Genomic DNA, 57671 nt, shown 5'->3' with positions numbered 1-57671 from the left:
AATTGCACCATTTACTCCATTTATAGCTGAAGAACTTTATCAACATTTAACTGATGGTAAATCTGTTCACTTAGAAGATTATCCAGTAGTTAATAAAGACCTAATCGATACAGAATTAGAAACAAAAATTGATTTGGTTAGAACAATTGTTTCGCTTGGAAGAGCTGGTCGTGAAAAAGAAAACATTAAAGTTAGACAGCCAATAGCATCAATGATTGTTGATAATAAATATAAAGACAAGGTGCATGACCTAGAATCATTGATTAAAGAAGAATTAAATGTTAAAGAAATAATTTATTCTTCAAATGTATCTGATTATATGAACTATGAAGTAAAACCTAACTTTAAACTTGCTGGACCAGTATTCGGTAAATCAGTTGGTAAATTTGCACAATACTTGCAAAAATCTGACAAAGCTAAGTTAATTGAAGAAATTGAAAACAAGGATTTAGATATTGATTTAGATGGCCAAACATATACAATAAATAAGGACTACTTGGATATTCGTGTAAGTGCAAAAGATGGCTATGACGTTCAAGTTGAAAACGGTGTATATGTGCTATTGGATACAGTTTTAACTGATGATTTAATAAACGAAGGTTATGCTAGAGAGTTTATATCAAAAATTCAACAAGAAAGAAAACGCTTGGACTTAAATATAAGTGATAGAATTGAAATCAAATACGAAGCAAACGACAACTTCTCAAATGCTCTAGACAAGTATACAGAAGAGATTATGTCTGAAACTCTTGCTGTAGAGTTAAATAGGGATGCACTCGATGTAGAAGCTGTTGATATGAACGATAACATGGTTAAATTCAAAATTGAAGTAAGTAAATAGGAGGTAACAATGACAGATATTAAAGTGATAGCCAAGGTAGGAAATAAGGAATTTACAAATGAGGATTTTCAAAGGTTTCTATCAAGCCTTGATCCTAATATTGTAAGGCATTTTATGAATGAAGAAAATGGATTTGAAACAATTCTAAAGGAAATGCTTAATCAAGAATTGATGCTCCATTATGCTGAAGATGAAAATCTAGAAGATGATGAAGAATTCCAAAGAGTTTTTAAAACTACAAAGGAAAATCTTCTAAAGAACTATGCCTATCAAAAAATAATTACTAGCGCTCCAGAGCCAACGGAAGAAGAAATAAAAGAATATTTTGAAGCCCATAAAAAAGATCTGGAAAAAACTTTTGTAAACGCTAGCCATATCTTGGTTGAAGATGAAGAGCTAGCCAAAGATATCAAAGCAAAGATTGATAAAGGTGAAAATTTTGAAGAACTAGCTAAGGAATATTCAACTTGTCCGTCAAAAGACAAGGGAGGCAATCTAGGAGATTTTTGCCAAGGTCAAATGGTTCCAGAGTTTGATGAAGTAGTATTTAAAATGAAAGAAGGAGAAGTTGCAGGCCCTGTTCAAACTCAATTTGGTTTTCATGTAATCAAATTAAATAAGATTAATGCAACTCAAAATCCTGACCTTGATACAGCAAGAGAAAATATAATTGTTGAATTAAAACGCGTAAAGCAATTAAATGCTTATCAAAATAAGGTTGAAGAATTAAAAGAGGAGTATCCAGTAGAGATTTTATTATAATGCAACTAGAATTATTTAGATTTATTGATGAATCTATTGATTTATTAAACTCAAATTTAGATGAATTACTATCTGTGGAAAAACTTATAGATGAATTTTTCACAAATACTTTCTCTACAAAGGATCATTTTATGGATGTTAAATCTAGAGTTAAAGAGGAGTCGAGCCTAAAGGAAAAAATAATTAGGAATAACCTCTTTATGCAATATGATTCTCCAGAAGATCTTTTGAATAATCTATCGGATTTAATTGGTGTAAGAATTGAGTGCAGGTTCATTGGAGATGAAAAAAGAATATACAGAGAGATAACCAATCTTTTTAGAATTAAAAATGATAATGGACTCTATTCTTCATACCTAAATGAAAATATTTTCTTAAATCTAGATGAAGAGCAGCCCACACTTCAAAAGAACGGCTTCCAAATATATAAAATAGATGGTAAGTATTTGTACGAAGGAAAATCATATAATTTTGAGCTACAGATAAAAAGTTTAGTTAACTTATTCTGGGGTGAAATAGATCATAAGATTTTATATAAAAATTTCAATTACTCAGGAACAGAAATGTTCTTATCAGAGATCATGAGCTCAATCAAAGAAAACTTAGAGATGATTGATAGAGAACTTATGATGCTTTATAATCATTTAAATGAACCTACAAACAATGTTTCTGAAAATGTTATGAAGGAGATAAGAACAAGTCTATCTAAAGGTTTAAATGATATATACTACCAAAAAGTTAGGAATGAATTTGGTTTTCCTGTTGATTTTAAACTAACAAGCAACACCATTATTAACTATCTATTTATGAAGATTCCTGAAAAGGATGAGGCATATATAAATGAGTTTATAAGAATACTAAATCGTTTAAAGTTTTTAGATTCAAAATATATTGACCTAAAAAAACAAATTGAATTTCCGGTAGATTTAAAATTTCAAGATCCTTTTATCAGTTCGATAGGCAATAAACTTTCTGAAATAATTAACATAGATTTTTCATGGAATTTATTTTTTAGAATACTTTTTGATCTTGAAGAGGGAAGTTCAGAGCAAATTATAACGAATTTATTAGTTTTCTTAAAAAACAGGTATAGTGAAGTTATAAATGTTGCGTTTTCAAACTTTGAACTTACAGATAAAAATAAATTTGAAATAAATAAATATACTATGGGTTTAATTGCTGATAGGTTTAATGCTACAAGCTCTATTAAGCTAATATCAGATAAATCTCTAGCTCAAACTCATAATATAGTTAAAAATTCAATTATAGAAGCTGTTGATATATGGGATGTTGATGAGATAAAATCACTTATCAAACAAAAATTTGATAATTTATAAAAGTAGAGTAGATTTTTACAGACTTTACTGTTATAATAAAAATAGTATTAGAAATAGGAGGAGACTATGGATAAAAAACATGAACATGGATGTGGCTGTGAAGACGGTTGCTGCTGCGAAGATGAGATGCAAGAATACGAAACAGTTACTTTAACTTATGATAATGGAGATAGTGAAGACTTTGCTGTTATAGATCAGTTTGAGATTGATGGCAATGAATATGTTGCTTTATTGGCAGTAGAGGAAGATAGTCCTCTTGGAGAAGATATTGTTATTTTCAAATATATTGAAGGTGAAGACAACAACTTTACCCTTGAAATTATTGAAGATGATGATGAATTTGAAAAGGCTTGCGACTACTTTGAATCTTTAACTGATTAATACAAGTTACATTTGGGTAGCTATTTAATAAGAATAGGAGGTTACTATGGTAAAGTTTATTTTAGGAGCAAAAGGATCAGGCAAAACAAAATGGCTGATTGACAATGCAAACGAAGACAACAAGTCAGGCAACGGAAATATTGCATTTATTGATGTGGATGATGAACACATATTTAGTCTTGATTACAATGTAAGACTAATCAACGCAGGAGACTATGGTGTAAAGGATTTAGCTGGATTCTATGGTTTCTTAAGCGGAATGCTTGCAATGGACTACGATTTGGAAAAAATTTATGTAGATAGTATATATAAATTAATTCCTTTAAAGTCTGAAGAACTTGTTGATTTTTATAACGAATTAAATAGAATTGCTGAAAAATCTGAATGCAAGATCTATTTAAACCTTGGTTTTGAATTAAACGAAATTCCAGATGAACTAAAGGATAATTCAGAAGAGGTTAAGTAATTAGAAAGGAACACAATTGCTATATAGAAATAAAAAGGGTCTATTTGAAAGCTTTTTTGAAAACAGATCCTTTTTGATTGCACAATTAGAAAGCGGCGACTTAACTAAATCTCAATTTTTGGATGCAAATTTAGAGTACTTAAACCGAATAGGCGCCAAACCATTTGTAAAGTTGGACTCAATGGAGAAGGGCATATTTAATTATCAGTACTACAATATAATGGCCAAATATTATACAGCCAATGCATACGAGATAGAGTTAAGAGGCAAGCACCAAAAACTTGCTATGAGTTTTAGAAATAAAGCTAATGATCAATATCATAAAAAAAATATTACTATTTCTAAGATGTTAAAGCTTGTTAATTATGAAAATGTGGATTCATATTATGTAAAATCCAAAAGCAAAAAACTTAATAATGTCTTATATGAAATAGTTTTTTATGATTATAAGGAAGCGATTTTTCATTCAACGGCAGATTGGCTTTTAACAATTTTAAAAGAGAATGATTGCTTTATAGAGGGTAAATATAAATCGCTTATTGACGATTATATTAACACAAGATATTAACGCCATTTATATGGCGTTTTTTATTTATAAATCTAGCAATTTAAATGTCTTTATGTTATAATATTATGAGAGAAATAGGAGGAAAGATGGAAAGAATTTTTAAAACCGACCTAGCGGGTCGAGAATTATCTGTATCGATTGGAAAGTATGCAGAGCAAGCAAACGGCGCATGTTTTGTAAGATATGGAGATACAGTATTACTTGTAACTGCTACAAGCTCAAAAACACCAAGAGAGGGTATTGACTTTTTCCCTCTAAGCGTTGAATACGAAGAAAAATATTATGCTGCAGGTAAAATCCCTGGAGGATTTATTAAGCGTGAAGGTAGACCAAGTGAGCATGCTATTTTGACTGCAAGATTAATTGATAGGCCTTTGAGACCACTTTTCCCAGAGGGATATAGAAACGATGTTCAAATCATTGCAAGTCTATTATCGAATGATCCAACTTGTTCAAGCCAAGTTGCTGCTATGATTGGATCTAGCATTGCGCTTAGCATTTCTGATATTCCTTTTAATGGGCCCATTGCTGCAGTTCAAATGGGATACATCAATAATGAATATGTTGTAAATCCATCAGCTGATGAGTTAGAGAAATCCGATTTAAATCTAACTGTTGCTGGAACACATGAAGCTATTATGATGGTTGAATCTGGTTCTAATGAATTAAGTGAAGATGTAGTTCTTGAAGCTATTTTAAAAGCCCATGATGAGATTAAAAAAATTACTGAATTTATTTCTGAGATTGCTAGAGAAGTTGGCAAAGAAAAACAAGAATATACTGTATTCGAAGTTAAAAAAGAAGTAGAAGAAAAGATAAATTCAAATTATAGAGAAGCTATGATTCAAGCTATGAATCATCCAGACAAAATGGAAAGACTCAAACAATCATCAGAATTAATTGATAGAATAAAAGATGAAATGGGAGAAGAATTTCCTGATGATAGGGCAAGTATAAGTGCCGCCATAGATCAATTACAATATAATGAAGTACGTTGTCAAATTTTAGTAGATGGAATACGCCCTGATTTAAGAGCATTTGATGAAATTAGACCGCTGAGTGCTGAAGTAGGAATCCTTCCTAGAACACACGGTTCAGGTTTATTTAAACGTGGACAAACACAGGTACTAAGCGTTGCAACACTTGGAGTAAGTGACGACGCTCAAGTGATTGATGGGATGCTTGATGAATATGAGAAAAAATATATTCACCACTATAACTTCCCACCATATAGCGTTGGGGATACCAGACCATTAAGATCTCCTGGCAGAAGAGAAATTGGCCATGGTGCCTTAGCAGAAAGGGCTTTAATCCCTGTGCTTCCTTCAGAAGAAGAATTCCCATACACAATTAGAGTTGTATCTGAAGTATTGAGTTCAAATGGATCCAGCTCACAAGCTAGTGTTTGCGGTTCAACACTCGCTCTTATGGATGCAGGTGTACCGATTAAAAAACCAGTTGCTGGTATTGCTATGGGCCTTATTTCAGGAGATGACGGTAAAAAAGTTATTTTAACTGATATTCAAGGACTAGAAGACCATCTTGGAGATATGGACTTCAAAGTTGCAGGTACTCGTGACGGTATTACTGCTCTTCAAATGGATATTAAAATATCAGGTATCGATAGATCTGTATTAGAAAAGGCTCTTGCACAAGCTAAAGTGGCAAGGATGCAAATTCTTGATGTAATTCATGGTGCAATTGCAGAGCCTCGTAAGGAAATTTCAAAATACGCTCCAAGGCTTATTCAAATGTCAATTCATCCTGATAAAATCAGAGAAGTTATTGGGCCTGGCGGAAAAGTTATTAATCAAATTATCGCCGAAACTGGTGTAAAGATTGACATTGAAGATGATGGATCAGTAATCATTGCAAGTGTTGATTCCGAAATGGGAGAAAAAGCAAAATCAATTATTGAAAATATTATCAAAGATGTCGAAGTTGGCGAAGTATACGAAGGTACCGTAACAAAAATTATGAAATTTGGCGCATTTGTTGACGTTTTAAATGGCAAGGAAGGCCTACTGCACATTTCCCAAATTGATAATAAGAGAATTAATGAAGTTGAAGATATACTAAAGACCGGTGATAAAGTTACAGTTAAGGTAATTGGCATTGATAATGACGGTAAAATAGATCTTTCTAGGAAAGTTTTACTAAAGGATTCAGATAGTGATGAAAATCAAGAGAAATCTGAAGGTCAACAACACAGAAGACAAAGATACACCAGAGACAGGAGCAAAAATGACTAAGGTCAAAATTGTAAACAAGAGTAATAATGATATTCCTCAGTATGCAACAAGCGGTTCAGCTGGTATGGATATAAGAGCTTTCTTAGACGAGACTGTCATTATTAAAGCTGGTGAATTTAAGCTTATACCTACAGGTATTTATGTTGAAATACCTGTAGGCTATGAGATACAAATAAGAGCAAGATCTGGGCTTGCAATCAAGTCCGGTATTTGCCTTATAAATGGAATAGGAACTATCGACGCTGACTACAGAGGAGAAATTGGTGTGGGTTTGGTTAATTTATCCAAAGAAGATTTTGTCGTCAATAATGGCGATAGAATAGCACAGATGGTTCTAAACAAATATGAAACCATTGATTTTGAATTGGTTGATGATTTATCCAAGACAGAACGTGGTGATGGAGGATTTGGTTCAACAGGAATATGTTAGAATTTCTAAAGATGATATTAATGGGAATAATCCAAGGTGTGGCAGAATTTTTGCCAATTTCAAGCTCTGGTCACTTGGTTGTGTTTGAAAAACTTTTAAATATACAAGAACCAGGTTTATTTGTTGCGCAGATGCTTCACTTTGGAACTTTTATTTCCGTTTTCATTGTTTTTTTCAATGATATAAAAAATATAATAATTGAATTTTTTAAAATGATTTATATGCTAATAAAGAGGGAAAAGTTTAAAATTAATTCTTACCAAAAATTAGCTTTGTTAATACTTGTAGCATCTGTACCAACTGCTATCATTGCACTATGCTTTGAAGATGTTTTTAAGGTATATTACACAAATTTAAAATCAATTTCCCTTATGTTCTTAATAACAGCTATCCTATTATTTGTAACTGACAAATATAAAGGAAAAGGGAAGTCTGCACATAGCTTAAATTATTTATCTGCTATTGGTATTGGTATGGTACAAGGCCTTGCAATAATGCCTGGAATAAGTAGGAGTGGATCAACAATTTTTGCTGGTACTATCTTAGACTTAGATAAAAATGAAGCTGCTAAATTTTCGTTTTTAATTAGTTTACCTGCTACCTTTGGTGCATTTTTATTTGGCCTTAAAGATGCTTTAAAGTCAGGTGCTGAAGTTAGTTTTAGTTTAAATATTATTGTTGGTATGATAACTTCAATGATTGTTGGCGTTATAGCAATTAAATTTTTACTAAGTTTATTAGACAAAAACAAAATGTCTTATTTTTCAATTTATTTATTATTTATTTCAATAATTACGTTTATAATAGGGTGATTTAATGGCAACAAGGAGTAAAAACACTAGATCGAGATCTAAAAAACTTAATAACCAACAAAAAATTATTTATCTTGGGATATCTATTTTTTTACTTAGTTTATTTTTAATATTATTCATGCTTATACCGAAAACAGGAATTATTGGTAGGTATGTAAACAATTTTCTAAAAGGAGTATTTGGCTTTATGGGCAGGGTACTTCCTTTTATGCTATTATATTTTTCATTTTGCTTTTTATTTCCAAGCATGAGAAAAAATAGAAGGAAGTATATAGTCCCAACTTTATTTATTTTTTTTGCTTTAATAATTTTATTTGACGTTATTCAAATTAAATACAATGATTTTGGAGATCACTTTAATCAGGCCCTAAAGCTATCAAATGACTTTAAAGGGGGAGGCTGGATTGGTGTCATACTTTCTCACCCGGTAAGGCAAATCGCTGGAGATTTTGGAGCCTATTTGCTATCGACAATACTTGTATTTGTTGCAATATTTTTATCGTTCTCTGTACAAAAGAAAGATGTTATTGATGGTACAGATGTCATAGCTGAAAAAATTGAAAACAAAATTAAGAAATCAGTTAATAATGTTAAAGACAGGGCTAGGATTGTTAAAGATCCAGGAAAAGCTTTAGAACTTGAAAATAACTTTAATGATGATATTGTCTTTAATGAAGAAGAGCCAAGTGTTTCTAAGAATATTGATAAAATTTTAAATATTGATGGAGAAAATACAGCAGTCCAAGACCTTAATTTAGATGTTAATGATGGATCAGAAGAGAAGAAGATTCCAATATATACTAAGACTATTAAAACAAAGGGTCAAGATCCAATTGACCAGTTTTCTGTCTTACCTGAGGATGAGACCAAAGAAGAAAATGCTTATGTATTTCCTCCACTGGAACTTCTATCTTTGCCACAAGGTAAAGCTGCTATAAACAAAGATATTATTGCTAGAAAATCTAAAATTATAGAAGATACATTGGCTAGTTTTGGAATTGAAGTTAGTGTAGAAAGCATTAACAGAGGGCCAACTATTACTTGCTATGAGCTTAAGCCAGCAACAGGTGTTAAAATAAGCAGGATTGTAAACCTTCAAGATGACCTAGCTATGGCATTAGAAAGCAAAGATATCAGAATTGTTGCTCCAATTCCAGGTAAAAACAGAGTTGGAATAGAAACGCCTAATGATGTAAAGGAAACTCTTTTCTTACGTGAAATTTTGGAAACCGATGAATTTATAAACTCTAAAGATGAACTTCCTCTAGTATTAGGTAAGGATATCACTGGTAAAACAATTGTTTCTTCAATATCAGATATGCCACACTTGTTAATTGCAGGTGCAACTGGATCTGGTAAGTCGGTTTGTATAAACTCAATTATTTTAAGCATAATTTATCATTCAACTCCTGAAGAAGTTAAGTTTATTCTAATTGACCCAAAAGTTGTTGAATTAAGCGTATATAATAACATTCCTCATCTATTGATACCTGTTGTTACTGACTCTAGAAAGGCAAGTGTTGCTTTAGATTGGGCAGTAACAGAAATGGAAAGAAGATATGGACTCTTTGCAAAAATGGGAGCTAGAGATTTTAAAGGTTATAATGCAAAGGCCAAGGAAAGTGAAGATGCAGAAGTCCTTAAAAAAATTGTTATAATTATAGATGAATTAGCAGACTTAATGATGGTAAGCGGTAAGGAAGTAGAGGAATCTATAGCTAGACTTGCACAAATGGCTAGAGCTGCTGGCATGCACTTAATTGTTGCCACTCAAAGACCTTCTGTTGATGTTATCACTGGTACTATTAAAGCGAATATTCCATCAAGAATTTCCTTTGCAGTATCATCTCAAATCGACTCGAGAACGATTTTGGATATGGCAGGAGCTGAAAAACTTTTAGGTAGGGGAGACATGCTCTTCCTACCAGGTTCCGCATCAAGTCCGATGAGAATTCAAGGCACATTTGTATCAGATAAGGAAATCGAAAATATCATTGATTTTATTAAAGTTAATAATGACAGTCAAAAATATGATAAAGATGTAGTAGATGAGGTACACAATGCCCCAGATCCAAGCGAATCAGATTTCTTTGACGAATTATTTGAAGATGCTGTAATTTTAGTCGTAAAAGATAATCAGGGTTCAATTTCTTATTTACAAAGAAAATTAAGAATAGGATACTCAAGAGCAGCTAGAATTATAGATCGAATGGAAGAGTTAGGTATAGTTGGTCCTAGTGAAGGCAGCAAGCCAAGAAAAGTTTTGATATCTTTAGATCAAATAGATGAAGTCCTTAATGGAAAGGAAAGTAAAGACGATGATAAATAAAGTTTATTTTCTTACATTGGGATGCTCTAAAAATGATATTGATACAGAATGCATGATTTCTCTTTTGGATAAAAATAAATACGAGCATACCGAAAATTTTGATGAAGCTAATATTGTTATAATTAATACCTGCAGTTTTATATTAGATGCAAAAGAGCAGTCTATTAACTCAATTATTGAGCTTGGAGAATTAAAAAATCAGACCTTTAAATATTTATTAGTTGCTGGCTGTTTGGGACAAAGATATCCGGATCAATTGCTCGATGAGATGGAAGAAATTGATGGGATTATAGGAACTGGTCAGATATCAAATATAAATGAAATTTTAGATTCTACTGTAAATGGTGAACGCAAAGCTTATGTAGGGTCGATAAATGCTCCTTACACCGAAAATGCATCAAGAAATGATTTTAAAGTGACTCAATACATTAAAATTTCAGAAGGCTGTAACAATCATTGTGCTTATTGCGTAATACCATCTCTACGTGGCCGAATGAGGTCTAGATCAATTGAAAACATTTTAAATGAAGCTAGATTTTTAGCTCAAAATGGCGTAAAAGAACTTATATTAATCGCACAAAATACTAGTGAATATGGAACAGATATTTACGGTAAGCCAATGCTCCATGAATTATTATATGAGTTAAATCAAGTAGAAGCTCTTCATTGGATTAGAATTTTATATATGTATCCAGAAGGCTTTTATGATGAATTAATAGATTCAATAGCTAAATGTGACAAGGTCGTTAAATATGTTGATATGCCTTTGCAGCATATATCTGACGATGTTTTAAAAGCAATGAATCGCCATACTGATAAGAAAAGTATCTGTGATTTGATTATTAAGTTAAGAGAGCGGATACCGAATATTGTTATCAGATCTACATTTATTGTTGGCTTTTATAACGAGACCAGAGAAGAGTTTGAAGAATTAAAAGAGTTTATTGAAGAGTATAAGCTTGATAGAATAGGTGCATTTTGTTATTCCTTAGAAGAGGGAACAAGGGCTTACAAATATGGTGACAAGATCAGTGAAGATGATAAGCTATTAAGACAAAAAGAGCTTATGCTTCTACAGGCTGAAATTTCTGAAAGAAAACTTTCTGAGAAAGTTGGTTTAACTTTTAATTGTTTGATTGAAGATGAAACAAAGGATGCTTATATAGGCAGAACTTATATGGATGCACCCGGTATTGATGGTTTAATATATATAAATAAAGATAAAGCTCTGAATATTGGCGAGTTTTATGATATAATTATTACTGGTAACGATAGTTACGATTTATATGGAAAGTTGGTGTTGAAAAAATGAATTTACCAAATAAGATCACAATAGCTAGGATGTTCTTAGTACCTGTTCTAATCGTCTTATATTATATGTATCCAAATACTTATGCCCCTGCAATAATTTTTATCATTGCATCGCTTACTGATATGCTTGATGGATACCTTGCTCGTAAAAACGATCAGATAACAGCTTTTGGTAAATTTATTGATCCACTTGCTGATAAAATACTGGCAATTACTGCTCTTATTCTTTTTTTGGAAAGTGAGATTTTACCTGCTGTGCCAGTTATAATTGTAATTTATAGAGAGTTTGCTGTTAGCGGATTTAGATTAGTGGCTGCCAACAGGGGAGTTACAATCGCTGCAGGAAAAACTGGAAAGATAAAAACAGCCTTACAGTTTATTGGAATTGCAATGATTTTAATTGCTATAGGCGGGGACTTTAATCAACTTCTGAGTATTGGTGTAATTACAATTTATTTAAGTGTTGTAATGACGGTTGTATCTTTTATAGTTTATATTAAAGATAACATTGAGGTTTTAAAATAAATACAATGTATGATTTAGATTTATTATGTAAGGAGATTGTTGATATAGCAATCAAAAAAGAATTGACAATTTCAACTGCAGAGAGTTTTACAGCAGGTCTTATTGCTTCGTCTATAGCCAGAATTCCTGGTGCATCAAATGTTTTATATGGTGGGGCAGTCACATATATGGTGGAAGCCAAGACAATGTTTTTAGGCATACCAAGAGATTATATAGAAACTCATGGAGTTGTAAGTAAAAATGTTGCTAATCAAATGGCTATACAAATCAGAAATAAAACTGCTTCTGACTTTGGCATTGGTACAACTGGATATGCAGGTCCAGATGAAGAAGCGGGTCATGTATTTGTGTCTATAGCAGATGATAAAAAAGTTTATAATTTAGAGATGAATCTTTCTCTTTCAAGAAATATGGTTAGGTTAACTGCAAGTAAGACAGTTTTAGAGAAATTATTAAGTATTATTAGAGAGGTGTAGAGTAATGAACGAAGAAAAACAAAAAGCACTCGACAAGGCATTAGCGGACATAACTAAACAGTTTGGTAAAGGCTCTGTAATGAGACTTGGAGAAAAAAACTCTATGAAAGTCGCCGCTATACCAACTGGTAGCATTGATTTAGATATTGCCTTAGGTATCGGTGGTATTCCTAGAGGTAGAATTATTGAAGTTTATGGCCCTGAATCATCAGGTAAAACAACAGTTAGTTTGCATATGATTGCAGAAGTTCAAAAACTAGGTGGAGTAGCTGCTTTTATTGACGCTGAGCATGCTCTAGACCCTGAATACGCACAAAAATTAGGTGTTGATATCGATAACCTTATAGTATCCCAACCTGACTATGGTGAACAAGCCCTTGAAATAATGGAGTCTCTAGTTAGAAGTGGAGCTGTTGATTTAATCGTAGTCGACTCAGTTGCTGCACTTGTTCCTAAGGTAGAAATAGATGGAGAAATGAGTGACTTACAAATAGGCGCTCATGCTAGACTTATGAGTAAGGCTATGAGAAAATTAGCTGGCGCTATTAACATTTCAAAAACAACTTGTGTATTTATTAACCAAGTTCGTGAAAAAGTTGGCGTTATGTTTGGTAACCCAGAAACAACTACTGGTGGAAGAGCTTTAAAATTCTATTCTTCTGTTAGAATTGAAGTTAGAAGAAAAGAAACTATTAAAGATAAAGATGAATTTATTGGTTCAAGGACAGTTGCTAAAGTTGTTAAGAACAAGGTTGCACCTCCATTTAAAACTGCTGAATTTGATATTATGTACGGCGAAGGAATATCAAAAGCTGGCGATATTTTAACAGTTGCAGTAAAAAATGATCTCATTAAAAAGAGTGGAAGCTGGTTCTCCTATGAAGGGGATAATATTGGTCAAGGAGCTGAAAACGCAAAAGCTTGGCTAAAAGAAAATCCAGAGATAATGAAGCAACTTGATGCACAAATTAGAGCAGCCTATGGCCTTGCTCAAATGGATACTAACCTAAATGAACCAAAAGAAGCTGATCAATAAAATCAAACATGATTAAGCTATTGTATTTTACAGATACACATATTAGATCAAATAATCCGTCTAGCCGTATCGACAATTATCAGGAAACTTTACTAAATAAATTTAGCGAAATTTCTGAGATTGGACACAAAGAAGATGTCGATTTTTATGTCCATGGAGGAGATATTGTCGATAGGCCGGACATACCAATTTTAACTATGAGGGCTTTTAATAAAGTTTTGCTAAGCTTTGAAAAGCCCATTTTTTTGGTTCCCGGAAACCATGATATCTATGCATACAATTTAAATAGCATTAATAGGACTGTATTAGCATTATTAGAAGATTTACATGTAATTAATATTATGATGGGCAAATACCCTGTATTTCTTTCAAAAGATGGTACCTCTTTGGAAATGAACTTTGTTCCATATACTTTTGATCTAGATACTGAAAGTGGGAAAAAATCATATATCATGGACACAAAAAAAGCAGATTTTTCTATTACTTTTGCCCATGGCATGCTTATAGATAAACCTTTTAAAATGATTGACCATACGCTAGTAGAGCAAATCAAAGATACAAAAGCGGATATAACCTTATCTGGCCATTATCATACAGGATTTCCTTTACAAAAAATTGATGGAAAATATTTTTATAATCCAGGCAGCGTTGCTCGTATGTCTGCGTCTAAAGTTGAAATTTCACGCAAACCTAAGGTAGTCATAATTGAACTAGAAAAGGGAAGTGAACCGATAATTAGAGATATATATTTAAAATCTGCTCCAGCAGGTGAAGATGTTCTTGATAGGACTATGCTAGAAAAAGAGAAGTCTGAAAAGATAGAATATCAATCTTTAAAGTCCCTTATTGAAAGTAACGCAAATAGTGAATATGTAAGTGTTAGAAAGATAATTGAAAATGTTGCAAAAGATGAAAACATAGATATCAATGTTAGGAATCATGCTCTAAAGCTAATTGAAGAGGTCGAGTTAAATGTATAGAAAAATTGCACAAATTAAAATTAATAATTTTCAATCGCACGAGAATTCAATTATAAAGCTCGATCCTGGTGTTAATGTAATAGTTGGACGAACAGACTCTGGAAAATCTGCTGTTATTAGAGCACTTAGGTGGGTGTTTTTTAACGAACCTAGGGGCACAGACTTCATTAGAAATGGCACAGATGCAGTATCAGTTGAGTTAACATATGATGATGGTACAATAGTAAGAAGAATAAGAAATAAAAAAGATAATGGTTATGAAATTGAAGTTGATGGCCAAATAGAATATTATTATGGAATCGGATCAGATGTACCAGAAGAAGTTATGAAAATAACAGGAGTTAGAAAGGTAAAATTTTCAGAGAATAATGACCCTATAATGATTAATTTTCAAAATCAACATGATGGTGCATTTATGCTAAATGATAGTCCTGCCCAAAAGGCAAAGTCCATTGGCTATATATCAAATGTTAACATACTTGATGACGCTATTAGGCGGGCAAATCAGAACGAACAACAAGCAAATCAGGCAAAAAAAAGATTTGAAGAAGAGTTGATAACTAACAATAATAAATTAAAAGAATTTGAAAACCTTGATACAGAGATAGCTAATTTTAATTTGTTAAAATCTAAGTTAGAAAATATAAAAGAACTGAGTCAAAAACTTGATAAGTACAATTATTTAAATAACTATATAAATGATGTTGAGAAATCTATTAGTATTGGTGTGGACTATATTAATAAATTTGATAATCTAGATAAGTCTTTAGAAGTTGCAACATTTATTATCGAAAATAACAACAAATTAAAATCTAAAAATGAATTTTTGTTAAAATATAGAAATATTTTGGCCGAAGAAAAAGATTTAGATAATATTATATCTTCCTTAGCCTATATAGATAAATATAAATCGATTTATGAAAAGCTAGTATTTACAATCAATAAACACTCCGGCAAAACGATTTTATTAACTAAACTGTTAGAAAATATTAAACAAATAGGATTATCGAATGATATTATTACAAAAACATCAGGAATAGAAACCATAAAAAGTAATATTTTAAATATTACAGAGTTAAAAAATAAATATTACTTATATAAAGATCAAGATAAAAAAATGAATCTATATAATAATGAAGAAAAAACGATTTTGAGAGAAATTGAGTCTTCAGATATAGATTATATTAAGAGTCTTTATGGGAATGCTGATAAACTTAAGGATAATTCTAATATGCTAAAAAATTTATATGAACAATTACTAGACAATAATAAAGAATATTCAATTCTTGAAGAAGACCTAAATGCTACAAATTTAGGTATAGAAGAGAAGGTCAATAAGTATATTGAACTTATATCCTTGTACAAAAAATGTCCTTTATGCGGATCAGATATTGATAATAAACATTTAGAAAATATAAAAAAGGAGTTTTATTATGAAATATGATGAGGAATTATTAGAAATTAAAAACCAACTAGAGAGAGCTCAGTCAAAAAGGGATACTGCTTTGGGTAGAATGGAGTCATTAAAAATTCAGAAAGAAAAACTTACGCAAGAAATTATTGATGCTGGATCAACTCCTGAAAGCCTAGAGGATGACATTAAAAGCCTTGAGAGTGAGATTAATAAGCTGATCTTAGAATGCAAAGAACTAATGCCAAAGGATATATAAAGTGATAGATAATGGATGTTTCTACTATTATTAGCTATGTAGATAGCAAATCAGATGAAATAAGCATAAAAAAAGCACAGAGGGATAATTTAATAGAGCAAAATGATTTTCTAAACACTAAAATCTCTGAGCTTGAGGAAGAAATTACATTAAATCAAGCTGCTAGTATCCTAATAAAAACTGCATCAAGAAAGGCCAGAGCACATGCTATTAATACGTGTGAAAACATTGTAACGGCCTGTCTTAGAGATGTATTTATGAATGATATGAAGTTTATAATCAAAGAATTTGAAGACAGGAAAACTCCACAGATTGAGTTTTACTTAACTGATGAAAAAGGAGATGAGTCAAATCTTACTCTTCCAACTGAATCCAGGGGCGGGGGAGTTGTTGATATAGTTGCTCTTGGACTGAGAATTGCTATTAATCAACTTTTATATGGGGAAAATAGTTTTGGCCCACTTGTTTTTGATGAACCAGCCAAATATGTAAGTTTAGATTACATTGGTAATGTAGGCTTGTTTTTAAAACAGTTTTCAAAAGACTTTGACCGGCAAATAATAATGGTCACTCACGATGCTTATTTATCAAATATCGGTGATAGTATATTTACAGTTGATAAAAACAATATGACTTCTGAAATAATAAAGGATTTTAATTCAGATAAAAACGCTTTAATCATTGACAATTGATTAAAAAAGCTATACAATATATATAGAACTTGAAAAATTTAATAGAAAGGAGAGTTTTATGCCGATACCATATTTTATCATATTACTCATCCTTTTTTCGGTAGTTTCTTGTTTCGCAGGTTATTACTTTCGCAAAAGAAATAGCGAAAAATTAATTGGTTCTGCGGAAGAATATTCAGAAAAATTAATTGAAGACGCAAAAAAAGAAAGCGAATCCATTCAAAAGGAAATGGTGCTTTCAGCTAAAGAAGAAATTCAGAAATCAAGAGAAGAATTGGATCAAGAAATCAAGGATAGAAGATCTGAAGTCGCTGTAACAGAAAAGAGACTTATTAAAAGAGAAGAAAACCTTGATAAAAAATATGATTCGTTATCGAAAAAAGAGGAAAAGTTAAATAACAAACTTAAAGAAGCAGATGAAAAAAATCTGCAGGCAGAAAATTTAGTACAAAAACAATCGGATGAACTTGAAAGGGTAGCTGGTTTAAGCAAAGAAGAGGCTAAGGCAGAATTAGTAGACGCATTAGAGAGTTATCTAATCCAAGAAAAAGCTCTTAGGATCAAAAAGATGGATGATGAGATTAAAGAGTATAGTGAAGAAAAATCTAAAGAGATTTTATCCCAAGCTATGCAAAGAATTGCATCTGACTATGTAAGTGAGACTACAGTAACTGTCGTTGACCTTCCAAATGATGATATGAAGGGTAGAATCATCGGAAGAGAAGGCAGAAACATTAGAGCTTTAGAAAGTCTTACAGGAGTTGACTTGATTATTGATGATACTCCAGGTGCAGTAGTTTTATCTAGCTTTGATCCCGTTAGAAGGGAAATTGCCAGAGTTGCTTTAACAAAGCTTGTTCAAGATGGAAGAATCCACCCAGCAAGGATTGAGGATGTTGTCGAAAAATCCAAACAAGAAATCAATAAGGTTATTGTTGAAGAAGGGAATAGAGCAACACTTGAAACCAATGTTCACGGTATAAATCCAGAGCTTCAAAAGTATTTAGGTAGATTAAAATACCGCACAAGCTACGGGCAAAATGTTCTTGAACACTCCATCGAAGTTGCTAATTTAGCTTATCTAATTGCTCAAGAAATCGGAGCTAATACTAAGATAGCTAGAAGAGGTGGTTTGCTTCACGACGTAGGTAAATCAGTCGATAGAGAACTTGAAGGAACTCACGTAGAACTAGGTGTAAGCTTGGCTAAACGCTACAAAGAATCAAAAGAAGTAATTCATTGTATTGAAGCTCACCACTTTGATGTTGAGCCTCAAACAGTAGAAGCTTTTATAGTTCAAGTAGCAGATGCTATTTCAGCAGCTAGACCTGGAGCTAGGAGAGAAACCCTTGATAGCTATGTTAAACGCTTAGAAAAGCTCGAAGAAATTGCAAATTCATTTGATGGAATTGAATCAAGTTTTGCAATTCAAGCTGGAAGAGAAGTTCGAATTTTAGTAAAACCTGATCAAGTAACCGATGATATGATGACTGTAATGGCCCACGATATTGCAAAGAGGATTGAAGATGAAATGCAATATCCAGGACAAATTAAAGTCAACGTTATTAAAGAAGTTAGAAAATCAGATCTTGCAAAATAATTTAAACCTGTGTTTAATTACACAGGTTTTTTATTTTTCAAAAATTGATGTTATATTCTTTACTTAATGGGGTATATTAAATTATGTGATGATAATAAATGTATCATTACATAAGATACAATATAAGGAGGATTAGATTAATGAAAGTATCAGACAATGTTGTAAAAGCGTTAATTGACCAATATAATTTTGAAATTGAAAGTGGATATGTATACCTAGCAATGGTTCATGATTTAACTGAAAAGAATTGGGCAGGATTTGCTCACTTCATGGATCTTCAAGCTAAGGAAGAATATGAACACGCAGAACGCTTCCAAAAATTCATTGAAAAGATTGATGGAAGAGTTGAATTAAAAGCAATTCCAGAACCTAAGAAAGAATACAAATCAGTGCTAGAAATCTTCAAAACAGCTCTAGAACATGAAAAAGAAGTTACTTCAAGAATTGAAAAGATCTATGAATTAGCTCTTAAAGAAAAAAATTATGTTGTTACTGATTTCTTAAAATGGTTCTTAAGCGAACAAGTAGAAGAAGAAGACACAATGAGAACAATTTGTGACACAATAGAACAACTTGGTGATTCATTTGCTTCACTATACTTATTTGATAAGGAACTTGGCAGCAGAGAATAATTAATGAAATAAAAAAGAAGCCTTAGGGCTTCTTTTTTTGTAGAAAATATTAATAATTTTCAACAAATATTTCAAAATGATCAATAGGGTGATCACAAGCTGGACAAACCTTTGGTGGTTCTGTTCCTTCGTGTAAATAACCGCAGTTATTGCACTTCCAAATATAAACTTCCCCACGTTTAAAGACTTTGCCTTCTTCGATGTTTTCAATTAATTTTCTGTATCTAGCTTCGTGAGCCTTTTCTGCAACTGCTACTGCTTCAAATACCTTTGCAATCTTTTCAAATCCTTCTTCGCGAGCAACTTTAGCATATTCAGGATACATATCAGAATGTTCTTCTAATTCTCCATCTGCAGCTGATTTAAGGTTTTCAAGAGTGTTGCCTAATACTAGTGGAAATTCAGAGTTGTTATCACCAAAATCTAATGTTTGTCCTTGCATTGATTGGGTTAAAAATTTGTAAAATCTCTTACCATGTGCCATTTCATTTTTAGCTGTTTCTAAAAAGATGTTCTGAATTTGAACATAGCCATCTTTCTTTGCTTGAGATGCATAATATTCGTATCTCATTTTTGCTTGACATTCACCAATGAATGATCTAAGTAAATTTTCAGCTGTTTTTGTGCCTTCTAATTTCATTTTTTCCTCCTTATAAATATGTTTGTATATATATTATAACATACACGCCACCTTAATACCATAAAAAATCAAAAATAGGAATAATTATCAATAAAAGCCTGTATTTTTCATATAATATATATTATAGGCGCAAAAACTCTTTAAATGCCTCAAATTTTAATTTCACCTCCAATCTAATGGAATTTTATATGGGATATATAAAAAAGTGCAAAATAAAGGATCTGAGAGCCGATTTTTTTATAGGGTTCTATATTTATTATAAAAAGGGGAGATGCAGGTAGTTATTTATTATTTAATCTAACAATTGTATGCTTATAGCTTTAATAACTAAAAAGTAACTAGTAATGCAGATAAAAAATTTAAATAGAAAAATGAAATTAATTAATAGATTAACATATCATAAAAATTTGACTAATTAAAATTTAAAACTAAGATAATATTAAAAATAAAATTAGATTTGAAAAGAATCATTTTATATAGAATAGGAGAGAAGGCTTGACATAATTATCTAATTTAGTTATAATAATAGATAAATAAATAACCGTACAAAATAACTATTTTGTACGGTTAGGATATAGGGAGGAAAAAATGACCGCTAATAATGATATAATCAAGTCTAGCCAAGAATTTGCTGAAAATAATTCACATGGATCGAATTCTACTAATAATGATAACCATATCAATAATATAGATGATATTATTTTACCAATTATACTTGAAGATTATTTATCATATATATCAACTATGAAAAATCATTCTAAAAATACTGTGCGTGAATATACTTATGATTTAATTTCTTTTTTACGCTTTATGCGCATCCGCAAAGAAAGATTAAAAGATATTCCTTTTGATGAAGTTGATATTTCAAATGTGGATGCTAAGTTATTAAACTCAGTTGATATTAGAGACTTGGATGCATATTTAGCTTTTGCTAGTAATTATGGTAAATCCAAAGCTACAACTAGGTATAGAAAAATCGCTTCCTTAAGATCTTTTTATAAGTACCTACACGAGCGTATTAATGCTATTGATGATAATCCAACATTAAAGCTTGAATATCCAAAGATTGATAGCAGATTGCCTGTATATTTAACTTTAAACGACACTTATAAGCTTCTCCAAACCTGTGAAGACGTCGAGGGTCAAACTGGTAGAGACAAATACCTAAATAAGCGCGATTATGCCATATTAATTCTCTTTTTAAACTGTGGTTTACGACTATCGGAGCTTGTTGCTTTGGATATTGATTGCATTAACGAGGATAATTCTGTTAATATCATTGGTAAAGGCAATAAAGAAAGGCAGGTTTATTTAAATGCCGCAACTCTTGATGCTGTTGAAGAATATCTAAAAATAAGGCCAAATAATGAGCAAACAGCAGATACTAAGGCCCTGTTTATTTCAAACAAGTTCAACCGCCTCAGCAAATCAGCAGTCCAAGAAATGGTTAAAAAACGTGTGCGAATGGCTGGATTAGATGAGGAAAAATATTCTGTTCACAAGCTTAGACACACTGCAGCAACTTTGATGTATAAATATGGTGATGTTGATATACTTACTATTAAAGAAGTTTTGGGCCATTCAAATGTTGCTACAACGCAAATCTACACTCACTTAGATTCTGATATTATAAAACTAGCTACAGAAAAAAATCCTCTGAGTCATTTCGATCCTAAGGAATAAATTTTAATTTAAAAGCTGTGTATAATTAAAATACACAGCTTTTTTTATTTTTTATTAAAACTTTTTAATACATTCATAAGTGCAATTTTAACATGTTCATATGTCAAGCCACCTTGATAATAGCCCGCATATGGCTCTCTCATGGGCGCATCAGCACTTAGTTCAATGCTAGATCCGTCTATAAATGAAGGACTTGCCATAATTACCTGGTCTTCATATCCTGGCATGTCCCATGCTGTTGGAATCGCATGAGAATCAACAGCTCCAGCCTCTTGAATTGAAATTGCAAATTTTTTTAAGAGTTCAGGATCTTTAAAGATAATAGTTTGAACTATATCACTTCTCTCCTCTCCTATTTTTGGAATAATTTCATATCCCCTGTTATAAAATACTCTTTGTATCAGTGTTGCACCTTTAACACTTTGACAAACAATGTGTGGTGCCAAAAACAATCCTTGAAGTGTCAATCTAGTTGTGCCAAATGATAAACCAACTTCTTTACCTATGCCCGGAGCAGTTAATTCATTTGAACATCTGTCAACTAAATCAGCCCTTCCGACAATATAACCACCAGAAAGTGCAATTCCACCACCTGGATTTTTAATAAGTGATCCAGCAACTAAATCTGCCCCTACATCTGAAGGCTCTAGCGTACTAGTAAATTCTCCATAGCAATTATCTACAAATACAATTATATCCTTATTAAAGTCTTTAATTTGCTTGATAATATCTTCTATCTCACTAATTGTAAAAGCAGATCGCAAAGAATAGCCTGTTGATCGTTGAATTGCAATTACTTTTGTATTATCTTTAATCTTTTCTTTAATATTTTCAAAAGACATTTTGTTATTTTCATCTAGCTTTGCAAAATCAATTTCAATTCCATTTTCCATTAGTGAACCTGCAACTTCGCCAGTATAACCAATTGCTTTTTGCATGGTGTCATATGGAATATCAGATGCAAATAAAAGGCTGTCTCCGTGCTTTAGAACCGATTTAAGGCTAAGATATATAGCGTGGGTTCCTGATGCAATGCTGGGCCTTACAAGAGCATCTTCAGTGTGAAAAATATTTCTGTATATGGCTTCAACCTTATCTCTACCAACATCTCCATATCCATAACCTGTTGTTCCCATAAAATCAGAAGATCCAAGATATTCATCTTGCATTGCCTTTAAAACCTTGTATTGATTTTTAAAAGCAATTTCGTCCAGGATTTTAAATTCTTCTTGAATGCTTGCTTCAGCATTATGAATTTCTTCTATTATATCTATATTAAAAATATCATCAATATTTGACATTTATATCCTCCAATATTTCTTTAATTATTTCTTCCTTATCCTTGGCACCAACATCAATAAATTTCGCCTTTTCATCGTTTCTAAACCAGGTTAATTGCCTTTTTGCATAATTTCTTGAATGTTGTTTTATAAGCTTTATAGCCGTATCAAGGTCATAGTCTCCGTTTTTATACTTAACCAATTCTTTATAGCCGATAGCAGTCATAGATTGAGCATCATCTTTAACACCTGATTTCTTTAAAACTTCAAATTCATCCAGTAAGCCATCTTTTAACATGTCATCAACTCTAGTATCAATATCTCTATATAGTTCCACCCTGTCTCTTGTAAGAGCATACAGATACCATTCATACTTACCATTGTCAACACGAAATTGATTTTCTTTATCGGAGTACTTTTCATTTTTACATAAAAAATATTCTAAGGCCCTGATATTTCTTTTGTAATCATTTAGGTGAAGTTTGTTATATGACTCCTCATCAACATGCTTTAGAATATTTCTAATATACTCTATGCCCTTTTCTTCCAACAAATTATTAAGTATATTTCTAATATCTTCATCAGCATTGTTATCGTCAAAATTTAAATTGTAGATAAGCGAGTTAATATATAGACCTGTCCCCCCTACCACTATGGGTATTTTATTTTCAGAATGGAGTTTATCGATAATCTTATAAGCCATTTCTCTATATTCTTTGACCGAAAAATTGTCATTTGCATCTACTATATCAATCATATGGTGTTTAATACCCTGCATTTCCTCTTCAGTAACTTTTGCAGTTCCAATATTAAAACCCTTGTATATTTGCATGCTATCTGCAGAAATTATTTCAGTATCTAGAATTTTTGCAAGTTTAATTGCTAGAGAACTCTTGCCTACTCCTGTTGGGCCGCTTATTAGGATTAATTTATTCATAATAAAACCTCCTAACAAACTCTTCGGCCGGCAGGATTTTAAATATTGCCTGCCCACTTGGAGATGTGTAAGGTTCGTTTGATAATAATAATTTATCTAATATATTTTTCCCTGTAATGTCATTAAAAAATGGCTCTGCATTTGCAGCTATCAAGCTTACTCTATTTATGAGATTAGGTAGGACAAGATTTTTATCCTTTGAGATATCATTAACAATGTCAATTAAATCATCCTCTTTAAAATAATCAGTTAAATAGGATGGAATTCCCCTTAATAAGAAGCTATCCTTACCCATAGCTGTCAGATCAAATCCAAGATCAAGCATTAAATCTAGATTATTATTTATAAATTCGGCATCGCTATAATCAAATTTGTAAATTAAAGGCTCTAAAAAACCCTGTATAGGTACATTTTTTTCACTTATGTCCTTTGTATAGAGATCATAAAAGTTTCTAGATAGTGCATGCTGCAAGTCCATTAATATAATTAAATTATTAGGCCTATTTTCAATTAATAGATATTTTTTAATAATAACACCTATTACTTTGTTAAAGCTGCCAACTTGTTTATCTGGAAATATATTATTTAAGTCTATTATACTATCAGGCTCATAATTTGTTTCATTTTCGTGGACGATTATATTTGGAACAGAAATATTTAGCTCATTTTGTATATAAGGTACGCCTGGGGCCTCCTTATTCTCTAAATCAGATGGCCTAATAACTTTTTCTTCCGTTGGAATATCAATATAAATCTCATCTTCTTTAACCTTGCTTGTATCAAGATTATCTTTTTCATAAATTCTAAACTCTATAGAATCATCATCTTGATTATTAAAGAAAGAAAATTTATTAGACTCATCTAATGAATTAGATATAGTCGATTTTATTTCGCTAATTAAATCTTCATTAAATGTTATCTTTACATATTTTTTGGACGGATGAATATTGACATCGACTTCATTTTTATCTACATCAATGAATAAAAAAAATAAGGGATGCTTAGTATTAGGTATTTTACCAAAATATTGACTTTCAACCGCTTTGGATAGCTCTTCGTTATAGACTATTCTGTTATTTATAAATATCATTTGGTTAGATGTATTGTTAGAATATAAATTGCTATTAGATATATAGCCATTTATGCGGTCTGATTTTACTTCAATTATATCTTTAACAACATTCTTTCCAAAAACTTCAAAGATTGCTTGTTTTAAATCATTGGATCCAGATGTGTTTAATAAAACTCTAGAATTCGACACAAGTTTAAAGGCCACTTGAGGATATCCAATGGCAAAACGTTCTATCAAAGACCTAATACGATTTTCTTCTGTCCTGTCGCTTGCCAACAGGCGTTTTCTAACGGGCATATTGCCAAACAAATCCTCCACAATTAGACTTGTGCCTAGATTTGCAACAGCATTTGTTTTGTTTATAAAGTTTCCGTATTCATATTGAATCCTATATGCTTCCTCTCCTTGGACTTTACTTACAAGGCTTGCTTTTGAAACGCTTGCAATCGAATTTAAAGCTTCTCCTCTGAATCCACAAGAATTAAGGTTGTAGATTTCATCAAAAGAAAGAATCTTTGAAGTGCAATGTTTTTTAAAAGCATAATCCAAATCATCATAGCTTATGCCAATTCCATTATCAGTTACTCTTATATAATCTTTTCCACCAGATTTAATATCTATCAGTATGGAAGTACTCTTAGCATCTATTGAATTTTCTACAGCTTCTTTGATAACGGATTCTGGTCTTTCAATAACCTCACCTGCTGCAATTTTTTCAATTGTATCTTGAGAAAGTTCTCTAATTTTATTCATAGATATCATCCTTTATTTCATACAAAAACTTTAATGCATCTATAGGTGACATTTTATCAGGCACTAGATTTTTAATTTTTTTAATAACCTTTTCTTCATTTTTATTATTGCTTTTAGTTTTGCTTGTAGGTTTTTGTTCATTAGCTAAAAAAGTAAATTGTGCGTACGAATTATCGCTTGCTTTGCTAGTGTTTGCAAAGTTTTCTTGATAGTGTTCGGCAATATCAGTTAGCGAATTAGGTAGTCCAGCTAATTTAGCAACATGAATACCATAGGATTTATTAGTAACCCCTGGCTTTACCTTGCGTAAAAACAAAATCTCGTCATTATTTTCTCTTATATCAAGTGTGAGATTAAATACGTGTGGAAGTTTATCTTCAAGCTCAGATAATTCTTGATAATGAGTAGAAAACATTGTTTTTGCACCAATTTCTTTTACTATATACTCCATAAGAGCAAAAGCAATGGACATGCCATCATAAGTGCTTGTTCCCCTTCCAACTTCATCTAATAATATCAAAGAATCTTTGCTTGCATTGTTTAAAATATTACTTACTTCTGTCATCTCAACCATAAAAGTAGACTTGCCTTGATTTAGGGCATCGCTTGCTCCTATTCTTGTAAAAATATTATCTATTATGCATAAATTAGCACTATCCGCTGGAATAAATGAACCAATTTGTGCCAGGATTTGATTTAAGGCAATCGTCCTCATATAAGTAGATTTACCACTCATGTTTGGACCAGTAATGATTGCATACCTATTTTCCATATCAAAGAAAGCATCATTTGGAATAAAGTCTTCAAGTGATGTATTTAATTCAACTACGGGATGCCTGCATGCTTTTAGTTCTGTAATCCCGCTTGTATTAAAGTTTGGTCTTACATATCCATTCAGCCTGGCTGTCTCTGCTAATGATAAAAGTGCATCCAAACTTGCAAGACTTTCTGCAAGTAATTTTAGTGAAGAAATGCTTGGTATAATGGTAACTAGTATTTGATCATAGAGTTCTTTTTCAAGTTCTAAAGCTTCTTTTGAAGCATTTAAAATCTTGTACTCTATTTCAGACAGGTCATTAGTCATATACCTTTCTACATTTTTTAAGGTTTGAATCCTCCTAAAATAATCGGGAACATTTTCAATTTGTCCTTTTGAAACCTCAATAAAATATCCAGTTACTTTATTGTATTTTACTCTTAAATTCTTTATAGAAGATTCTTCTTTTAGTTTATTTTCATAATCTAAAAGTAAATTTTCTGAATGCCTGGACCTGCTTTTTATTTCATCCAGATTGCTATTATATCCATCTCTTATACAATCTCCATCATTAATAGAGTTTGGAGGCTCATCAACTATTGATGCATCAATTAAATGAAATATGGATTCATTTGGATCGATTTTAATAGTATCAAAAGCCTTAGAGTCAAAAGATGAAATAATTTCTTTAATCCTTGGAACAACACCTAAACTAGTCTTTAAGTTGATTAGGTCTCTTGGACCTGCAATCTTTGCAACTATTTTAGAAACAATTCTTTCAATATCTGAAACATAATCCAGTAAATCTCTGATGTTCTCAGATGTAATTGGATCAGAATAAAAACATTCAACAATATCAAGTCTTGTGTTAATTTGATCTATATCCAACAGTGGTCTTTCAACCATACTTTTTAGCATGCGTGAGCCTTTAGAAGTCACTGTCTTATCTAATACATTTAATAAAGACCCCTTCTTACTGTTATCAAAAATAGTTTTTATTATTTCAAGATTTTTAATGGCAATATCATCTAATCCCATATAAGCATTGATTGAAATCCTTGAAACAGAATTTATATGTCCTAGTTTTGTATTTTTATTTTCAATCAAATATTGAAATAGCATATACATTGAGTTTGTTTCAAAATCATTAAAGCTCTCATAATTTTCTAAGCCAACAATGTCATTAACTAGAGTTTTAAGGTCGTTAAAAGATTTTTTATTATGAGAATTAACAAATATTACATTAAATTTTTCTTTTGAAAGCTTCTCATAAAGCAATTGTTCATTTACTATAATCTCTTTGGGATCAAACTTATTTAATTCGCTATATAAATTTTTAAAATCATCTATTTCAAATTCTTCAAGCATTAGCTCTCCAGTTGAAATATCACAAAAACTTGCTCCAATTTTATCTCCTGCATAAATTGATCCTATAAAATTATTTTCGCTATTATTTAAATATCCATCATCCAAAATTGTGCCTGGAGTAAAAACTTTTACAATTCCTCTATCTACCAGCCCTTTTGAATTTGCAGGATCTTCTAATTGCTCACAAATTGCAACCTTATAGCCTTCAGATATTAAATTTTTTATATACTGAGTTGCAGAATGGTATGGAACACCACACATAGGGGCCCGTTCTTCAAGACCACAGTCTCTACCTGTAAGCGCCAAGCCTAATATCTTTGAAGCAATAATAGCATCATCAAAAAACATCTCATAAAAATCACCCAATCTATAGAAAAGGACCGTATCCATGCATTCTTTTTTAATTTTTGCATACTGTTTCATCATTGGTGTTAAATTATTAATATCAATGTTTTTTAATGAAATCATTATCTTACCTCTTTACCATAACTTGTAAATGTATTTACCTTATCAACCTCAACGGTTAAAATTCTGCCAATATCATCTTTAGAGCCTTCAAAAACAATAGTCCTACCGTACTCGTTTCTGCCTTCTATTGTTGCGTTATCTTCGTTATAACTCTCTACTAAAACCTCATATCTCTTACCCACCGTATCCTCGTGGTTTTTTAACTGTATATCATTCATCAAATCTGTCAACCTGTCAAACCTATCTTTAACAACATCTTTATCCAGTGGTTTTAATCTTGCTGCTGGCGTATTAGGCCTAGGTGAAAATATAAAAGTAAATGCAGAATCATATCTTACCTCTTTAATTATATCCAAGGTCCTCTCAAAATCCTCTTCGGTCTCTGTTGGATATCCAACAATTATATCAGTTGAAAAAGAAATATCTGGCCTTACCTTCTTTGCATAATCTATAATTTTTAAATATTTTTCAGTATCATAGTGCCTATTCATATCTTTTAAGACTTTGTCTGAACCAGATTGAATAGGTAGATGTAGCTGAGGCATTAAATTATCAACTGATGAATAACAATCCAAAAACTCCTCACTTATATCTCTAGGGTGCGGAGTCATAAACCTAATTCTTTTTAAATCTCTAATCTGACCAAGCTCTTTTAATAGTCCGGCAAAATTAGTTCCATCTTTAAATATTTTTCCATAGGAGTTTACATTTTGACCTAAAAGCATAACCTCTTTTACGCCATTGTTAACTAAAAATTTAACTTCATCCACTATATCTTTTTGTAATCTAGAGGTTTCTCTCCCCCTTGTGTACGGAACAATACAGTAAGTGCAAAAATTATTACAACCATAAGTAATATTTACAAAGCTTTTAAATTTAAAAGGTCGAACTGCATTAAAGGTCTTGTCAATATAATCATTCTCTTCTTTTATTTCTACAACAGTTTTTCCAGTATTCAAATATTCCTTAATAAAACTATCAATCTTATCAATATTATTGGTACCAAAAATTATATTAACATTTTTATATTTTTCTAAAATAGTATTTCTAATCTCTTCGGATTGCATCATGCAACCACATACACAGACAATCTTGTTATCAAAATGAGAGTCGCCCTTTAGCCAACCTAAATTACCATAAACCTTGTTTTCAGCATTTTTTCTGATAGCACAAGTATTAAAAATTATTAAATCAGCATCCTTAAGCTCATCTGTACATGAGTATCCCATGTCTTCAAGCTTATGGGCTAAAATTTCTGAGTCATGCTCATTCATTTGACAACCATATGTTTTAATAATATATTTCAAAATATCACCTAACTAAATAAAGCTGCCTATAGATATAGGCAGCTTCTCAAAATTAAAATTTATTCTTCTGTATCATCTGATTCAGCTTGAGCCATTTTCTTAAGTTCACCAAGAACTTCACTATCGAAAAGTGGATTATCAATAGGATTTGTTTCTACCTTTTCTTCCTTTGGAGCTTCTTCTTTAACTCTTTCTTTTCTTGGGCGACGTTCTCTTTGTGGCTTTTCAGGTTCAACTAAAGCTCTCATGCTCAAAGAAACCTTCTTGTCTTCATCCTTAATATCTACGATTTTGGCTTCTACTTCTTGACCAATATTAAGAACATCTGATGGCTTTTCAATGTGTTCTACACAAATTTGTGAAATGTGTACAAGGCCATCAATTCCATCGCCAACGTTAACAAATGCACCGAAATCTGGCATTGAAACAACTGTTCCTTTGATGGTATCGCCAACTTTGTAGTTGCTTGTGAAAGTTACCCATGGATCTTCTTTTAATTGTTTGATTCCTAATGAAACTCTTTCTTTTTCTTGATCGATGTCTAAAACTTTAACTTCAATTTCATCGCCAACATTTAGAAGTTCTTTAGGACTTCTAATTCTTCCCCAGCTCATATCACTTATGTGGATCAAACCATCTACTGGTCCTAATTCAATAAATGCACCAAAGTTTGTAAGTCTAGCAACTTTACCAGTTCTAACTTGTCCAACTTCGATTTGACTCCAAAATTCATCTTTTTCTTTTTGAATTCTTTCACGTTCAATCTCACGTCTAGATACGATTGCTCTTCTTCTAGATTTGTCAAAATCAATTAGTTCAACTTCTACAGTTTGACCTACTAGACCTGAGAGATTCTTTCTAAATCTGTCATAAGCATGGCTTGCAGGCATAAATAACCTAGCACCTTCATAGTCAGCTACTAAACCCTTGTTAACTTCTTCCTTGATAAGAACATTAAGATGTTCTTTAGCTTCAAATTTTGCTTCTAGATCATCCCATGCCTTAACGTCTTTAATTCTTCTTAAGCTTAATACTACATTACCTTCGCCATCGTCAACCTTAACGACGTAAACATCGATTTGGTCTCCAGCTTTAAAATGTTCTCTTGGGTCTTCAATATCTTCTGGCATTTCATCACGATTAATAATTCCGTCTGATCTGAAATTAATGTTAACCATAATTTGATTGTCAGTTACATATAGAATTTCTCCCGGTACAATCTGTCCTCTTCTGATGCGAGTAAATGTGTCCTCAATTTGTTGCATCATCGCATCTTGGTCTGTAGGTTGAACTGTTGTGTTTGACAATTCACTTTCGTTGTTTGAAACATTTGTGTTTAATTCATTTGTGTTCATAGTATCTCTCCTTCAATATCTTTTTTGATTCTGTTACTGTGTCAGTAGGACTTATCATCCTTCTTAATCGACTCACCTGTCGGCTACCCCGATTCGTAACATCTTGAAGTAATCATACATCAACCACATATCCATACGGATTTTAAATTGATTTTATCCTTCAATGTTTCTGTCAATGTCGTTTAACACTCTAACAGTCTCCTCAATTATCCAGTCTGGAGTTGAAGCCCCAGCGGATACTCCTACTCTATTATACTTGTTAATCTCATATAAATCAAGTGAAAATACGTCTTTTGTTAAATAAAATGGAAAATTATTTTCTTTTAAAATATTTGCTAATTCTTTAGTGTTATTTGAATTTTCTCCGCCCAAAACAATTATACAATCTGTAAGATCCATTAACTTTATAATAGCCTGTCTTCGTTTTATTGAAGCGTTGCAAATTGTATTTTGTATAATAAGGTTTTCTTTATTATCTTTAAATTTATTTAATATATATTCTGTTAAGATCTTTGACTTTTCAGTATTTAAAGTTGTCTGCATAGTAACAAAGTATTTCTTATTTGCATCTAACTTATCAATATCAGAAACATCATCAACAATAATTGTACCTTCAACTTGTGATGCTGTAGCCAAAACTTCAGGATGGGACTTGGACCCAAATATTATATTTATATATCCTAAGGAATTATATTTATTAATCATTTTATAAATATTTAATAAAACTGGACAAGTAGTATCTATCAAATTATATTTTTTTGCTAACTTATCTTTCTCGGACTTAATTGTCCCATGACTTCTTAAAATTAGATTTTTACACTCACAACCATCCGTATATTCAACTATGCCAGCATCCTCTATCCTTCTTTGAACATCCTCGTTGTGGACAAGTTGACCAATAATAGCAGAGTCTTTTGCATTATCTATTGCAAGATCAAAAGCCCTCTTAACTCCAAAGCAAAAACCTAATTCATCAGCTAAGATTACTTGCATCAGCCATTTCCTTAATTGTAATCATGACATCCTTGCTCATTTTATCATATAACTCTTTAGAAGTTAATTCGCTACCTGTTTCTGTATAAATAGGATCCCCTACAAAAAATTCTACCTTGGAAAACAACTTATATTTTGATTTTATATAAATAGGTTGTATCCCTGTATTTGCTTTATATGCAATTAGTCCAACTCCCGCTTTTGCGTCATCAATATTAATATATTTTTTCCTGGTTCCTTGAGGAAATACTCCCAAAGCTTTATCATTTTTAAGAACACTGATAGAATCTTTGATTGAGCTTAATTCGGGTTTTTTCCTGTCAACAGGAATCATATTTAATTTGTTGAACAACCATTTAACTGGTTTAATTTCAAAAAGCTCTTTCTTGGCCATAAAAATAATTTCTCTAGGAAAATATAAATACATTAAAATAGGATCCCAATTAGACAAGTGATTGGCACAGAAAATAATAGGCCCATCACAAATAATTTTGTCCTTATTGTGAATCCTTACTCTAAAAAGTATATATGATAATATTTTTGAAATAAATAAAATAAATTTCATTTAAACTCCCTGTATATGAGATAAAATCTCATCAATAGTATCATTAATTTTTTTATTTGAAGTATTAATTATAATTGCATTTTCTGGGATAGCCAAAGGATCAATATCCCTTTCCTTATCCCTTTTATCCCTAGCTTCAATATCAATTAATATTTCTTGATAGCTCTTACCATTTAGCATATCTTTTCTTTTAAGCTGATTGTATCTCCTGCGAGCACGAGTACTAGCACTTGCATCAATATAAAATTTATAGTCAGCATTAGGTAAAACTGCTGTGCCAATATCCCTTCCATCAACAATAACAGAATATTCATATGCCGTCTGTCTAATAATACTATTAACCTTTTCTCTAACATATCTCTTGGTTGCAATTACACTGGACATATTTGTCACGTCTGCAGTTCTAAGTTCGTCTTTTAAATGTTTTCCATCTAAAGATACACCATATTTATTATAACTTATGCATATATCTTTAACTTTATCCTTGGCATCTTCAAGGCCGATATTATTTTTAATTAGATAATAAGCAATCGTACGATAAATAGAGCCTGAATCTATATGCATAACTTTAAGTTTTTTTGAAACTTTCTTAGCTAGTGTGCTCTTACCTGACCCGCTAGGGCCATCAAAAGTAATAATCATTTTACCTCCGCATATAAATCTGGTCTTAAAGATCTTGCCTTCCCAACATAAACGTGAGAAACACTTTTAGAAATATCAGTCGTTACAACAAATCTAATGCACTTTTCAAGAGAGCGTGCAACATACTGCTCCTGAACGCATATTATGGGAACATCAACTCCAGCCATCCTGATGCCAGGTCCTGGATAGGCTGATGTTATATCTTTCGTTGCTGTAGTTGTTATAGATATAATATCATCTGATGAAATTTCATTAAGCTTAAGTATTTCTTTCATCAAATAGCAAGAAGCTTTGTTAACCTCATCAGCGGTATCATTTTCTATTGTAATAGCACCTCTTATTATCTTCATAATTCCTCCGATATTGATTTAAAAGCCTTATAAGCAGTTGAAAATGCAATTTGTAAATTATAACCACCAGTATTTGCAGCTACATCAATTATTTCTCCAGAAAAATATAGACCAGGCACTAAATTAGACTCCATAGTTTTTGGATTAATTTCTTTTACATTAATGCCTCCGTCAGTTATAACTGCTTCATTAAATCCTCTTCTAGATAAAATCTTAAACTCCAGATTTTTAATAAGCTCAAGCAATCTCTTTCTTTCATCAAGAGTTATCTGATTGACTTTTTTGTCTTCGTCAATTCCAGACCTTTTTACAATATAATTAATCATAGACTTAGGCAATAACTTATCTAGAGAATTCTTAAATGACTTATTAATATTCTCATCAAAATCACGCAATAACCTATTATCTAATTTAGTATTATCAAGGGCAGGTTTTAAATCAATAGATATTATATCGCCTTTTTGTGCATAAGAACTTAAAGTTAAAATAGTCGGTCCACTTAAACCATAGTGAGTAAATAGTAATTCTCCAAACTCAGATATCTGTCTTTTCTTTGAAGTTAAGCTTACATTTACATTTCTTAATGATAGGCCCATAAGCTCTTTATCATCATTTAAATCAACATTTAAACCCACAAGTGCTGGTCTGGTCGATATAATAGTGTGGCCAAAACTCTCAGCAAATTTATACCCATCACCAGTTGAGCCAGTCATTGGATATGATAAGCCACCAGTTGCAATTAATAATTTTTTTGATTTGTACTTGCCTTTATTTGTCTCAACATTAAAGCAATTATCTTTTGATACACTTAAAACATTTTCATTAAATACAAAGTCTGCTTTTGAATTACTATATAAGGCATCAATAACATCTGTAGACTTATCAGTAAAGGGGAAGACGCGTCCTCCCCTTTCAGTTTTTGTATTTAAACCTTTTTCTTTCAAATAATCCAATAAATCGTAGTTTGTAAATTCATAAAAAGACGAAAACAAAAATTTGCTGTTTGAAAAAACTTCGTCAAAGAATTCATTTATTGGTCTTGAATTTGTAATATTGCATCTACCCTTACCTGTTATTTTTAGCTTCTTGCCTGGTTTTTCGTTTTTTTCAATAATTAAAACCTTTTGATTTTCACTTACCATTGAAGCAACTAGTAGACCGCTGGCACCAGCACCAATAACAATAAGATCATAAATCATTATTCAGCAACAATTCTTGATAGATTTAAGACTCCATTAGATTCTGAAAAATATATATAAATTGTTTTATCAGAACCCTTTAGTTCAGCCCTATATTCTCTTGGGTTATCAACTGTAACTATTGTCTTTGTATACTCTAAACCTTCATAGGTTTTTCCTTCATCGCGAACCATTCTGAAAGCATTTTGATAATCTGCATTGTAATTTTCTATTGCAGCAGCAAATGTTTCTTCTGATTCATAGGTTCCTGTATATATGTTCTTAATAATTTCCACAATATTGTCTAAAAATGGAATATTAACAATTATTTCTTCTTCACCTGGAGTATTAACTGCATTTAATTCCTTGTAATCATTTAAATATGATTCATATAGGTTAGCTTTATTGGCTTCAATTTGTGTTCTAAGTTGAGCTACAGTCTTATCATCTTTTGTTAAAGCAATTTGATCTAACATTTTTTCAGTGATAAAATTAAATTTTTCGTCTTCGGTTAATACAATCGATGCTAGTTCATTGGCAATTTGCATCTTTTCTTCTTCTTTTAATGTAGCAACTTTTCTTGCATTAATATCTCCGTCACTAAATAATTTACATCCTGTAGTAAATAGCATTCCTATAGCTACTACTGCAACTAAAATCCTTCTCTTCATAATTACCTCCCTAAATCATTCTGTGTCAAATATATTATATTTTTTCCACAGGTCTTCCATTTGAGATAGGCTATTGATTGTATTTTGCCTATTGCTCATGCTTATATCAACTATAATCCCATTTATGATCGCCATAGGAACTACAAGCGAATCTACAAAAAACAACAAATTATTATTTGCTGCAATTGATAAATCAGACATTTTTGATAATTTATTTGAATCATTATCTGTTAATGATGCTATTTTAACATTCTTATCTTTGGCGTACTGTACAACGTCTAACATCAATCTAGTATATCTTGGATAGCTGATTACAAATAATAAATCATTTTCATCAGCGTCGACCATTTCTTCAAAAATTGTGGTTTCATTTTCTCCCAGCAAGCATACATTGTCAAGTAAAATTCTTAAATAAAAATTAAAATACGAAGCTAAAAAATGAGAAGTCCTACATCCTAGCAAATATATTTTTCTAGCAGTTAAAAAATTTTCAACAATTTCCTTTACTGTAGATTTATCAATAAGTTCTAACTTTTTTAAATAAGAAATCTCCGAATTTACCGAGCTATATATAGAGCTTGTATATGCATCTACTTCAGAAAAGATGTTCATCCTATCTATCGATGTAGATGTACTTTTTACATCATCGATTATAATCTCTTTTAAATCTCTATACCCTTCAAAGCCTAGCTCTTGAGCAAACCTTACTATTGTTGATTCGCTAAGTTTTAGTTTGCAAGCTAAATCTTTAGCGGTCATATCAACCATCTCGTTAGAATTAAGAAGGATAAAATCAGCTATTTTTTGTTGACCTTTACTAAGATTTTCATATTTCTCATAAATTAAGTTTTTTAACTTTTTTTCATTTACTGCCATGAATCTTTAGTAGCTCCTTAACATATTTTAACTCATTTTTATCAAATTGTCTATACTTCCCCTCTGTAAGTCCGTTCAGGCTAATTTCTCCATGCTTAGTTCTAATTAATCGGTTTACAGTAAAATTAAACTTTTCAAACATCCTTCTAATTTGACGATTACGTCCTTCATAAATTTGGATTTCTAATTTTGTTTGATACTTGTTTCTATTCTTGACATTTATAAGGCATTTTTGAGTAAGGCCATCTTCAAGCTTAACTCCATTTTCAATCTCCTTAATAATTCTATCAGGAACATAGTCATTAATATAAACTAAATATGTTTTTTTAATTTGAAAAGATGGATGCGTCATTATATTTGTAAATTCGCCATCATCTGTTAAAATAATCAATCCTTCGCTATCTAGATCAAGCCTACCAACATATTGAAGTTTCTTGTTGTAATTAATTAAATCTACTGCAAGTTTATCATGGTGAATATCAGAATTAGATGATAGATATCCTCTAGGTTTATATAAGGCAAAATAAACATTTCCTTTACTTAACTGAATTGTTTTGCCATCTACCTTTACATAGTCATTTTCGGAAACATCATGTCCTATATTTTTTATTATTTCACCATTAACTGTTACAAGACCCGATTTAATAATTTCATCAGCTTTTCTTCTTGAAGAGTATCCGGAATTAGAAATAAATTTATTAAGCCTCATTTGTATTTTCTACCTCATTATTAGTATCACTAGAAATAGATTCTATACTATCCTCGTCTTCTTCTACTGATTCTATTTCAATTATATCGTCAAAATCAATTTCTGTAATCTTTAATAGCTCGAGGATTTCTTCCTTATCAACAAGTTCTGGTAAATCATTCAAATTTTCAATCTCAAATGACTTTAAAAATTTATCTGTAGTCTTGTAAACTATAGGTCTGCCCGGTTGATTTAAATTTCCGGCCTCTCTTACTAGTCCTCTATCTAATAGCGTCCTAACAGATCCGTCACTTTTAACTCCTCTAATTTGCTCAATTACAGACTTGGTGGTTGGTTGTAAGTACGCGATAACACTTAGGGTTTCCATAGCTGCATTAGATAAGTTTCTCTTTTTTTGCTTTACACCAAAATCAGAGATTATTTTATGATATTCTGGATTGGAATTTAGCTGAACTGATTTACCAATAATTTGAATCCGTAAACCCCTATCATTATATTCATTTTTTAATTCATAAATAATGTCTTCTACGATAGATTTATTAATATCAAAATATTTAGATATTTCGCTAATTTCAATCATATCACCCCAGGCAAAAAGTAAAGCCTCAATTGAATTTTTATATTTTATTCTGTCTTCACACACTTTAAACCTCTTTTAAATTTTGCTTAAGTAGATATCTGTAAATGCTGATTCCTGTTTGCAAACAATTAATCCGCTATTTAATAATTCTAGAATTGCTAAAAAAGCAGTAATTAAATATTCACGATTTTTATTATTAGATATTTTTCTTAAAGAAATATCATTGTCTTTAAGCAAAATATTTTTTATATCCTGGACCAGATCTTCTGTCTTATATCTTTCTTTAACAATTAAAATTTCATTGCTAACCAAGGCTTGTTTTTTATCGTTAATTAAACTATTAAATGTATTAAACAAGTTATCCTTATTATAGCTAATTGTATATACAACATTAGTATTAAATACGTCCTCATCCAGACTTTTATCATAAGATAATAAATTATTATCTAGTAAGGCAAACAAATCAGCTTGGGTCATCTTAAATCGATTATAAACAATAAGCTGCTCAACAAGATTAACCCGAGGGTCATCATATTCCTCCTCATCTTTAGATGGAAGCATCATTTTTGTTTTTATATTTAATAAAGTCGCCGCCAAGTATAAAAATTCAACCTGAATTTCTATACCCATATCTGCATTTTGTCTTAGAGTATCCAAGTACTCCTGTGTAATAAAATTTATTGGAATATCATAGATGTTAACTTCATTCTTTTTAATTAAATCTAATAATAAATCCAAAGGACCTGAATAGTCGTCTAATTTTACTAGTATATTTTGACTCATGATAACATCCAATTCATTGTTGACATTACTAAATGTCCTAAAACATCTGAAATAGATCCACTGAAAATTAATACTACTAGCAGTAATTGTGTATATCTCGAATACTTTTGAACCTCATAAGCAGTTCTGGGACTAAAAAATGAAAGTAAAATATTAGAACCATCAAGAGGTGGCAATGGTATTAGATTAAAAAATGCTAAATTAAGATTAATGAGCATAGACATTACTAAAAAAGTATAAAGATATGAATTTGCGCTTATTACATTACTTTTAATTATAATCGCACAAATAAATGCAAATAGAAAATTTACAACGATTCCTGCTATGCTGACTAAAAACATGCCTAAATTATAATTTTTAAATTTCCCTGGATTAACAGGAACTGGCTTAGCCCATCCAAATTTAAAGATAAATAATGAGACCAGCCCTATTGGATCAAGATGATTGAAGGGATTAAGTGAAACCCTACCCATATCCTTGGCGCTCCTATCACCAACAGCCAAAGCCGCTAAAGCGTGAGCTGATTCATGAATAACTATAGCTAGTACAAGTGCAGGTGCATATCTCAAAAAACTTAATATCGCATCCATTAAATCACCTTTAAAATTCTGTCAGTGCTTTGCTTGCTATCATTGAGTTCATAGGAGCCTTTAATAAATTCTTCGATGTCTTTAAAGTCTTTTTCTGTATAAATGGAATATAATATATCTCCTTTATTAACTTTATCACCGTGAACTTTATTAAATTTGATTCCAGCGCCATGGTCTATGGTATCTTCTTTAGTTTTTCTACCTGCACCGCACATTAGTGATAAATAACCAATAGCGTGAGCATCATAATCTACATAGCCCTCTGCATCTGCTAATACGTCATATTTATTTTTTGATAAGCTAGATTCGATATTGTCAAGAAAACTTGCATCCCCATCTTGCCATTTAACAAGTTCTACAAATTTTTTATATGCAGAACCATTGTCAATTAAGACCTCACACTCTTTAATAATTTCGTCGAGGGATTTGGATGGATATAATAGCTGTATTGATTCAGCTGCAAATCTTATAGACATATCATAAACTTCTTCTTTTAAATTTCCTTTTAATACATCCACTACTTCCATTATTTCCAATGAGTTTCCTACACATCTACCTATTGGATTATTCATATCTGTAAGCACAACACTAATATCTCTATTATTTTTATCGGCAATAAATTTAAAAATTCTGGCAAGTTCTGTTGCTGATTCTAAATCCTTCATAAAAGCACCCTTGCCAACCTTTAAATCTATACAAAGTGCTTTATTCTTAATGGCCAATTTTTTGCTCATAATAGACGAAGCAATGAGTGGATAAGAATCAATCGTAGCTGTAACATCTCTAAGAGCATAGATTACTTTATCAGCAGGTGCTAAATCATTTGTTTGTGCAGCTAAAACAAGACCGATTTCTTTTGCTTGCTTCTCAATTGCTGCTTGGTCCAAATAAATATTAAAACCTGGGATGCTTTCAAGTTTATCCAGTGTACCTCCTGTAATACCTAAGCCTCTTCCGCTCATTTTAACAACCGGCACACCATAAGCTGCAAGGATAGGTGTAATAAGCAATGATAGCTTGTCACCTACTCCACCTGTTGAATGTTTATCAACAGAATGATCACTAATGCCTTCTATATACTCGGTACTTCCATTGTTAACCATGCTCATAGTTAAATTGTATGTCTCTTCATCAGTCATACCATTGATATATGTTGCCATTAAAAAAGCTGATAATTGATAGTCAGGTAGTGATCCATCGACAATTTTTTTAACAAGAAAATCTATTTCATCAGCATTTAAATTAAGTCCGTCTCTCTTTTTTTCAAGAATTGAAATAAAATCCATTAAACCAGCCCCTTTGCAATGTAATATGCAACAACAGTTTTCATGTCGATAATTTCTAGGTCATCAATCATCTTTCCTAATTTATCTAAATAAATATATTCAACTTTTAGATTTTCCTTTTGCTCACCCTTTTCAAATGGACCTTTAGCAAAGAAGAAATTGATTTTTTCGGTAGAATATCCAGGCGAACTAAACAAAGAATAAACCAGCTCAACATCAGATGCAATTATACCTGTTTCCTCAGTCAATTCTCTCTTGGCTGCCTCGATTGGTGTTTCGCCAGCATCCACCATTCCAGCTGGAATTTCGTATATTACATCATTTACAGTGTTTCTAAAATGTTTAATCAAAAGTAATTTTCCATCTTGCACTAAAATTATTGCTGATACATCAAGGTGTTCAACAATTTCCCTTTTTGAATATTTTCTATCAGGCAACTCAACTGAATCTAATCTTAAATTTAAAATCTTGCCTTCATAAATCTTATCGCTTTTTATAGTCTTTTCATATAAATCTGACATTTAATCCCTCTTTTCATTTAACAATTCTTCAGCGTTTTTTAAAGTAGCTTCGCTGATCACATCTCCACTTAATAACCTTGCAATCTCTTCGATTCTTTCATCTCTATTTAGCTCTCTAATTTGTGTTTGAGTCTCATCATCGTCATCAAACTTTTGAATTTTGAAATGCACATCCGCTTTGGCAATAATTTGTGGTAAATGTGAAATTAAAATAACTTGTCTAGTATTTGATAAATCTAAGAGTCTATTGCCTACAGCATTTGCTGCTTTTCCGCTTAATCCAGAATCTATTTCATCAAATACCAAAGTTTTATTGGTCTCATCATTTGCAAAAATTTTCTTTATAGCAAGCATAAATCTGCTCATTTCACCACCTGAAATTATTTCTCTAAGTGGTTTTAAGTCAGCTCCCTTATTAGTTATAGCCATGAAATCAATTTTATCTATTCCATCTATGCTAGGATACTTTTCTTCAAAAGAAACAGTAAAATATATATTATTCATATCCAAATGCTTTAACTCATCCATCAATTGTCCTTCAAAAATTTTAGCATTCTCTTTTCTTATAAGTGAAAGTTGTCTTGAGATTTTATCATATTTCTTTTGTAGGACATCTACTTCATCTTGCTTTGCTTTAATAATGTCTTCTATATGTTTTAAATTATTCAAATTATCTTGCAAGTCATCTCTGTAACTTATTATTTCAGAAACATCTTTATTATATTTTTTCTTAATAGCTTGAATGCTTGATAGTCTAAAATTAATTTCTTCTAGCCTAGATTCATCAAAATCAACATTCATATAATCATCTAAGGAGTCCGATATATCTTCTACTTCATAAATCACACTTTGTAACCTTTTTGTGAGTTCAGATATCGATTCATCAAAAACTTCTATTTTTCCTAGTGAAGATACACTATCATTTAATGAGCTCAATGCTCCAGTACCTGTTTCAAAATCTCCAGCGATAGAATTTTTTGCGTTAATAATAGAATTATATATAAGCTGATAGTTTTCTAGTTTATTTAACTCTTCTTTTAAAGAACTCTCCTCACCCTCTTTTAATTCAAGGGCTTCTATTTCATTTATTTGAAACTCCAAGTAGTCCATTTCTTGGTTAATGTTTTCAGATGTTTTTATTAGCTTATCTAGTTCTTGCTGGGCAGCTCTCTGCTTTTTAAACAAGTCTTCAACTTGAATTTTTATGTTAATAGTCTCATCACTTAAAGCATCTATCATCGGCAAATAGTTGTCTGTATCTAAAAGAATCTGATGCTCATATTGTCCATAAATATTGCAAATCTGATTTGCAAGCAGCTTTAAATTGTTTATAGTAACAGAAAAACCATTAATCCTTGATACGGATGGATATTCTAAAAATATATCTCGTCTAATAGTAAAAGTCTCATCATCTGTATAAACGCCTAAATTTTTTAGTGTAGGAATAATTTCTTCATTCACAGAGAAAGTCGCCTCTATAACTGCATGGTCTTCACCAGATTTTATCATATTCTTAGAGGCTCTTTCACCAAGACAAACACTTAGAGCTTCAAATACAATAGATTTACCAGCACCAGTTTCCCCACTTAAAATATTTAATCCACGTTTAAACATGACTCTTGAATTTTTTATTAATGCAAAATTATTAATATTTAATTCTAAAAGCATGAGCTCCTCCAATTAGTTGTTTATAAATTCCTTACTAAATAATACATCAGTTATCTCTTTATACCCATTAACGGACGCATCTAATTCAGATAAAGACTTATAAATGCTGTCTATATTATTCTTGCAATCGTTAATTATTTTTTGACATTCTTCTTTAGAAATTTTATAGATGCCATCTTCATCACTTCTATCATCTATAGCTTGAAATCCCTGACCAATATTTATTGATAAATTCGCCAATAAATTTAACTCTTTTTTACCTAATCCTAAGTACAATCCACTACCGTAAATTGCGCACTCAAATAAGGCAACCGTCTTTCCATTTATAGTTTTAAAATAATCTTCTTTAGTTGCCTTCGCTTCACTTTCAAAAGCCTGGCCCCCAATCATTCCCAAAGCCCCTGCTTTGTTGAATAAAAATTTATAGGCACGAACTTTATTTATGTCGTTGTCAACCATAAGATCATCAAAAGATATTTCTGCAGCTAAGTTTAAAAGACCATCACCTGCAAGCAAGGCATTCATTTCTCCGTAAACTACATGGGTTGTTTCTTTTCCTCTTCGAAAATTATCATTATCCATACACGGTAAATCGTCATGGACAAGCGAAAACTCATGAATCATCTCAAGAGCTGCAGCATAAGGATATATTAGCTTTGGGTCAATATCAAATGCATTAGCTGTAAGCAAAGAAAACTTAGGACGCAACCTTTTGCCCCCTCTTTTAACTGAATATATCATAGCTGACTTTAAGTTATCACTTGAGATATCCATTTGTTCAATTGTAGAAGTTAAATACTCCTCAAAATTAGAAAAATCCATCTTAAAACTCAACATCTTCCTCTGAATCAATGCTATCATCTTCAATCAGGATTTCAAAATTCTTCTCACAGTCATCAATATAGTCTTCACATTTTTTTATTAATGTTTTTGCTTCTAAAAATAGGTTGTAGCTTTCGTTAAGCGCAATTTCATCAGACTCGAGAAGCTCTATGATTTCATTTATTCTCTTTATGCCATCTTCGTAATTAAAGTTTTCCATATACTCCTCCTAAATAATTTCAGAAATAAGGCTACCTTTTTCAAAAATAGTTTTTAGCTTGTCGCCCTTATTATAACTAGACTTTTCTGACAGTAATTCACCATTCTCATCAACAGTTATAGTATAACCTTTCTTTAAAAGTTTTTGCGTGTCAAATGGTATTAACTGAGATGAATAGTCTTTAAGTTCATTCTTGTATTTTAAAATCTTTAATCTCATGGATTGATTAATAGTTTTATTTTTTTCTAGTATCTGTTCTTTACTATTTTTTAATTTTTTAATAGGTGATTTTAGATTAATTATATTTTCAAGAGCTCTAAGATTTTTACGCTCATCATTAAAATAGATAAAATAGTTATTAATCATCAAGTCAAGCCTATCTTCTAAATTATAAACATCTTGATAAATATCTGGAGAGATAAGTTCCGCAGCGGCAGTAGGGGTTGCAGCTCTTAAATCGGCAACGAAATCAGTAATTAAAAAATCTGGTTCATGTCCAATTGCTGAAACTGTGGGATGAATTGACTCAGCTAATTTGCGAGCAATTCTTTCATTGTTAAAAACTGCAAGTTCTTCATAACTACCTCCACCCCTTGTCAAAACAACAACATCAAGATCTTTAGAATTAAAATAATCGATAGCCCTACATACTTCATTTACAGTTTCCACACCTTGAACATGGACTGGATACAAGTATATGTTTGCTAATGGATACCTTCTTTTAATTACAGATATAAAATCTTTAAGTGCTGATCCAGATGGAGATGTAATTAGCCCAATATTTTTTGGCTTTAATGGAAGTGGCCTTTTTGTAAGATTGAAGAGTCCTTCTTTTTCCAACTGTTCCTTCAGTTGTAAAAATCTTATATATAAATCTCCTAAGCCTTGAACTTTTGCTTCAGAAACAATAAATTGATACTGGCCCGCCCTTTCATAAACATCAATTCTTCCCTCTAATATAACACTGTCGCCTTCTTCAAAAGGTATTTCATCATATTTACTGAGTATATTAAAAAAAACACACCTAATTCTGGAATCTTCATCTTTTAATTCAAAATAAAGGTGTCCATTTTTAGATGGTTCTTTAAAGGCACAAACCTCTCCCTCTATAGCAATAGACCTTAGGTTGATATCATTTACTAATATATTCTTTATATAATTGTTTATTGCAGATACACTAAACTCAATCATTAATAAACCTCGAAATCTTACCTAAAAGTGAATTTACAACTTTATAGGAATCAACACCTGAATATATTTTAGAAATTTCAACCGCTTCATTTATAGCAACTCCGACAGGTATATCCAAATATTTAATTTCTACTAGTGCAAGTCTTACAATACACTTGTCTATTAAAGAAATCCTATTAAATTTATAATTTTTCTCTTCTCTGTTGATTACTTCCTCAATATTATCTTTGTTATCAAGATACTCTAAAAGCAACTCGTATGTATAGGACATAGAGTCTTTTTCAATATTATTGTTAATTACGTAGTTATCAATAAATTCTGCAGTAAACTGGTTATTTATTTCCATAGCATATAAAATTTTTATTGCTTCTTCACGATGTTTTTTTCTATTTTCTATTCTCATAATATCATCTTAAAAAAAGCCCTTATTTAAGGGCTTTATGCATTCACTTTCTCTTTAAAGTTAGAATCTGTATTTAAACTTGTAACTAGAACATTAACATATTCTACTTCTAAGTTCGTCATAGATTCTACTGAGTTTTTTACGTTCTTTTGAATTTCTCTACATGTGTTTTCAATATCAACACCATAGTTAAGTTCAACTGCAATTTCTAAACTAATTATATCTTCAGAAATACTTACCTTAACACCTTGACTTTGTTTATTTGAGAAAATATCAGTAAATGTTTCAGTAACAGTTTTTACTGTTTTACAAACACCATCGATTTCTTCTGTAGCGAGTCTGGCGATATTAGCAATAACATTTTCTGAAATAGTAACATTGCCTTGAACAATACTTGTATTTTCGTTATTATTCATAATTCCTCCTAGAAGCTAAAACTAAAAATTATCTGATTCATTAGATGATTCGTTGTCATCTTCATCCCAGTTTAAATCATCCCAATCGTCGTCATCTTCATCGAAGCAATAATCATCGTCATCTTCAAAAAGCATTTCTAATTCAGCTAAATCGTCATCTAGCATTTCAACATAATTCTCTAGACTTTGAAAATCAGAGTTTAAAAAATCTATTTCATTAGCCATGTCTTCCATGCAATCTAGCATTTCTAAAACGATCTTTTCAAGCTTGCTATCCTCACCTGTTAATCCATAGCCTTCTGCTAAACCTTTTAAGTATGATACTTTTTTAATAGTCATAACTCCTCCTTTTATACTCTAGATAAGTATTCTCCAGTCCTGGTATCAATTTTTAAAACATCTCCACTTTCAACAAATAATGGAACTTGTAATGAAAAACCTGTTTCTACAGTTGCTGATTTAGTTGCTGAACTTGATGTGTCACCCTTTACTCCTGGTTCCGTTTCTGTGACCTTGAGTTCTACAAAGTTAGGAGCTAATACTTCAAAAGGTTTTCCATCAAAAAATCTTATTGTTGCAATATCATTTTCTCTTAAAAATTGTAGAGCTTCCTCTACTTCCTCTCTGCCTAAGGGCATTTGTTCATAAGTTTCATTATCCATAAAGTAGTATAATTCACCATCATTATATAAGTATTGCATTTCCTTTGTTTGAATGTTAGCCTTTTCATATCTATCTGATGGGTTGAAGTTTAATTCACGTGTGCCACCTTTAACAACATTTCTGATTTTTGTACTTACAAATGCAGCACCTTTACCTGGCTTTACGTGTTGGAAATCAAGAACTTGCCATACATCACCATCCATTACAAAAGTAACGCCTTTTCTAAATTCACCTGCTGATATCATAATTAACCTCCCGTTTCTAATACAGTTATTTTAACATATAATTGTAAAATAATCAATTATCTTTTATAATTTATAATCCTCGGATCTGCAAATACTCTATTTATTAAAGCAAATTTATTGGCAATTTTAAAATCACCTACATCCACCTTGTTTCCATTAATTGCCTGCAAATATCCATCGATAATAATTCTCCCTGTTCCTTCTATTTCATCTATAAAAAGATTTCCTGACTTTATACATAAAAACCCATTAAACTTTAAGTGTTTTGAACGAACATTTCCGTTATTAAATATATACAAGCGGTTAAACTCAAAACCATCTTTTAAGTCAAAGAAAATATTTGTATTTGGATGAGATCCTATTATATAAGTGGTAACTGTAAAAGGGGTTTTAAGAACTTCCCTATCTCCATTTTTAACTATAATTTGTAAATTCTCTACTGTTATATAATTATCACCAGGTTCCAGTTCAATAATATTCATAAATTTTTCATCATATTGTGGCTCCAAATTCTCTAAGGCCTGGTTTATCAATCTGTTTTTTTCATTTTGAAAAATGTTGTCTGATGTATTATCTATAATCTCATCTTTACAAGTCGTCAACGTTTTGTTAACTGTATCCACAGTAAAATTTTCATAGATTGATGTGCTTTCAGATTTATAAGACATATTGAAATTAATAAATGAGTCCAGTGATTTAATGCTATCAAATGAAATATTTTCATTAATAAAATTATTAGGGCTATATCTACTTTTATCTAAATCTGTTAATTTCTGCGACTTATCATTTTTAAAAGCATCTTCTACCATTCTATCTTTAAAGTTTTCAAAAAAATAAAGCATTGTACTGTACATATCTTGCTCAATCTGAAAGCCTTTTACTTCTAGTGCAAGTATTTGGTTTTTTCTATATACATCCTCCAACTTTATCATAACTATACTGCTAATTAGCATTAAAAAACATATAAACCATATCAAGACTGAACCCTTGTATTTTTTAATCATTGTAGACTCCGGACAAAACCTTCCTTATGCTTTCATTTCCAAACTTGTCTTTAATATATATTTCAAAAATACCATCATTATATGAAAGATCAAATTTTTCTATATTTCTAATAATAATATTGTCAGAGAATGCGCTATATGCTAAATTACCTCTGATGGCAGTATTATAAGCCCTATACTTTAATTTACCATTATCATTTTCAAAATAATAATAGTTAATTATTTTCTCTTTATATTTATCTTTTTCTCTATCATCAAAAAGATATGATTCAAAAACATATTGATTATCAGTGCTATTAAACCTATCCTTAATTTCAACTATACTGTATGTATTTGCCATTTTAATTTGATTTGAAATAAAATAAGAAGCATCGTATAAAGCAAAATAATTTTTATTATTTTCTTCAGCTTTAGTATTAGTTAATACATTTTTAAAAAATACTAAGCCCACCATTAGCAACGATATAAAGATGATAGAAATTATAACTTCTAGCAAAGTAAAAGCTGATTTACTTTTCTTTGATTGAAAAACGTATTTCAAAATCCTTACCATCCTTATTGTAATCTAACTTATAAGTACGTATATTCTTATAAGAATTAATTAAGCTAATATTATATAAATCAGACGCCTCTATGCTTCCGCTTGCCTGGCATTGATAAATATAATTTTCAATGTTTAGAAGCTCAGCATTATTTGTGTACAAGTCTTTTTTCTTTTTATTTATTGAGTTCAAACAGAAGGCTATAGAGGAAAAAGAAATTGAGACAACTAAAATAACAATCAAAAGCTCCAATAATGTAAATCCATTTTTCTTTTTTCTTACTTTAGTCACTTTTTTCTTTTACCTCAACTCTAAATTTGGCTATAACAGGAGTGAAGATTATTTCATAATCCTTAAATTCTCCACTTATAAAAAACCTACCTGAATAACTTGGTGCCATAGTTTTGTTAATTTTATAATTAAGTAAATATTGGTCACCATCTGGTCGTTTAAATTTCATTTTACCCTTTAGCTTGTACTCTTTTCTTAAATCTCCAGAAATTATATAAAGTGTTTGCATATCAACTTCTGAAACAAATAACTCCACTTTTCTTTTAGAGCCTGCAGCCATCCTGGAAGCATCTTCCATCGCATTTTTTATTCTCTCAACTTCTCGCCGTTCCATATATGCTTCATAACCATCTCTGGAAGAAAATATTATTAAAAAAGATATGCTTATAATAATCAATACTATTATAATTTCTATGATTGTAAATGCAGATTTTTTATTTGATTTCATAAATATTCCTGAATCTAACCAAGAAAACTTTTCTATCCTTAAATTCGCTTTCTTTCAGTTGGTTATCGTTAATTAGCTCCTCTTTTATTACTCCGCCCGAAATACTATCTATAAATTCATCAATACTATTCTCTCCTTCTTTAGAGACTGTTCTAATAATTCCATTTTTTTGTATTTCATTATATATATCACTTTTTATTTCCAGATTTAGGTTTTCAAGTGCAAAAGATGTTGAGCTTTTATTAGGAATATTAAACTTTATGCCATAAATTTCTATAGGGAAATTATATTTATCTTCTACATGAAAAATAAATTTACCATCTAAATAATTGCCACTTATATTCTTGATCTCTCCATAATAATCTGAGACGCATAGTTCTAAATTGCGGCTAATATTATTAAATAAATCGCATTTTAACAATACATCAATTTCACCTGTAAAAAACTTCACGCTTTTATTTTTAAATGATACAAGCGCAGATCCATTTTCATCAGAATTGTTGTATATGTTAACGATATATGATTGGTAATTTTTATTTGGGTTAACTTGATATTTGCCTTCAACTGATATGTTTTGATGCATTGGAGTACATAATAAATCAAAATTTTCCTCTCTAAAATCTATTAGGGCAAATTCCTCTTTTTTCTCAACTATGTTGGTATCACTTCTTACATCCATATTAGAATTTGATTCTGATTTAGAATCATTATTTTCATCTGAACCTTCATCCCCAGTTTCATCCATGTCATCTTCTAAAAGATTAGTAATTCGATTGTCAATTGTCAAATCTTTATGACTGAATGATTTATCGAATAAGAATAAATTCTTTAAGTCTATATGTACTTTATCATCTTTGATTAAAGTAAAATCTAGAAGCTTATCAGGAAGAATTGATTTTAAATTATCTAATAGATAAATATCACTCATTTCTAATCTAGAATTAGTTACCATTGGGTATATACTTGTGCTTCCATAGAAATTATCATAAGTATTTTCTAGTGACATATAATCAAGATTATTTAATCTAGAAAATTCTACTATCTCATTATAAAAATCATCATATTTTTTGTTGTCAAAATCTACTTCTGGCAACTCTTCTTCTGGAGGTGTTCCGTTTGATCTTAACTGAACGCTTGATTCTTGAATTTTTTCTTTAATATTGTCAATCTCTTTTTTCAATGGAATAATGCCTTTAAAAAACAACAAAATAGATAATAAAATTAAAGCAATAATTGATGTAACTTTTAGTATTCTAATTTTATTAATACTATCATTAATACTCTGCATTTCCCACCTCAAAACTTAACTCATATTGAACGGTATTACCCATATTTTTAATCTTAGATACTTTATCAGAGTACTTTTCATCTAAGTTTTCTGAGCTGCTTATAGTTACAATTAATTCTCCACCAACAACTCTTGCATTTAATATCTCATAGCTTAGATTTAATTCCTCTAATATATCAATTATTTTTTCACCATTTAGAAATTGATAACTGGATAGAATTTGATCATAATCTTCAATTGCTAATAGCTTATCCTCTTGGTTTTTAATATTATTATCCCTGCTAATTAAATTATCAAGCCTCTGATTTTCTATAACTTCATATTCCTCGTATAAATTTTCAAGGTTAGATTTCAGAAATTGCATATAATATATTTCAAAAATAAAAATTGCTAATAAAGATACAAATAAAATTATTAGTAGAGGGCTTCTCCCTTTCCTTTTAGAATTATTTAATAAGTTCTGGTCACTGTTTAACCCAGCTCTTGAAATATCAAAATATTTAATAATTTCTAAATTTTTAAAAGCAAAAGTTGATAAATACTCTTTTGTGTCATCACTAATATTGTAGGGAATTAATTTTAAATTATAATCTGAAGGACTATCTAAGTCTTCCAAAAGTCCACCCAATACAGAGGCAAGTAGCTCAAAATCCAAGTTCTCATAAATTTCATCTTCAGTTACATTCTCAGTATTTCCCTCCATATTTTTTTTGGCTCTATCATTATAAAAACTTCTATCATCATAAAAATACTTTTCTACATGTCCATTATCAATGACCATAAAAAAATAAAAATCTTTTTCAAGTATAAAGTAAATATTCTTTGCATCTTTTGAAGTAGATTTAACTAAGTCATAAAAACTATATAAATTATAAGTAACTCCTAAATCTACAGAAGCCCTTTGAAAAGCTTCTATAGTTTTTAAATCAAAGTTAAAAATAGAATGAGTATTATCAGAATCTATAATGGATTTATACTTTGTCCTATCTAAGTAAAGCATGGCATTATTAATGTTCTCATTCTTTTTAAATATTTCAATATAAGAGTTTGGATCCAAAATATAAACATTGCATGATTTATATTTTAAAAATTTATTTAATTTATTAAGTGTCAAAGTAAGAACTTCATCATTTATGACCCCATTTTCATCATATAAGTTTTCATAAAAGAAATATCTTCTTTCTTCGCCATCAAAATACTGAGCAAAATAACTGGTAATAAAAATATCACCCATTATAAAATACCTCCCAGATAGATAATAACACTAAGCTCTCCAACTGCAAAAGCCGGAAACATTGGTATATGTGAATCATTTTTATGTATATATAATATAATACCATAAATAAGAGAAATAATTAAGTAAGTCCACCAAAAAATAATAAAGGATTTTACATTCAATGAAATTAATTGAAGGCATAAAAAAATAATATCTGCTTCACCAACCATCCTTCTAGAATATTTAAAGGAATAGTAAATAGCAAATATTATTATAGCAAAAAGCAATTTGTTTTTAAAATATAAAGAGTCTTTTATCATATATGCAGAAACAATTTGGAATACATTAATAGCATATAAAAAAATTGAAGATACAGACTTTGTTTTAATATCTTCAATTGCTATAAAAATTAATATTAATAATATAAATACTCTTAAACCCAAATACAACTTCATAAATCAAATCTTCTATATAATCAATACACTATTTTTTCTTAACAATAACTTTTTTATCCTGAATCGAAACAGAATATGAATCTAGAAGTTTTTTTGCCTTATCTTTCGAGTCACTATCATCAAGTGAACTTTCTAAAAACGGAGCCAGATCATCTTTACTTAATTCAGTTTTATTATCCCATCCATTTTCAATACAATACATTGTTGCTGCCTCTTTTAATGCAAGCATGTTCATGTTATCAGCTGTGCTCTGGGCTTTTTCCTTGTACTTGTTTATAGATGGAATAGCAACGGCAAGTAAAATAGAAATAATAACAAGTACAATAACAAGTTCAATCAGAGTAAAGCCTTTTAATTTTTTTCTATTCATATCTACCTCCAGCCTACTTATATCTATCAATTACCCTTTGATTTAATGCCTTCCAATAAGCATCAAAAAAAATATCGTTAGCATATTTTGATATACAATCTTTAGTTTTCAAGTATATTTGATTTAGATTTTCTCTAGATAAATCAGTTTCTTCAGGTGCTATTCCATTTTCTACAATGACATATTGAGAATCAAAATGATTATTTAGATCAAAAATAAAAGGTCTTAATTGTTTTCTAGAAAATGTATTTACAAGTTTTTTCAAGATCTCTTTATTCTTTTTCTTTTTTAAAAGTTCTTTTTTTAGAAAAGCTTTTAGCTCCAGGACTTCCCGATCTTCGTATTCATACTCATATAAGTAGTTATGATCAGTCAATCTATCTAGATCATATTTATTTAAAGCCATCTCTTCTACTTCATTAATTGAAATGAAGTCATAATAAGCTTTATTATAACCTAGTATATTCAACCTTAAATCCAGTGAGCTTATGTCATCGTAAAACATAGTAACTATTTTTGTGATATTCATTATAGAGACGTCATACCTTCTCAAAATTCTTTTCATGTCATTTGTAAATCTCTTATAGCTAGTGTACTTAAAGCCTTCAAATTTAAGTAATTCTTTGTTCCTATCACATATATAATAGTTTATATCGAGGGAAGTTCTTCTATTATTGTTATTTGTGTACAAATTATTTTGTAAATTATTAGAATCCATTTGTCCCCTCCCTCTTAAATTATTATACAATATAAAAACAAAAAAATATCGGCTTTCAACCGATATTTTTGTTAAGATAATTTAACAACTGCTTACACTCCCAATAATATGCAAAGAAAGCAATTTGTTGTATTATTTTAATATTTATATTTCTATTGTTTAACATTTCTGAAAACTTTAACCAACTCACCTATGATGAATGGTATAAAGGCGAAGGATAATACAATCTCCCAATCCTTAAATCCTAATTGGAATGTGTCAAATATATCGTGAAGGAATGGAATATATAACACTGCTATTAACATTGAAAAACTTATTAAGATAGCATATACCATTTTCATATTTGATTTAATGCCAATTTTCCAAATAGGCCTATCAAATGATCTACTTGAAAATGCTCTTAGCAATTCACTAGTTATCAAAGTTGCAAATACAATCGTCCTTGAATGAGTAATTGATTCTGGATAAAGTTTTGTAGCATAATAAAATGCTAAAAGTGAAGCCACTGTAATTGCTAAAGATTGAAGTACAATTGCTACGCCCATTTTTTTAGTTATAATTGGATCATCCTTTGATCTTGGTTTTTCATCCATAATTCCAGGTTCCCCAGGCTCTACACCTAAAGCTAATGCAGGAAGTGAATCTGTAACTAAATTTAACCACAATAAGTGTATAGGCTTTAGTGGCTCTTCCATACCTAGGAGCATAGCAAAGAATACAATTAAAATTTCACCAATATTGCATGATAGTAAAAATGCAACAAACTTTTGGATATTGGCAAATATAATTCTGCCCTCTTCTACTGCATTTACAATACTTGCAAAGTTATCGTCTGTAAGAACCATGTCAGCTGTATTTTTTGCAACGTCTGTACCAGTTATGCCCATAGATATACCAATATCTGCCCTCTTGATTGCAAGGGCATCATTAACACCATCACCTGTCATTGCGACAATCTCTCCATTTTCTCTTAAAGCATTAACTATTTTTACTTTTTGCTCTGGACTTACACGTGAATATACCTTAATCCTCTTAACTAATTCATTGTATTCTGAATCTGCTATTGTCGATAATTCTGATCCAGAAATTGTTTCATTATGATTTTCACAGATACCGAGCTCTTTGGCAATTTGGAATGCAGTCTCTCTGTGGTCACCAGTTATCATAACAGTATGAATTCCTGCTCTCTTACATTCTTCAATAGCTTGCATTGCTTCTGTTCTTGGTGGATCAATCATTCCTGTTAATCCAACAAAAATTAGATTTTCTTCATTCTTGTCTATATTTTTAAAGTCATCCTTATTTATAATCTTTATTGCAAAACCTAGAACTCTAAGTGCATCAGATGCAAAAGTTGAATTAGCTTTTAAAATATCCACTCTGTGTTCATCTGTTATTTCTTTAAATTCACCATCTATATAAATGTATTTACAATTAGATAAAACAATATCCGGTGCGCCTTTTGTATATTGAATAATCCTATCATCAACCTCATGGAAAGTAGACATCATCTTTCTATCTGAGTCAAATGGAATTTCGTCAATTCTTGGTTGTTCAGCTTCAACCTCATCTTCTAAAAAGCCAGCTTTACCGGCAAACGTTATTAAGGCACCCTCTGTTGGATCTCCCATAATTGTATAAATATTATTGTTTTCTAATAAATTTGCATCATTATTTAATATACATGCATATAAGAGAGCTTTAAGATTGTTTAGCTCATCGTGAGTTAACTCATTGCCCTGATTTAAAATTTGTCCTTCTGGTTCATAACCAATGCCAGTGACATCATAGAACTTACCGTCTGAGTAAACTTTTTTTACCGTCATTTCATTTTGTGTAAGAGTTCCTGTTTTATCAGAGCAAATATAGGTTGTACTTCCTAAAGTTTCTACAGCTAGAAGTTTTTTAACTATTGCATTTTTCTTTACCATCCTGCCCATTCCAATTGCAAGAACAATTGTTACTATAGCAGGCAATCCTTCAGGTATAGCTGCAACAGCAAGTGAAACAGATACAAGCAGCATATCAATAACTTCACGTTTTTGAATTAAGCCTAGGGCAAATACAATTGCACAAATAATAATTGTTAAAATTCCAAGTTTCTTGCCAAGCTTATCCAACTTATTTTGAAGAGGGGTTAAGTCATCTTCAATCTCTTCAATCATAGTCGCAATTTTCCCAATTTCAGTATCATGACTTGTACCTACTACAACACCCTTACCTCTTCCGTAAGTTACAATTGTAGACATATAAGCCATATTTACCCTATCACCAAGTGTAGCATTGTTATCTAAAATAGCTTCAGAATTTTTTTCAACTGCAACGCTCTCTCCGGTTAGACTTGATTCATCCACTTTTAAATTACTAGAAGTAAATAATCTCAAGTCCGCTGGTATAATATCCCCAGCTTCTAAGATAACAATATCCCCTGGGACTAATTCTCTTGCTGGGACTACTGTTTTTTTGCCATCTCTTATGACTTTAGCCTCAGGTGCGCTCATTTGCTTTAAACTTTCTAAAGATTTTTCCGCTTGACCTTCTTGGTAAATAGAAAGAAAAGCATTTAATATTACAATTGCCAAAATAACAATTGCGTCAACCCTTTCTCCAGCAGCAATTGAAATTATAGCTGCAGCAATAAGTATAATGATCATAAAATCTTTAAACTGATCAATAAATTTTTGGAGAAAAGTTTTTCTTTTTTTGTCTTGAAATTCATTTAAGCCATATTTTTCTAATCTTTCCTTGGCTTCTACAGTACTTAAGCCATCAGACGCCATAGAATCAAGCTCTTTTAGAACATCAATAGACCTTTGATTGTGATACATATTACCCTCCTTATCTACATATTGATACCATTTATAGATATATTTAAATCAATAAAAGCCACAAAAAATAAATTTTGCGGCTTTTTGTTTATAAAGTATCCGTATAAATCATTTTTACTCCCTCATTTAGGAGTTTATTTGCATCTTCTAGATAGTTTACTGTATGAACAAACACCTTTATATTGTTGTCGATCAATTTCTTTCCAATACCCGTTTTATATTTTTCTTCATTCATTGTTATAGCAAAAATCTTTTTACTTTTTGCAAAATCAATCACAGTTTGATCTGATACATCTCTTCTGTATAAAGTATATATGATATTTTTAAAACCTTTATTGTATACATAATCATATTCATTAGCTTTATAAATTTGAATAATAATCCTATCTAAATCTTTAAAACCAGAGTTAATTATCTCTTGAATAAGTTCTTTATTATCTCCCTTGCAATCTGTAATTATATAGGCATCCTTATGAATGTTTAGCCAATTAGTTACATCTTTCACATCCATTTGCTTATAACCGTGAACTTCTTTAAAATTCATAAAATCACTATATAAAAAAGGATGATAGTTATTTTTTTCTCCCTTAATAGGGTCAATATCAAAAAATTTCTTTAAAAACCCATCCCAAGAGTGAATACAAACATACTTTCCATCTTTAGTTTTTTCAAAATCAATTTCAAAAAATCTTTTCCCATTCTTATAGTTATGATCCAGTGCATCCTGCATATTTGAATATCCAAGTCCAGCAATCTCTCCTCCTGCATGCATAATTGACTTATCTGAAGGCAAACTCATTTTCTGTTTTTTTCTGTAATTTAATAAAAGCTCTTCCATTATATCCAAATCACACAAACCATTTGAAAAATCAATTTGACTAATAGCATTTTGAGACTTCGTCAAGTATTCTTTTGGATCAATGGCCTTATTCTCAGCAAGATCAAAGGCCTGATATTTAATGTTTATTTTATTTACAACAAACAGTATATTATCACTCAAAAATGAACCCTTTGAGAGTTTATTCTGAAAATAGAGGTCTCTTTTTTCTAGATTTGGATTAAATAAAACCTGACCCATCATAGGATATGTGTTTTTATTTAATCCAATAAGGTGTAATATACTTGGCATTACATCAATCTCAGATGATCTATGATTAAAGACTTTTGATTTAACGCTCGAATTAGTCCTTACAATAAATGGTACATTTAAGCTTTTAATTGTATTATTTATTTCTCCTTTAGAGTCCGTGGAATTAAATACAGGCCTACCATTACCTCCATAAATTAATAATGTAACATTTTTATTTTTCTCTTCAATTAAATTAAGAAGTTCTCCAATTTTTTTGTCCATATAATTTAAATACAAGATATCTGATGCAAAATCATTCTTTTCTTGTAATTTAAAATCATCATTAGCTTCATAATAAGAAGATGAATCTGTCAAAGCATATATAAAGTTTTTATTCTCTTCAACAGAACTCATTATCCTATCAAATAGCTTTTCATTGTATGAGCCAAAATAGTATATATCTTTAAATCCTTGAGACTTTGCAATTTCTATTTTTTTAGGAGAATACAATTTATTTGCGAACAAATACTTTGTATTATAGCCTTCCTCAGCTAAAATCTTTGGAAGTTCTCTTGTTTTTTTGCTTAAATTTCTTTCAAGACTATCTGTATTTGGATGTGGATATAGTGAATTTAAAACAGAAAATTCACTCTCGTTACTTGCAGGTAATGAAGTCTCGTAGAAATTATCGAAGTAAAAAGTACCCTTTTCTTCTTTTAATAATTTATTTATATTAGGTAAAATTTCAACATCATTGTATTTCTTATTAATATAAGCGTTAGTAAGCCTATCAACCTGTAATAGTATTATAGAATTATCCTTTGAAATACCCTTATATTCACTTTCTACATCTAGTTTCGTTAAATATTTGTCATAACCTGTGTAATCAATCTCTTCAGCATAAATAGTACTAAAGCCCAAGATTAATACGAATAACAATATAAATTCTCTAAGCCTATTTATTTTCATTATTTTCCTCTGCATTATCATTATCAAAATAGTATCCAATTCCCCATTTTGTTTTAATATACTGAGGATTTTTGCTATCTTCTTCAATTTTTTCTCTCAGTCTTCTAATATGAACATCAATGCTTCGCAAATCACCAAAGTATTGATATCCCCACACTTCTGTCATTAGATCTTCTCTAGAATAGACAGTACCAGCTTTTGAAGAAAGGACATACAATAAGTCAAACTCTTTTCCTGTTAAACTTACAACCTCGTCTCCTCTTACAAGCGTCCTACCAACTGTTCTTAGACGATAATTGCCAAATGTAATATCTTTATCATTATTTATATCAGCACTCTTAACTCTTCTTAAGATGGCTTTAATCCTCACTTTTAATTCCA

The 57671-nt window shown here is 30.8% G+C and carries 61 protein-coding genes (2 of these 61 only partly in view); 21 read left to right on the top strand and 40 right to left on the bottom strand.

The genetic code is table 11. From position 1 onward, the window contains the following. The 20 genes from ileS to AC6FXG_RS01790 all read left to right on the top strand — a co-directional run. Positions 1-841 carry the end of an isoleucine--tRNA ligase gene (gene ileS / locus AC6FXG_RS01885; protein WP_500571334.1) on the top strand. It extends 2270 nt beyond the left edge of the window, so the window shows 841 of its 3111 coding nt (coding positions 2271-3111); its start codon lies beyond the left edge, outside the window; the stop codon is at positions 839-841. Between the two features lie 9 nt (positions 842-850). Then, on the top strand, positions 851-1603 hold the full coding sequence (locus AC6FXG_RS01880; protein ID WP_500571333.1) for a peptidylprolyl isomerase: 753 nt from the start codon (positions 851-853) through the stop codon (positions 1601-1603). Further along, on the top strand, positions 1603-2940 hold the full coding sequence (locus tag AC6FXG_RS01875) for a GTP pyrophosphokinase (RefSeq protein WP_500571332.1): 1338 nt from the start codon (positions 1603-1605) through the stop codon (positions 2938-2940). Before AC6FXG_RS01880 ends, AC6FXG_RS01875 begins: the two co-directional genes overlap by 1 nt. Before the next feature lie 66 nt (positions 2941-3006). Then, the gene (locus tag AC6FXG_RS01870; protein WP_083427695.1) at positions 3007-3321 is read left to right on the top strand and encodes a DUF1292 domain-containing protein; all 315 of its coding nucleotides are present in this window, start codon (positions 3007-3009) and stop codon (positions 3319-3321) included. A gap of 46 nt (positions 3322-3367) precedes the next feature. Further along, entirely contained in the window at positions 3368-3787 is a 420-nt protein-coding gene (locus AC6FXG_RS01865) for a hypothetical protein (protein ID WP_075573613.1), read from the top strand. 16 nt (positions 3788-3803) lie between these two features. Beyond that, positions 3804-4355 (top strand): DUF6648 family protein, encoded by a 552-nt coding sequence (locus tag AC6FXG_RS01860; RefSeq protein ID WP_075573614.1) that lies wholly within the window; start codon positions 3804-3806, stop codon positions 4353-4355. A gap of 86 nt (positions 4356-4441) precedes the next feature. Then, complete coding sequence (locus AC6FXG_RS01855) at positions 4442-6607, top strand: polyribonucleotide nucleotidyltransferase (RefSeq protein WP_500571331.1); 2166 nt, start codon at positions 4442-4444, stop codon at positions 6605-6607. After that, the gene (gene dut, locus AC6FXG_RS01850; protein WP_075573616.1) at positions 6600-7037 is read left to right on the top strand and encodes a dUTP diphosphatase; all 438 of its coding nucleotides are present in this window, start codon (positions 6600-6602) and stop codon (positions 7035-7037) included. Before AC6FXG_RS01855 ends, dut begins: the two co-directional genes overlap by 8 nt. Next, entirely contained in the window at positions 7031-7849 is an 819-nt protein-coding gene (locus tag AC6FXG_RS01845; RefSeq protein ID WP_500571330.1) for an undecaprenyl-diphosphate phosphatase, read from the top strand. Before dut ends, AC6FXG_RS01845 begins: the two co-directional genes overlap by 7 nt. Positions 7850-7853: 4 nt before the next feature. Then, positions 7854-10178 carry an FtsK/SpoIIIE family DNA translocase gene (locus tag AC6FXG_RS01840; RefSeq protein WP_500571329.1) on the top strand — a complete coding sequence of 775 codons (2325 nt, stop codon included), beginning with the start codon at positions 7854-7856 and terminating at the stop codon, positions 10176-10178. Continuing rightward, the gene (gene rimO, locus AC6FXG_RS01835; RefSeq protein ID WP_500571328.1) at positions 10168-11490 is read left to right on the top strand and encodes a 30S ribosomal protein S12 methylthiotransferase RimO; all 1323 of its coding nucleotides are present in this window, start codon (positions 10168-10170) and stop codon (positions 11488-11490) included. Before AC6FXG_RS01840 ends, rimO begins: the two co-directional genes overlap by 11 nt. Beyond that, positions 11487-12014, top strand: a complete 528-nt coding sequence (gene pgsA / locus AC6FXG_RS01830; RefSeq protein ID WP_075573619.1) for a CDP-diacylglycerol--glycerol-3-phosphate 3-phosphatidyltransferase — start codon at positions 11487-11489, stop codon at positions 12012-12014. Before rimO ends, pgsA begins: the two co-directional genes overlap by 4 nt. Before the next feature lie 5 nt (positions 12015-12019). Beyond that, positions 12020-12490, top strand: coding sequence for a CinA family protein (locus AC6FXG_RS01825; protein WP_500571327.1), 471 nt, complete (start codon positions 12020-12022; stop codon positions 12488-12490). A gap of 4 nt (positions 12491-12494) precedes the next feature. Next, positions 12495-13526, top strand: coding sequence for a recombinase RecA (gene recA / locus AC6FXG_RS01820; protein ID WP_500571326.1), 1032 nt, complete (start codon positions 12495-12497; stop codon positions 13524-13526). A gap of 8 nt (positions 13527-13534) precedes the next feature. Beyond that, positions 13535-14506, top strand: coding sequence for a metallophosphoesterase family protein (locus AC6FXG_RS01815; protein ID WP_500571325.1), 972 nt, complete (start codon positions 13535-13537; stop codon positions 14504-14506). Beyond that, on the top strand, positions 14499-15950 hold the full coding sequence (locus AC6FXG_RS01810; RefSeq protein ID WP_500571324.1) for an AAA family ATPase: 1452 nt from the start codon (positions 14499-14501) through the stop codon (positions 15948-15950). The genes AC6FXG_RS01815 and AC6FXG_RS01810 overlap by 8 nt, the downstream gene beginning before the upstream one ends. Then, positions 15940-16176, top strand: a complete 237-nt coding sequence (locus AC6FXG_RS01805) for a hypothetical protein (RefSeq protein WP_075573623.1) — start codon at positions 15940-15942, stop codon at positions 16174-16176. The genes AC6FXG_RS01810 and AC6FXG_RS01805 overlap by 11 nt, the downstream gene beginning before the upstream one ends. 11 nt (positions 16177-16187) lie before the next feature. Continuing rightward, entirely contained in the window at positions 16188-16868 is a 681-nt protein-coding gene (locus AC6FXG_RS01800; protein WP_500571323.1) for an ATPase, read from the top strand. Between the two features lie 58 nt (positions 16869-16926). Beyond that, entirely contained in the window at positions 16927-18468 is a 1542-nt protein-coding gene (gene rny, locus AC6FXG_RS01795; protein ID WP_075573625.1) for a ribonuclease Y, read from the top strand. Between the two features lie 140 nt (positions 18469-18608). Next, a complete protein-coding gene (locus tag AC6FXG_RS01790) occupies positions 18609-19100 on the top strand; it encodes a ferritin (protein ID WP_075573626.1) in 492 nt (163 codons plus the stop codon). Between the two features lie 49 nt (positions 19101-19149). Here the strand turns inward: AC6FXG_RS01790 and rbr are convergent, their stop codons facing one another. Continuing rightward, the gene (gene rbr / locus AC6FXG_RS01785) at positions 19150-19740 is read right to left on the bottom strand and encodes a rubrerythrin (RefSeq protein ID WP_075573627.1); all 591 of its coding nucleotides are present in this window, start codon (positions 19738-19740) and stop codon (positions 19150-19152) included. 588 nt (positions 19741-20328) lie between these two features. On the opposite strand from rbr, the gene AC6FXG_RS01780 reads away from it, so the two are divergent. Beyond that, positions 20329-21423: a tyrosine recombinase XerC gene (locus AC6FXG_RS01780; protein WP_500571322.1), complete on the top strand. Its 1095-nt coding sequence runs from the start codon at positions 20329-20331 to the stop codon at positions 21421-21423. A gap of 44 nt (positions 21424-21467) precedes the next feature. On the opposite strand, the gene AC6FXG_RS01775 is transcribed toward AC6FXG_RS01780, so the two are convergent. The 39 genes from AC6FXG_RS01775 to AC6FXG_RS01585 form a co-directional block, all read right to left on the bottom strand. After that, positions 21468-22724: a methionine gamma-lyase family protein gene (locus AC6FXG_RS01775; protein WP_500571321.1), complete on the bottom strand. Its 1257-nt coding sequence runs from the start codon at positions 22722-22724 to the stop codon at positions 21468-21470. Next, on the bottom strand, positions 22711-23640 hold the full coding sequence (gene miaA / locus AC6FXG_RS01770; protein WP_500571320.1) for a tRNA (adenosine(37)-N6)-dimethylallyltransferase MiaA: 930 nt from the start codon (positions 23638-23640) through the stop codon (positions 22711-22713). Before miaA ends, AC6FXG_RS01775 begins: the two co-directional genes overlap by 14 nt. Continuing rightward, positions 23633-25465 carry a DNA mismatch repair endonuclease MutL gene (gene mutL, locus AC6FXG_RS01765; protein ID WP_500571319.1) on the bottom strand — a complete coding sequence of 611 codons (1833 nt, stop codon included), beginning with the start codon at positions 25463-25465 and terminating at the stop codon, positions 23633-23635. The genes miaA and mutL overlap by 8 nt, the downstream gene beginning before the upstream one ends. Beyond that, a complete protein-coding gene (gene mutS, locus AC6FXG_RS01760) occupies positions 25458-28058 on the bottom strand; it encodes a DNA mismatch repair protein MutS (RefSeq protein ID WP_500571318.1) in 2601 nt (866 codons plus the stop codon). The genes mutL and mutS overlap by 8 nt, the downstream gene beginning before the upstream one ends. Then, complete coding sequence (gene miaB, locus AC6FXG_RS01755; RefSeq protein ID WP_500571317.1) at positions 28058-29365, bottom strand: tRNA (N6-isopentenyl adenosine(37)-C2)-methylthiotransferase MiaB; 1308 nt, start codon at positions 29363-29365, stop codon at positions 28058-28060. Before miaB ends, mutS begins: the two co-directional genes overlap by 1 nt. A gap of 59 nt (positions 29366-29424) precedes the next feature. Beyond that, on the bottom strand, positions 29425-30720 hold the full coding sequence (rpsA, locus tag AC6FXG_RS01750) for a 30S ribosomal protein S1 (RefSeq protein WP_075573632.1): 1296 nt from the start codon (positions 30718-30720) through the stop codon (positions 29425-29427). A gap of 153 nt (positions 30721-30873) precedes the next feature. Next, the gene (gene ispH / locus AC6FXG_RS01745) at positions 30874-31713 is read right to left on the bottom strand and encodes a 4-hydroxy-3-methylbut-2-enyl diphosphate reductase (RefSeq protein WP_500571316.1); all 840 of its coding nucleotides are present in this window, start codon (positions 31711-31713) and stop codon (positions 30874-30876) included. Continuing rightward, positions 31694-32278 (bottom strand): lysophospholipid acyltransferase family protein, encoded by a 585-nt coding sequence (locus tag AC6FXG_RS01740; protein ID WP_500571315.1) that lies wholly within the window; start codon positions 32276-32278, stop codon positions 31694-31696. The genes ispH and AC6FXG_RS01740 overlap by 20 nt, the downstream gene beginning before the upstream one ends. Continuing rightward, the gene (gene cmk / locus AC6FXG_RS01735; protein WP_500571314.1) at positions 32279-32920 is read right to left on the bottom strand and encodes a (d)CMP kinase; all 642 of its coding nucleotides are present in this window, start codon (positions 32918-32920) and stop codon (positions 32279-32281) included. It abuts the gene before it with no gap. Next, positions 32917-33270 (bottom strand): chorismate mutase, encoded by a 354-nt coding sequence (gene aroH, locus AC6FXG_RS01730; RefSeq protein ID WP_500571313.1) that lies wholly within the window; start codon positions 33268-33270, stop codon positions 32917-32919. The genes cmk and aroH overlap by 4 nt, the downstream gene beginning before the upstream one ends. After that, positions 33267-34469 (bottom strand): BaiN/RdsA family NAD(P)/FAD-dependent oxidoreductase, encoded by a 1203-nt coding sequence (locus AC6FXG_RS01725; RefSeq protein ID WP_500571312.1) that lies wholly within the window; start codon positions 34467-34469, stop codon positions 33267-33269. The genes aroH and AC6FXG_RS01725 overlap by 4 nt, the downstream gene beginning before the upstream one ends. Further along, on the bottom strand, positions 34469-35080 hold the full coding sequence (locus AC6FXG_RS01720; protein WP_500571311.1) for a hypothetical protein: 612 nt from the start codon (positions 35078-35080) through the stop codon (positions 34469-34471). Before AC6FXG_RS01720 ends, AC6FXG_RS01725 begins: the two co-directional genes overlap by 1 nt. Positions 35081-35134: 54 nt before the next feature. Continuing rightward, entirely contained in the window at positions 35135-35995 is an 861-nt protein-coding gene (locus tag AC6FXG_RS01715) for a MurR/RpiR family transcriptional regulator (protein ID WP_075573639.1), read from the bottom strand. After that, complete coding sequence (locus AC6FXG_RS01710) at positions 35982-36704, bottom strand: pseudouridine synthase (RefSeq protein WP_075573640.1); 723 nt, start codon at positions 36702-36704, stop codon at positions 35982-35984. Before AC6FXG_RS01710 ends, AC6FXG_RS01715 begins: the two co-directional genes overlap by 14 nt. Next, the gene (scpB, locus tag AC6FXG_RS01705; RefSeq protein ID WP_500571310.1) at positions 36694-37347 is read right to left on the bottom strand and encodes an SMC-Scp complex subunit ScpB; all 654 of its coding nucleotides are present in this window, start codon (positions 37345-37347) and stop codon (positions 36694-36696) included. The genes AC6FXG_RS01710 and scpB overlap by 11 nt, the downstream gene beginning before the upstream one ends. A 12-nt stretch (positions 37348-37359) precedes the next feature. Then, on the bottom strand, positions 37360-38067 hold the full coding sequence (locus AC6FXG_RS01700) for a segregation and condensation protein A (protein ID WP_500571309.1): 708 nt from the start codon (positions 38065-38067) through the stop codon (positions 37360-37362). Continuing rightward, positions 38064-38657 (bottom strand): site-2 protease family protein, encoded by a 594-nt coding sequence (locus AC6FXG_RS01695; RefSeq protein ID WP_500571308.1) that lies wholly within the window; start codon positions 38655-38657, stop codon positions 38064-38066. Before AC6FXG_RS01695 ends, AC6FXG_RS01700 begins: the two co-directional genes overlap by 4 nt. Continuing rightward, positions 38657-39943 carry a thymidine phosphorylase gene (locus AC6FXG_RS01690; RefSeq protein WP_500571307.1) on the bottom strand — a complete coding sequence of 429 codons (1287 nt, stop codon included), beginning with the start codon at positions 39941-39943 and terminating at the stop codon, positions 38657-38659. Before AC6FXG_RS01690 ends, AC6FXG_RS01695 begins: the two co-directional genes overlap by 1 nt. Continuing rightward, positions 39943-40464 (bottom strand): NUDIX hydrolase, encoded by a 522-nt coding sequence (locus AC6FXG_RS01685; RefSeq protein ID WP_500571306.1) that lies wholly within the window; start codon positions 40462-40464, stop codon positions 39943-39945. The genes AC6FXG_RS01690 and AC6FXG_RS01685 overlap by 1 nt, the downstream gene beginning before the upstream one ends. After that, on the bottom strand, positions 40465-42132 hold the full coding sequence (gene recN / locus AC6FXG_RS01680) for a DNA repair protein RecN (protein WP_500571506.1): 1668 nt from the start codon (positions 42130-42132) through the stop codon (positions 40465-40467). A gap of 12 nt (positions 42133-42144) precedes the next feature. Next, positions 42145-42966 carry a polyprenyl synthetase family protein gene (locus AC6FXG_RS01675; protein WP_500571305.1) on the bottom strand — a complete coding sequence of 274 codons (822 nt, stop codon included), beginning with the start codon at positions 42964-42966 and terminating at the stop codon, positions 42145-42147. After that, positions 42956-43174, bottom strand: coding sequence for an exodeoxyribonuclease VII small subunit (gene xseB, locus AC6FXG_RS01670; RefSeq protein ID WP_075573648.1), 219 nt, complete (start codon positions 43172-43174; stop codon positions 42956-42958). The genes AC6FXG_RS01675 and xseB overlap by 11 nt, the downstream gene beginning before the upstream one ends. Before the next feature lie 9 nt (positions 43175-43183). Next, positions 43184-44365 (bottom strand): exodeoxyribonuclease VII large subunit, encoded by a 1182-nt coding sequence (xseA, locus tag AC6FXG_RS01665; protein WP_500571304.1) that lies wholly within the window; start codon positions 44363-44365, stop codon positions 43184-43186. After that, the gene (gene nusB, locus AC6FXG_RS01660; RefSeq protein ID WP_500571303.1) at positions 44358-44768 is read right to left on the bottom strand and encodes a transcription antitermination factor NusB; all 411 of its coding nucleotides are present in this window, start codon (positions 44766-44768) and stop codon (positions 44358-44360) included. Before nusB ends, xseA begins: the two co-directional genes overlap by 8 nt. Before the next feature lie 35 nt (positions 44769-44803). Next, a complete protein-coding gene (locus AC6FXG_RS01655) occupies positions 44804-45184 on the bottom strand; it encodes an Asp23/Gls24 family envelope stress response protein (RefSeq protein ID WP_075573651.1) in 381 nt (126 codons plus the stop codon). Between the two features lie 21 nt (positions 45185-45205). Then, positions 45206-45523, bottom strand: a complete 318-nt coding sequence (locus AC6FXG_RS01650) for a CD1247 N-terminal domain-containing protein (protein ID WP_075573652.1) — start codon at positions 45521-45523, stop codon at positions 45206-45208. A gap of 11 nt (positions 45524-45534) precedes the next feature. Further along, positions 45535-46092: an elongation factor P gene (efp, locus tag AC6FXG_RS01645; protein ID WP_075573653.1), complete on the bottom strand. Its 558-nt coding sequence runs from the start codon at positions 46090-46092 to the stop codon at positions 45535-45537. A gap of 56 nt (positions 46093-46148) precedes the next feature. Continuing rightward, positions 46149-47024 (bottom strand): hypothetical protein, encoded by an 876-nt coding sequence (locus tag AC6FXG_RS01640; RefSeq protein ID WP_500571302.1) that lies wholly within the window; start codon positions 47022-47024, stop codon positions 46149-46151. A 64-nt stretch (positions 47025-47088) separates the two neighbouring features. Next, positions 47089-47637, bottom strand: coding sequence for a hypothetical protein (locus tag AC6FXG_RS01635; protein WP_500571301.1), 549 nt, complete (start codon positions 47635-47637; stop codon positions 47089-47091). Beyond that, entirely contained in the window at positions 47606-47929 is a 324-nt protein-coding gene (locus tag AC6FXG_RS01630; RefSeq protein WP_500571300.1) for a prepilin-type N-terminal cleavage/methylation domain-containing protein, read from the bottom strand. The genes AC6FXG_RS01635 and AC6FXG_RS01630 overlap by 32 nt, the downstream gene beginning before the upstream one ends. Further along, positions 47922-48377 (bottom strand): prepilin-type N-terminal cleavage/methylation domain-containing protein, encoded by a 456-nt coding sequence (locus AC6FXG_RS01625; RefSeq protein WP_500571299.1) that lies wholly within the window; start codon positions 48375-48377, stop codon positions 47922-47924. Before AC6FXG_RS01625 ends, AC6FXG_RS01630 begins: the two co-directional genes overlap by 8 nt. Beyond that, positions 48364-49665: a hypothetical protein gene (locus tag AC6FXG_RS01620; protein WP_500571298.1), complete on the bottom strand. Its 1302-nt coding sequence runs from the start codon at positions 49663-49665 to the stop codon at positions 48364-48366. Before AC6FXG_RS01620 ends, AC6FXG_RS01625 begins: the two co-directional genes overlap by 14 nt. Then, on the bottom strand, positions 49652-50899 hold the full coding sequence (locus AC6FXG_RS01615; protein ID WP_500571297.1) for a hypothetical protein: 1248 nt from the start codon (positions 50897-50899) through the stop codon (positions 49652-49654). The genes AC6FXG_RS01620 and AC6FXG_RS01615 overlap by 14 nt, the downstream gene beginning before the upstream one ends. Beyond that, positions 50899-51324: a hypothetical protein gene (locus tag AC6FXG_RS01610; protein ID WP_500571296.1), complete on the bottom strand. Its 426-nt coding sequence runs from the start codon at positions 51322-51324 to the stop codon at positions 50899-50901. Before AC6FXG_RS01610 ends, AC6FXG_RS01615 begins: the two co-directional genes overlap by 1 nt. 40 nt (positions 51325-51364) lie before the next feature. Continuing rightward, a complete protein-coding gene (locus AC6FXG_RS01605; RefSeq protein WP_500571295.1) occupies positions 51365-51706 on the bottom strand; it encodes a type II secretion system protein in 342 nt (113 codons plus the stop codon). Between the two features lie 13 nt (positions 51707-51719). Further along, on the bottom strand, positions 51720-52424 hold the full coding sequence (locus AC6FXG_RS01600; protein ID WP_500571294.1) for a hypothetical protein: 705 nt from the start codon (positions 52422-52424) through the stop codon (positions 51720-51722). 152 nt (positions 52425-52576) lie between these two features. After that, positions 52577-55252 (bottom strand): cation-translocating P-type ATPase, encoded by a 2676-nt coding sequence (locus tag AC6FXG_RS01595; RefSeq protein ID WP_500571293.1) that lies wholly within the window; start codon positions 55250-55252, stop codon positions 52577-52579. Positions 55253-55340: 88 nt separating this feature from the next. Continuing rightward, complete coding sequence (locus AC6FXG_RS01590) at positions 55341-57377, bottom strand: sulfatase-like hydrolase/transferase (RefSeq protein WP_500571292.1); 2037 nt, start codon at positions 57375-57377, stop codon at positions 55341-55343. After that, positions 57277-57671, bottom strand: the 3' portion of a protein-coding gene (locus tag AC6FXG_RS01585; protein WP_500571291.1) for a response regulator transcription factor. Its footprint extends 313 nt past the window's final position; 395 of the gene's 708 nt are visible here — the last part of the coding sequence; its start codon lies off the right edge, out of view; its stop codon occupies positions 57277-57279. The genes AC6FXG_RS01590 and AC6FXG_RS01585 overlap by 101 nt, the downstream gene beginning before the upstream one ends.

This window comes from Ezakiella massiliensis (genome assembly GCF_059862345.1).
The sequence above is the reverse complement of the archived record's forward strand: the minus strand, read 5'-3'. Positions and strand labels throughout refer to the sequence as shown.

Bases quoted from the DNA above. Each gene is read 5' to 3' on its own strand.
- AC6FXG_RS01650 (WP_075573652.1), bottom strand. From the start codon at position 45,523: ATGACTATTAAAAAAGTATCATACTTAAAAGGTTTAGCAGAAGGCTAT.
- AC6FXG_RS01655 (WP_075573651.1), bottom strand. From the start codon at position 45,184: ATGAATAATAACGAAAATACAAGTATTGTTCAAGGCAATGTTACTATT.
- AC6FXG_RS01620 (WP_500571298.1), bottom strand. From the start codon at position 49,665: ATGCAGAGTATTAATGATAGTATTAATAAAATTAGAATACTAAAAGTT.
- AC6FXG_RS01790 (WP_075573626.1), top strand. From the start codon at position 18,609: ATGAAAGTATCAGACAATGTTGTAAAAGCGTTAATTGACCAATATAAT.
- rpsA (WP_075573632.1), bottom strand. From the start codon at position 30,720: ATGAACACAAATGAATTAAACACAAATGTTTCAAACAACGAAAGTGAA.
- miaA (WP_500571320.1), bottom strand. From the start codon at position 23,640: ATGAATAAATTAATCCTAATAAGCGGCCCAACAGGAGTAGGCAAGAGT.
- AC6FXG_RS01710 (WP_075573640.1), bottom strand. From the start codon at position 36,704: ATGAGGCTTAATAAATTTATTTCTAATTCCGGATACTCTTCAAGAAGA.
- AC6FXG_RS01855 (WP_500571331.1), top strand. From the start codon at position 4,442: ATGGAAAGAATTTTTAAAACCGACCTAGCGGGTCGAGAATTATCTGTA.
- AC6FXG_RS01605 (WP_500571295.1), bottom strand. From the start codon at position 51,706: ATGAATAGAAAAAAATTAAAAGGCTTTACTCTGATTGAACTTGTTATT.
- AC6FXG_RS01725 (WP_500571312.1), bottom strand. From the start codon at position 34,469: ATGATTTATGATCTTATTGTTATTGGTGCTGGTGCCAGCGGTCTACTA.
- rimO (WP_500571328.1), top strand. From the start codon at position 10,168: ATGATAAATAAAGTTTATTTTCTTACATTGGGATGCTCTAAAAATGAT.
- AC6FXG_RS01865 (WP_075573613.1), top strand. From the start codon at position 3,368: ATGGTAAAGTTTATTTTAGGAGCAAAAGGATCAGGCAAAACAAAATGG.
- AC6FXG_RS01805 (WP_075573623.1), top strand. From the start codon at position 15,940: ATGAAATATGATGAGGAATTATTAGAAATTAAAAACCAACTAGAGAGA.
- efp (WP_075573653.1), bottom strand. From the start codon at position 46,092: ATGATATCAGCAGGTGAATTTAGAAAAGGCGTTACTTTTGTAATGGAT.
- AC6FXG_RS01600 (WP_500571294.1), bottom strand. From the start codon at position 52,424: ATGGATTCTAATAATTTACAAAATAATTTGTACACAAATAACAATAAT.
- dut (WP_075573616.1), top strand. From the start codon at position 6,600: ATGACTAAGGTCAAAATTGTAAACAAGAGTAATAATGATATTCCTCAG.
- AC6FXG_RS01720 (WP_500571311.1), bottom strand. From the start codon at position 35,080: ATGCTATTTACTACAGGATGTAAATTATTTAGTGACGGAGATATTAAT.
- rny (WP_075573625.1), top strand. From the start codon at position 16,927: ATGCCGATACCATATTTTATCATATTACTCATCCTTTTTTCGGTAGTT.
- mutL (WP_500571319.1), bottom strand. From the start codon at position 25,465: ATGAATAAAATTAGAGAACTTTCTCAAGATACAATTGAAAAAATTGCA.
- rbr (WP_075573627.1), bottom strand. From the start codon at position 19,740: ATGAAATTAGAAGGCACAAAAACAGCTGAAAATTTACTTAGATCATTC.
- AC6FXG_RS01700 (WP_500571309.1), bottom strand. From the start codon at position 38,067: ATGAGTCAAAATATACTAGTAAAATTAGACGACTATTCAGGTCCTTTG.
- AC6FXG_RS01715 (WP_075573639.1), bottom strand. From the start codon at position 35,995: ATGGCAGTAAATGAAAAAAAGTTAAAAAACTTAATTTATGAGAAATAT.
- AC6FXG_RS01800 (WP_500571323.1), top strand. From the start codon at position 16,188: ATGGATGTTTCTACTATTATTAGCTATGTAGATAGCAAATCAGATGAA.
- AC6FXG_RS01815 (WP_500571325.1), top strand. From the start codon at position 13,535: ATGATTAAGCTATTGTATTTTACAGATACACATATTAGATCAAATAAT.
- xseB (WP_075573648.1), bottom strand. From the start codon at position 43,174: ATGGAAAACTTTAATTACGAAGATGGCATAAAGAGAATAAATGAAATC.
- AC6FXG_RS01640 (WP_500571302.1), bottom strand. From the start codon at position 47,024: ATGATAAAGTTGGAGGATGTATATAGAAAAAACCAAATACTTGCACTA.
- AC6FXG_RS01880 (WP_500571333.1), top strand. From the start codon at position 851: ATGACAGATATTAAAGTGATAGCCAAGGTAGGAAATAAGGAATTTACA.
- AC6FXG_RS01615 (WP_500571297.1), bottom strand. From the start codon at position 50,899: ATGGGTGATATTTTTATTACCAGTTATTTTGCTCAGTATTTTGATGGC.
- aroH (WP_500571313.1), bottom strand. From the start codon at position 33,270: ATGAAGATAATAAGAGGTGCTATTACAATAGAAAATGATACCGCTGAT.
- AC6FXG_RS01845 (WP_500571330.1), top strand. From the start codon at position 7,031: ATGTTAGAATTTCTAAAGATGATATTAATGGGAATAATCCAAGGTGTG.
- pgsA (WP_075573619.1), top strand. From the start codon at position 11,487: ATGAATTTACCAAATAAGATCACAATAGCTAGGATGTTCTTAGTACCT.
- AC6FXG_RS01875 (WP_500571332.1), top strand. From the start codon at position 1,603: ATGCAACTAGAATTATTTAGATTTATTGATGAATCTATTGATTTATTA.
- AC6FXG_RS01595 (WP_500571293.1), bottom strand. From the start codon at position 55,252: ATGTATCACAATCAAAGGTCTATTGATGTTCTAAAAGAGCTTGATTCT.
- xseA (WP_500571304.1), bottom strand. From the start codon at position 44,365: ATGATTGAGTTTAGTGTATCTGCAATAAACAATTATATAAAGAATATA.
- AC6FXG_RS01840 (WP_500571329.1), top strand. From the start codon at position 7,854: ATGGCAACAAGGAGTAAAAACACTAGATCGAGATCTAAAAAACTTAAT.
- mutS (WP_500571318.1), bottom strand. From the start codon at position 28,058: ATGATTTCATTAAAAAACATTGATATTAATAATTTAACACCAATGATG.
- nusB (WP_500571303.1), bottom strand. From the start codon at position 44,768: ATGAGAATAGAAAATAGAAAAAAACATCGTGAAGAAGCAATAAAAATT.
- AC6FXG_RS01810 (WP_500571324.1), top strand. From the start codon at position 14,499: ATGTATAGAAAAATTGCACAAATTAAAATTAATAATTTTCAATCGCAC.
- AC6FXG_RS01775 (WP_500571321.1), bottom strand. From the start codon at position 22,724: ATGTCAAATATTGATGATATTTTTAATATAGATATAATAGAAGAAATT.
- AC6FXG_RS01780 (WP_500571322.1), top strand. From the start codon at position 20,329: ATGACCGCTAATAATGATATAATCAAGTCTAGCCAAGAATTTGCTGAA.
- AC6FXG_RS01685 (WP_500571306.1), bottom strand. From the start codon at position 40,464: ATGTCAGATTTATATGAAAAGACTATAAAAAGCGATAAGATTTATGAA.
- recA (WP_500571326.1), top strand. From the start codon at position 12,495: ATGAACGAAGAAAAACAAAAAGCACTCGACAAGGCATTAGCGGACATA.
- ispH (WP_500571316.1), bottom strand. From the start codon at position 31,713: ATGCAAGTAATCTTAGCTGATGAATTAGGTTTTTGCTTTGGAGTTAAG.
- AC6FXG_RS01870 (WP_083427695.1), top strand. From the start codon at position 3,007: ATGGATAAAAAACATGAACATGGATGTGGCTGTGAAGACGGTTGCTGC.
- recN (WP_500571506.1), bottom strand. From the start codon at position 42,132: ATGCTTTTAGAATTAAATATTAATAATTTTGCATTAATAAAAAATTCA.
- AC6FXG_RS01825 (WP_500571327.1), top strand. From the start codon at position 12,020: ATGTATGATTTAGATTTATTATGTAAGGAGATTGTTGATATAGCAATC.
- AC6FXG_RS01690 (WP_500571307.1), bottom strand. From the start codon at position 39,943: ATGGATTTTATTTCAATTCTTGAAAAAAAGAGAGACGGACTTAATTTA.
- AC6FXG_RS01740 (WP_500571315.1), bottom strand. From the start codon at position 32,278: ATGAAATTTATTTTATTTATTTCAAAAATATTATCATATATACTTTTT.
- cmk (WP_500571314.1), bottom strand. From the start codon at position 32,920: ATGATTATTACTTTTGATGGCCCTAGCGGGTCAGGTAAGAGCACACTA.
- AC6FXG_RS01625 (WP_500571299.1), bottom strand. From the start codon at position 48,377: ATGAAATCAAATAAAAAATCTGCATTTACAATCATAGAAATTATAATA.
- AC6FXG_RS01695 (WP_500571308.1), bottom strand. From the start codon at position 38,657: ATGGATGCGATATTAAGTTTTTTGAGATATGCACCTGCACTTGTACTA.